The following is a 57,671-nucleotide window of genomic DNA, read 5'->3' as shown; positions in this document are numbered from 1 at the left end:
CTATCAGCTTTCGGTCGGTCACCACGTTCCGGAGAAACCGCCGGTCTTCTCCAGCCAGACCGATAAAAAAATTGTAAAGGGCGTACTGGTCATCGCGGGTCATGGGTCTTAAGGTCAGGCTGAGACCCTCGGGAAGGGTGATCTTCTTGGGATATTCTTCAAGCATTGCTTTCTCCTTTTACATTATGCTTCTTTAATGAAGAGGATTTGTAGCATTCTTACCATCTTAGCCCCAAGGTCAGATTTAGATCCTTTCCAGCCGATAAGGGTCTTGAAGCTATCTAGTTCTTTGATGCAAAATTGATCTTTCGACTTTTAATCCAATAACATTTGGTTTTCGCTAAAGTAAGGCTAAATTTCAGTATGTTTATTTCATAATTTACTGGAAGATATCAGATCGATATCTTTCATTGGGTCCAAACTACTCGGTATAATTTGAATATCAGAATGAGGTTAACCGAGGGGCGCTCTTGCGAGCCCTGACAGACATGATCTTTGGTGAGGCTCAAACATAAATTGCATCATCTTATAATGAAAAACTTCTTGTGGCCATTGAGTAAATCATCCAATTCGCCAAGGTTAAGCTCATCAATGTGTTTCATAAGCAACGAAGGAAGAATATAATCCAGGTTTTCTCCCGGTAAATCAATGAGAGGAATTGCAACACGATGAAATAGTTTTCCGAAAATTTCTTGTAATTTTGCCAATTTTATCTGCCTTGCTCTGATCTCACTTATCTCATAGATCTTTGCCACTGTTATCCCCTCATTGCCAATAAACCCATTCTCATGGCTGTTTTCATGGACTCTGATGGGCAAACCTTCCCCCGCCCGCTATTAAGAGCAGGCCGGGCATGTCTTCTGAATCGAGGTTTTACACTTAGGAGGCGGCCAAGACCCATGCTGATTTGAACAATAGGTACTACGTCACTATAGAAAAATGCAGGAGGAATGTCTCTAAGGCCGTATGACTAATTTCATCTAATCAAAATGACTAGATTATGAAACTAATCAGTATAAAATGAATTACTCAGGGGTGAATTCATGAGAGATGGCATATCTGACCAGATCGGCAAGACTTTTGAACTTCAGCTTTTTCATGAGATTGTACCGGTGAGCGCGCACGGTGTGAATGCTGACGAACAGGATATTGGCGATCTCCTGGGATTTCTTGCCCTCGGCCAAGAGTTTCAAGATTTCTCTTTCACGTCTGGTAAGGGCTTCAGTTTCTGGCCGCGTAAGAGAAAGGTCAAACATGATAGTGGAAAGGAGGGGGGACAAGTACTTATCCCCCTGTTTAAGACTTTCTATGGCGCGGTAAAGCTCAGAATCCGCATCTTCCTTGAGCAGAAAACCATCAGCCCCGGCTTTTAGGCCCAGCTGCACGAAGCTTTTTTTCTTGTGCATGGTCAAAAGCAATATTTTGATCTCAGGATACAGCCTCTTAATTTCCTCGGTAGCCTCCAGTCCTCGGAGATTGGGCATGGAAATATCCAGGATGATCAGATCAGGGCGTGCCGTTTTTAAAAGCTCCAAGAGTTCCAGGCCATCATTGGCTTCGCCGCATACAGCCACGCCGTCTATTCCTTCGATGATTTTCCGTATGCCCTTGCGGAATATGGCGTGGTCGTCAGCCAGCACGATCTCGAAATTTCTCACCCTAATCCTCCCTCAGGCAACGGCACAGTAAATGATATTCTGGTACCCCGTTTCTTTTGACTCCAGAGGCTGAAGGTTCCGCCCAGGATCTTGAGTCGCTCTTCCATAGTCAGCAATCCCAAGCTCTTTTTAGCGTCCAAAACTTTGGCCGCTTCAAAACCTTGGCCGTCATCCTCGATGGTTATAACAATCCTTTGGCTCTCCCTTTGGGCTACGATGGATACGTTCTTTGGCCTGGCATGTTTGCCGATATTCGTCATGGCTTCCTGTACTACCCGGTAGATGGCCGTCTGGACCGGCAATGGGAATAAGCCGTCGAGGTTGTCCAGCCTGACTGACCACTTTACCTCTTCTTGCAGCGCCGCCACATCTTCGATCATGTCCCGCAAAGCGGCAGTCAGACCCAGGTCTTCAAGGTCGCCTGGGCTTAAATCATGATAAAGCCGTCGCACTTCTTTAATGGTCTCGACGATAAAATGGTCAATCTTCCTAAAATCCTGGGAGAAGGAAGTGTGCTCCGGCGATAACTGTTTCTCCAGTGATCTTATCGAGAGCTTTAAAGTCAGCAGGGCATGTCCCAGCTCATCGTGCAGCTCAGCCGCAAGACGCTTCCGTTCGTTTTCCTGGGCGGTGAGAAGCTGCGCGGCAAGGGAGCGAAGTTTTTGCTCCGATTTTCTTAAGGATTGCTCCGCCCGCTCGCGGAGGATGGCGGCCCCCAGAGTGCTGGCTGCGGTTTTGAGGGCTTCCAGCTCCGCAGGTGACCATTCCCGCTCGTTGAGACACTCGTTGAAGCCAATCATACCCCACCATTGTTGACCCACAAAAATTGGCACCGCTACGATAGATTTGATTTTTTGAGACCCCAACAATTCCTGCTCCGAGGGCGGAAATTCCCGGATGCGGCCCACGATCATCTGGCCCTTAGAGAGCTGCTCCTCCCAGCGGCTAAAGCCCGCATGCCGCCAGGAAATATTTTGTAATCCGGGGTTGTTTATCTGGGGATTGATTTCCGGCGCGGCCCATTCATATCGTTGGCTGGTTAATATATCTCCTGTGCCATTGAGATGATTTTCAAAGATATAGACCCGGCTTGCGTCTGCCGATTGGCCCAGGCGCCCCAAAATATTCTGGATGTCTTTCTCCCAGGATTCGGTTTGCAAGAATTTCTCCGCAGCGATGCTCACTGCTTCCAGAATGGCCTCCCGCCGCCTGAGTGCCAGCTCCACCTTCTTGCGTTTGCTGATGTCCCGGGCAACTCCCAGGACGCCCACCGGCCGTCCTTGCTCGTCCCGCAAAAAGGAGGTTTTCACCTCGATCCAGACGATGGAGCCGTCCTTTTGGATCAGTTCCAGTTCAAGTATCCTGGACCGGCTAAGATCTTTTGGTTCTTGGAGTTCAGACAGCATCTCTTCGGCAAAGACGCGTCGGGCCTGTTCCAGGGAGACTGGTGTCAAAATCGCCTCCAGCCCCCTCAATATGACTTCTTTCGGAGAAAACCCTGTTAAAAGCTTGGTAGAAGGGCTGACATAGGTGAGGTTCAGGTTCATGTCGGTGGTCCAGAGGACATCGGAAATGTTCTCAGCCAGCAAGCGATAAAGGGCCTCGCTTTCTTTTAAAGCCTTCTCGACCCGCTTCCGTTCAGAAATGTCAAAGAGGACCCCGCTGATATAGTCAATCTGGCCGGCGGCGTTGCAGAATATCTGTCCTCGCCCTTGAATCCACAGATTCCTGCCGTCTTGTTTCCGGATGCGGTACTCCCGAACATACGAGCCATTACCCCTAAGGGCTTTAAGCAGGGTCTCTTTGAACACCGTGAGATCCTCGTGGAGTACCAGGTCTGTCCACAATAGCTGAGCGGTGTCGAAATCCTCTTTTTTATAGCCGCTCAGAGACTCGATTTTACGGTCGAAGAATTCCACCCTGCCATCGACATATCCTTTAAAAACCACGGCCGGAATTTGATTGACCAGCAGCCGGTACTGCTCTTCGCTCTTTATGAGGGCTTCCTCGGCCTGCACCCGTTTAGAGATGTCCTCATAAAACATCAACCAATCACCTGTTACCAGGGCTACCGCCCTGAAATTTATCACCTTAGTGGTGCCATCTTTACATGTGACCCGAAAAGACCTCGGATTGACTTCTCCCAGATGAGGTTTTTTAAGTTCTTCTTTCCAATCGGAAACTACCATTTCCCGGTAGGAGGCGTCCGGAAAAGCTTTGGGGAACCATTCCCGCCCGGTAGGGATATCCTCTAAGGTGTACCCGAACATTTTTTCAAATCTGGGATTGAGATATTTATATCTGCCGTTTCTGCCAATAATAGAAATACCGAAAGGTGCGGCCACCACCAGTCTGCGATATTTTATTTGCGATTGCCTGAGCGCCTCTTCAGCCTGCAGACGTTCGGTGATGTCTCGTGCCAAAGCAAGTAAGAGACGGCGTCCGCCATACATAAATCGAGCAACTCGGACCTCTACCGGAAAAGTGGAGCCGTCTTTCCGTCGATGGACACCTCGGACGGTAAACGGAGATTCGGTCTTTTGCTCCCATATTTTTTGCAAGTCTTGAGGACTTATGCCCACTTCCAAATCAAACACGGTCATTTTCAATAGTTCTTCACGGGAATATCCCAAATCATCACAAGTTTGCTGATTGACCTCGATGATCCTGCCATTGTCATGCAGAACAAGCTCGTCGGCGGCATGCTCCACCAACTGCCCAAACCGCCTTTCGCTTTCGATCAATGCCTCTTGAGTCCGGTGGCACTCGGTGACGTCTTCGCAAAGCACCATCCGGGATCGGTTTTCCAGAGTTACCATCTTGAAGTTTATGACTTTTTCCGTGCCGTCTTTGCAACCCACCGTAAAAGTTCGGGACTTGGCCTCGCCTGGCCTGGATTCCCGCGAGTCCCTGTTCCAGGCGGAGATCACCTCCTGCCGATAGTGCGGATCGGGGTAAGAGCGGGCAATCCAGTCCTGGACGGTAGGATTATCTTCCCGGGTGTAACCGAATATCTCCATGAACCGCGGATTGAGGTACAGCATCTCGCCTTTTGGTCCGACAATTGCGATTCCCAGGGGCGATTTTTCCACCAGAAGGCGGTATTTTTCTTTTTCTTGATAGAGGGCCTTTTCCGCCTTCAGGCGCTCCGTGATGTCGAGGCCTACTTTCAGGACCAGCAAAGAGCCGTCAACATCGGTAAAAGGATAGCTATAGATCTGGTAAATACGGCCGGATTGACTGGTCCATTGGGACTCTTGCGGAGATTGGGCGGTTAAAACCCGCTTTGTCGAACAATTTCCACAGGGCTGAGAACGACCCCGGAGAATTTCGTAACATAGTCTGCCGTTGGGCTCGCCGAAATGTTCCCGAAAAACGCGGTTGGCAAACCGGACGGTATGATCCGGCCCGTGGAGATAGACATAAGCGGGAAGCTCATCGAGAAGGGCAAAGAGGCGTTGACGCTCCGCTTCCAGGGCTGCCTCAGCCTGCCTGAGCCTGGTGACGTCTAGGCCGGCTGATCCTACCAGGACGGGCTGGCCATCCTTAGCCAGGATAGGAAAGTAGTTGATCAGCCAGGCATGGGTCCCATCCTCTTGTTCCAAATTTACCAGGGATTCCACGGGTTGCCCGGTTTCAACGGCCTGCTGGTCCAGTTCCAGTATGTGCCGGGCCGTATCTACCGGCCAGATGTCTTGCAAGGTCTTACCCTGCCAGTCTTCTTTTCCAGCAACGAAGGCATTTTCCCAGGCTTTATTGGCGAACAGATAGCGGCCCTGAAGGTCACGGATTACCGCGCCACCGGGCAGATGCTGCATGAAGGCCAGAAAACGCGCCTCGCTTTCCCTGAGGCGGTCTTCGATCTGCTGGCGCTCTTCAATTTCCCTCAGCAATTGCTCGTTGGCCTGCTTTAAATGAGCAGTCCGCTCATCCACCCGGCGCTCCAGTTCGTTGTGGGCCTGTCTCAAGGCCTCCTCGGTCTGTTTAAACTCGGTAATGTCCTGGATCATGGCCTGCTTGGAGACGCGGCCGTCGCTGTGGTAAATGGGGGTGTTCACCATGTAATACCAGCGGTTGTCTTTGGGGCTTTGCAATTCCCAGCGCACCGTTTCCCCTCGAAATACCCGTTCGTTGACGCACCAAAGACAGATGGAGTCCCGTTCATGCAGAACCTTGTAACAATATTCTCCGGTGCCATCATAACCGGTGCGCTCGATTAAACGCGGGTTCATGAACTCAACCCGGTAATCCGGGGAACAGATGTAGATCAACCCATCAAAGGCCTCTACCATAGCACGGTAGCGAGACTCGCTTTCCCGCTGGGGTCCCCCGACTTGCTGGGACTCCTTGACGTCCCCTGCATCTTCCTTCTGGATAGGGGCTTCGTCAATCTCGGGTCTTTTCTCTTGGTGATCTCCGGGCGCCGAGCCTGCTAATCGGCGAAGTGATTTACTGGGCTTCATTGCTTGGGTTTTCCTTGATGATGATAATGAAAGAAAATCGTGGGCAGAAAGGATTTCCTTTTGGGGGCAAAAATTTCAGGGATCAGGTAAAAGCTGCTCCGTTACTGTTTTTTGCTACGGATTCGACTTTGTCCGGTAATATTGTTCAAGAGAGAGGAGGGTTTCCGAAAACTTCGGTTGTCAATTAGAGTTGCAGCAGACGAAGGTCACCTACAGTTTTCTATAGGAATATTGATACCATAAGATTTTTAAAAAATCAATTTTTCTCTAAAGTTAAGGGATTTCAGGCCATCTATCCAGGGTGCAGCATTAATTACAGCTATTGTGAAACCCAGATAGGCCTTGCGACCAGTGGCCAACTAGAGGAATAGCAGATTGCTTGCCACTATACGCCCTTCTCGTATTTTAAAGGTTTGAAATTCATATCGAAACCTCTTTTCCAGATTATCCAGCCACCGCAGCCCAACCCATAAAGATTTATCCTTCCGCCCTTCCTCACCTTGTAAAACCTCCCGAAAAAGAATCAAACGTGTGGTATCAATAATGCTATGTGCGCATTTCCAATACCAGTAGTGGGTCTTTACTTCATTTAAGCATGCATTAGTCAGCACACCTGAACAATACAGGCTCAACAATAATGCGTTATTGACAATAACACTGGATTGTGCTATAATAATAAACAACAAAGTGTAACAACAAACGCTGTTACTGCTATCACTTCTAAAGCAAAGGGGGGCCAACCGGCCTCCTTCACTGCTTTTAAGGACAGGCCAAATATTAAAGGAGAAAGGAACTGGTCAATGTTATTCGACGAACTCGGGATTTATGGGTGGGACGTTGTTGAGCCGTTAGTGCTCGCGGCCATTGTGGCTGACCTGCCGGTATTGCTGATTGGGGACATTGGCACCAACAAGACCGAGGGGTCGAAAACTATTGCTCAAGCAATTTTGGGCCCGACCAGCCAGTTTCGGCACTATGAAGTCCCGACTCTCAACTTCGACGACCTGGTCGGTTTCCTCAATCCGCAGAATCGTCTTTAACCCCCGGCAGCTGACGATGATGGTGCGGCTGCTGCTGGCGGGATTGGCCCTGAGCACGATCACCAATAACCCCCAGTTTTCCGACCCGGATGCGAACACCGCCTACATCGAAGCCGTCATCCCCGAGATTCAGGGGATCGTCCGGTCGAAAGTCAACAAGGAAATGGTGCACGGGGTCATTCGGACGGTTGTTGGCGGCTATACCCTGGGTGACCCGGTCATGATCGCCCGGGACCTTGAAGAACTCGCGGCAGTCGAAGTTGCCTGGGTGACGGCCATGAGCAAAAGGGTCGGCCAGGAAGAAGACCTCAAGACGTTGACCCGGGTGCTGGCTAAAATCAAAGACTTGACCCGAAAGGAGGTGATTGAGCGGGAACTCGGAGACAAACTAATCCAGCAACTTGCCATGCAACTCACGACCCAAACCCTGTTAACCGAGGATGTTCCGGTGGCCCGGCTACCCGAGCGGGTCGACCAAATCTTGACATCCATCTAAAGAAAGGAGAGCACCATGCCGAATGCAGAGAAAGTCTATCAGAGCCCGGCCTTGACTCAAGGGTGGGAAACCCTCCAGGACGGAGAACTGTACTTGTTCGACACCGTCAACACCTATGCGAAAAAGTACCACATTGACAAGAAAAATACTCCCATCGGGTGGGATGAAGACCCGTACACGGTCGAGGAGGCCAAAGAATGCTTCGGCGATGACGCCTGCACGGTCATTCTCGCCAACAAGAAGGACAAGGTCCTGGTGATTGTCAAAGCCGACCTCCCCTATGTTTTGGCCGAAGGGAAGGGACAGACCCGAATCGGGTGGGAAGCCTATGCGAAAGACGGAGTGATGGCCATCAAGCGGCTGTTCAAAGGCTATGCCCTTGAGGCGGTGGTCATTAATCCAAAAGTCAAAACCCTCGAAGGCTTGGGGGTGCTCAAAGCCATAATCCAGCGGGTCATGGCTGGAAAAGACTTAATGAAAGGAGCCGATAATGCACCTGCTCAAAAGCCGAATCGAAAAGATCAAGTCAGCCCTAAGGGAAAAGCACCTAAACCGGGCAGCAACCCTGCTGATTCACACCCTGGCAAGTGATGAAATTTTCAGCTACTGGTCGGACTGCTGCCAGGGATCGGAGCGGGTCCCGAAAATCCTCAAATACATCCATGAAATCACCTTCGATGAGGCCCTACCGACTGCGCCAGTCGATCTGTACAAGGGAGACCTGACGATTGGGGTCCGGTTCTTCCTGGACCACATCACCGGCCCGGAGGACTTGCTGTTCATTCTGATCCATGAGCGCAATCACTTGATCCTGAGGCGGCTTTACCCCGACGTTCTGCCAGGCGCTGACTACCCTCCGGAGCTCTTCAACTTCGCTGAGGATGCTTACGTCAACGCCATCGGCCGGCGGCGTCGACCTTGCCCGAACGGTTTTACCACCATCCGGGGGAACTCCTCTTAACGGCAAAGCACAGCCACATCGACTGGACCCTCTTTAGCATCGGAGGCAACGGGAGCCGCAACTACCTCAAACAGGCTCACGCCGCCCTCTACCAGTGGAACCCGGTTCTGCTTCAGACCTTGGGCGAAGTTGTGGGGGCGCCGTCTGGCTTTTCCGGCTACCGGCGGTGGATGGTCTTGGTTTGCCAATGGTTCCTGGGGAAGCAGGACGAGGAGGCCTCCAGGGCAGGAATGGCGGCAGCCCGCGCCGCGGGTGGGAGTGCTAACCAAACCGCACCAGAATCTCCACCAGCCACCCGGAAAGAAGCCGCTGACGACGTACCGGAGCGGGTTGCCAAAGACCAAGCTGGCCCGGAGGACGACCCTCAGGGCACTGGTGAAGCGCTGACCAAAGAGGAACGACATGATGACGGCTCAGAGCCTGACAAGGAAGAGCCATCCCCTGTTAGTGCAGCCTTACCTGAGCCGGAAAGCTCGTTAAGCGGCAAGGCTGTGTCTGTTGACGCGGGGGAAGGAGTTGCAGATGATGCGAGTTTCCCCGGGTTGGCCGAGGTAATCAAAACTTATGCCCCGATGGTTCAGGGCAGCTCTACCCTGGAGATAGTTGGGTCGGAGCCTTCGGAAGTCGACTCGGGCACAAGGCGAATTCCCATTCCAGACCTGAAGCCTGGAGATCCAGTCTTTAACTTGATTCTGGAAACCTCGGACCTCAGTGAATTTCGCCACCGGGTCCGGCTCTTTGAACCGGGGGCGCTTGAAGGAATAGAAGGGGTGATTCAAGGAGTACTGGCCGACCGGGCGACTGAAAAGACCCTCGAAGGCTACTCTATCCCGGTACCCCCGGCCATCACCCGGAAGGACCTCTTCAGTCTCGCCGGTGGAGTCATCCCGGCGGTCTGGCAAAGGCGGTGGGGAGTCGAACGCCCCCACATCTACCTCTATATTGACGTCAGCGGGTCGATGGGCCATTACTACGGCTATATTCCGTACATTTATGACGCCCTCCGGGCTGTCAGAGGTAGGGTCTTTCAGTTTTCGACCAGCGTCGTTGAAGCGGACCCAGAAGACCCCTTCCTGCATACCACCGGGGGGACCCGGTTCGACGCCGTCGCGCAGCACCTTCTCAAAGAGGGCACCCGGGCGGCCATCATTCTGAGTGATGGTCATGGCATCTTGGCCAGCCGCTACTTGGAACCGCTCCAGGCTCAGCTCGAAACCTTCGTCTACATCAAAGTCCAACCGAACCGCGAGCAGAACTGGGAGTTGGCCGCGACCGAAGTCGTCGTCCTCACCTGGAGTGATGACCCCGAAGGGTGAGTGCCTCCGAGCCCTTAGTTTCAGGCGCCGTTAATTTCGCATTTAACCCAAACCTGGCCGGGTCCCATGTGGGACTTCTGGGAGACGTTCGCCTACGTGGGGCCTGGCTGGCTTGGAGAGGAGGAATGTAACCATGGTAGTTGGATTCATTTGCGAGAAAACCGGGGAGCGGCTCTCTTTTGAGGCCTGTCTCAAGTGCGCCCGGACGAGGCTCAACCGGAGGCTAGATTGCCCTTTTGATGAAGCGACCATTGCCGGCATGATCCTGAATGAACGGCGAGGAACCGATATATCGGTGACCATGATTACCGGGTGCCACCGGGGGGTCTTCATCAGCCGGTTTTATGAAACATACGTTGCCCCGAGCCAGCTCTACTGGGCCTTTCGGGGGCAAATCGCCCACAAAATTCTCGAGGAGGCCAACCTCCATACGGACGCGGTCAAGGAGAAGCGATTCTCCAAGGCCTGGGACGGGATTGACATCATTGGCCATCCCGATCTGATTATCCCGAGCCAGAAAGTCCTCAAAGACTACAAAACCACCAAGACGGTCCCGTCTTACCTCAACAAAGATGGGGTCATCGCGGCTTATGAAAACCACCGGACTCAGCTCAACCTTTATCGGTGGCTGATCCCCCATGATATTGCCGAAATGGAGGTGGTGTACTTTTCAATGGAGGAAACCCTGATTTGTCCGGTCGACATTTGGCCGGAGGAATCAACCAGAAAATCAGAAATGACCGTTCGGAGAGTGCTGGAAGAGAACCTGGTACCCCTCAAAATGGCCCTGGACTCGGAAACCATGCCACCGTACCAGCGGAACTGGTCGTGTGATGGCTACTGCAGCGTTTCCGATATTTGCTTCATGGAACTCAAGAAAGAACTTCTCGCGGCCCGATGGGCTCAGCGAATCAAGGAAGGAGGGAAGAAAAATGGCCAACCCCGTTCCCCTAAAAAAGGTACCCGAGCCGTCCGTTCGACTTGAACTCGCGGCTGAAGACCTCGTCGCCCGGACCAAAAAGATCCTCGAAATCAAAGAGAAAGTCATGCGGGAAAACGTCCACTATGGGACCATTCCCGGCTGCCGGAAGCCGTCTCTTTGGAAGCCCGGTGCCGAAATCCTCTGCCAGGGGTTCCGGCTGGCGCCGGAGTTTGTCACCACCTCCAGCCAGGACTATAACCATACCATCAAGTGGGAGAAGTGGGACTACGATAAGCGAGAGAAGGTTGAAGGGCTGACCAAGGGGTACTTCGAATACGACACCCAGTGCACCCTCGTCCATATTCCGACCGGAGAAGTCTGGGCTAAGGCGGTCAACGGGTCGTGCAACAATTTTGAAGCCAAGTACCGGAGCCTCAACCCCTACGACATCAAAAATACCCTCGAGAAAATGTCGGAAAAGCGAGCCCTGGTCGCGGCCGTCCTGATCGGGGTGGGGGCCTCGGATATATTTACCCAAGACCTGGAAGATTTGCCTGAACTGGGAAGTGATGTTTCACCGGAAGAGCCTGTAGGGCAGAAGCAGCCGCCAAAACCCAAAAATAACAACCAGGCCAACCGGTTTGCCACCTCAAAGCAAGTGGGCTTCATCAAGGCCCAAATCAAGAAGAAAGGGATCCAGGAAAAGGCCTTCTTCCGGGAGTGGGAAGGTGAGTTCGACTCGTGGGACGACATTCCGTTTGGGCTGGTCAATGACATCCTGGATTGGATCAGGGAGCAATGATTAAAGATACACATTTAGGTATATGAGGGGACTAAAACGAATGGCTGGGCTACCTTACCTACCTTTAAATGGCCCCCTTTTATTTGACCAAACCCGATGACCCCAATGCCCCACACCAGGCCTTGGCGTTGGGGCGATCCTTCAAGTTTGAGCATCAGGACTTGCCGTGGACTCGCTGGGCAGGGTTTCTTGCTTAAATTCTGATGAAATGTGGTAATAATGTCTCAGTATTTCGCTTTCCAAGGGATCACACCACGAACACCCCCGGTCGGATCTTCGACGTCGCCAAGATAACGCGGGATTAGGTGAATGTGGACGTGGGGAATCGTCTGCCCGGCTGCAGTGTCTACGTTGACTCCGACGTTAAAGCCATCTGGGCGATAATCCTTTGCAAGTCTTTCTTTTGCCTCCCACAAAAGACTCATGAGATCCTCTATCTCATTTGGCTGTAAGTCAAAGAAATCAGTGACATGGCGTCTTGGAATGATGAGAAGGTGGCCGACATTGACAGGGTACGCATCACGGATGGCGTAAGATAGGTTGGACTCGAGCACGCATTCACGGTCCTCGTGGTTACAAAAAAAAAGGGCATTCTTCAGGGGTTAAGGCGCGCATAGTACGTCTCGATTCCTCTTTCACATGAATGGCGAAGTTCCTCACGATCCGAGGCAGTAAGTTGCTTCCAGAGTGCAGGTTTCATTTCGATAAATGCCAAATCCCGCGCATAACGTAAATAGTGGCGTCGCTCGAATTTCTCGAAAGGCATAGGAAGCAAGACTTGCTTTATTCAACAGTCGATTTATCCAGCGATGATTTGCCAGACCCGCTATGCATTCCAGGTGGATATAAAGTGAGTTTCTCACCCTCTTTCCCGCTGGGAAACTCTTGATCCTGCGCGCCAGATCGTCCTGTGCCATGCTCGCGATCACCCAATTGAAACGGCTTTTCTCCGGATTCGAAAACCTGCCCTATAATACCTTTTCGACATTTTGGCCAGAGTTCCGTGGGAAAGAGACCTGGTCGCCGGCGCCTTCACCCGGTTTAAATCATTCCGCGAACGTCGATCCTTCCTTCGTTAAGAGCCCCAAACAATGGGCACAATACGGCATTTTCGGGGTGAACAATGCTCACATTTCTTATTGTGTGGATTGTTTTTGGCCGGAACAGGGGCCGATTACGGTTGGAATCCAAGGGAACAGGCAAAAGGCCGGTCACGTATTTTAGCTACTTACAAAGATAAACATTGCGCACAATACTTAGCTTAGCGTAAAATTTCGCACGGCTGCGGCGCTACCCCGTTTTCCACCCCTGCCTCACAAGAATAACCCACAGCCTTGCCGCTTAAATCTTTCGATCATCTCTTTCATTTCCTCTTCCGTAGTCTCGAAATATTCAGCCATGCACGTCAGACACCTCATCCGTTCAATCTGCGGATGGATGAGTTTCTTATTAAGTCCAATGTCATTCTTGGAAAGCTTCTCTTTGCCGCAATAGGCACAATTGATTAGTTTTACTCCGCTCATTATTCTATCTCGCGTAACGTGTATGCGGCTACGTTCTTCCCTCCGTATTCAAGTGGGTCTATCTTCTGCAACTGCTGCCGGATCACGGTGCGCATCTGCACGGCGGGACGCAGACTGTATCGTTTGAACTCCCACTTGTCGATGCTGTCCGGCTTTGTGACATGCGGAAACAGCAATTTAAGGTAGGCCGTGCACAACCGTAAAACCGCTTCCGTGTCGCGGGTGTCCGCCTCGGGAGGATAGTCCACCAGCCTTTCAACGACATGCCGGTAAATCAGTGTTTCTGCCGGCTGGCGCAGCAGATGCATGATTTCTGAAAAATACTCTGTGTTCAGCGCCCAACCGTTGATTTTCAGGTTTTCATTCATGCGCGGGATGTCGCGCCCTCGGATAAAACCGTGAAACCGATCCAGTAATGCCGACTCATGAAACACTTTCGGCAGCTTCTGAAACATGTCTTTGGTTTCGTCCATCTCTGTTTGCGGGATGTTCCCCAGCAGGATCACACCAGCCCCGCCAATGATACGATTCTTGCCGACCGTTATCTCCCCGCTTTCCATGTAGGCTTTAAGCCCGCCCTGCATCTCGCTCGGGTCGTGGAAGTTGATCGACTGAATTTCGTCCAGCGCTACAAAGTCGTTCGACGCGATCAGACCGGGGCTCTTTCCATTAATGTCGCCGAACATTTTCGCCCGCGTCAGCGTCCCCCCGCTGACCAGCCACCCGTATTTCCCTACCCGCCCGAACAGATACGACTTGCCCGTGCCCTTGGGGGCCAGTTCCACCAGATTCAGTCGCGGTTCGATGAACGGCAGTAGGCGCGTCAGCACCATGTGTTTCTGTACCCAATCTTCGTATCCTGCCGGGTTGTAATCAATCGCTCCCAGCAAAACGTCGATCCACTCCTCAATATTAAACTGACTGCGAGCCTCTCTATAGGCGTCCAGATCAATCGTGTACGGACAGAAATTCTTGTACTCCAAGAGCGTGAAACATCCTCGCGGATTCTCGCCGTCCGGGCTGCGAAACCCCAGTTGTACCAGTCCCCAGCCCCCAGCCGTTTTTACAACTTCTTCTTTGATCCGCTCCCAGACATAATCCTCGATCAGCGTTTCAGTATGCCCCATCCCCAATTCCGGAATCGCAAACGTGTACTCGTCGGACCGCACGTTAAATTGGATTTCAATTTTGGCCAGAAACTTCTTCGTGTGCCCCTCACTTCGCGCCGCGTCCTTCAATTCCAGCAAATTTTCCCGGCGCGGGATGATTTCGTAAATGTATTTTCGTAAAGCCTCAGCATCGTGGATTCTACCGTCAGACTCCGCTTTGCGCTTCAGAATCCAATCCCGCAAAAACGACGGTATCGACGCCGCCTTGAAGATCGCCACGATGTTCGGATCCTTGAAGACCGTCGTGTCCGGGAATGCCGCCCGCAATTTTTTAGTATCGACCATGGTTGATTGCCCTGTTTTAAACTACAGATCAAAGTCGTCTTTCTCAACAATCTGCGCACGTTTACCAACGGTCTTGGCCTTAGGCACAAACTGTCCTGTCCTCGAAAAAATCACAACTGGAACCAGTCGCTCCTCCAGCGTCGCCCCGCCGTGAAGCTCAAAGCCCTGTCCGCCGCCCTTCTTGGGCAGCCGGTTATACCCGCGTACCACCCAATGCCTGCCGTCCAAGGTTTCCTCCAGTTCCGGCGGACATCCGCCTTGCGCCGCCCGTTCACGGTAGCGCCAATCGGAGACTTCCGCGCCAGCCTCACAGACAAGGGTCTGCGCCAGCCTCGGTTCGGATTGCCACGCCAACACCGCTAGCCGCGAACTCCCGTGGTCGGCTGTGACAAGTACTCTTTCAAACCATACCAGCCCCTCCGCTACACGCTGCAACACCTCGCCGCCGATCACATCCAGCGCCGCAGCCAGATTTTCCTCCGCGCTCCGAGCCTCATGCGCCTCCACGCCATTGTGCGCGATATTGTCAAAGCGCTTGATGTCCGGCAACCGCCGCGCGACGTCTGGCCAATGGATGTTGTTGAAGCGCGTTGTTGTTGGCAAATGTACCTCACCGACCTCAATCGAATCCACGCCTATATTCCGTTCCCGCGCCAGCGCCACCAACATCGGCAGCCACTCCGCGCCCATCGCGTCCACCACTAGCAAGGCGCACCCGTTGTCCGAAGCATACCGTTGCACCATCACGTCCCGCGATTGCACCGAACTCGGAGCAACCACCACCTGCGCCCTCTCGTAGAACTCTGGCGTCACGCGGCCAACCATTTTCAATTCTCGGTATTCTCTGAAGTACTCCTCCAGTGCCTCGTCTCCGAAAAACAAATCTGCGTTCAAATACGTTGCCGCTTCTGGATACACAACTTTTACGGCGTTTGACACAATGCCGTCCACAACGCAGCGCCGCAGTAATTCCGCCCGCTCCGCGTCCGTCCCACAATTCAACCATGGCGCAACTCGCGACGTCGATTCGTCTGCGCATCGCGCGATGAACTGCCGGATGTCCGCGTCGGACATTCTAACGTCCGCTTCCCGTATAGCATCCCTGCGTTCGCCAGCATACACCCCTGCTTCATCCAGAAAATCCGCCGCTCCCGTGACGTATGCGGAGCGGAAGTTGCCGACAAGAACTCCCTCTTGCCTTGCAACACACTCAAGGTAACTTCCCTTGGATGCGACATTTTTAAACAGCCACAGTACCGCCTCGCGTTCCTTATCCTTGCGCCGGTCAAACACACACAAGACGCGCTTTGCGACTCCACCTTCTGGGAAAAATAGCGTCTTGAGAGTTACCGTCAGTGTTTTTCCTGCACCTTCTTTACCCCGCTCACACATCCACCGCAAAGCATCTTCGGACAATCCCGCATCTACTACGTCGTAAAACACGCGAGCGAAATCCCTCAGACACACCACCTGCCGCACCTCGGCTCTGAGCCCCGCCAATTTCCGTCCTTCCGAGGCAACAACAATCCGCCGGACAGAGCTGTCGTTCGGATGCTCCTCGGTATATCTCAAATACTTCTGAAATGTGTCACACGCTTCCGGAATGAAGGATGCCAAATCGTCCCCGACCAGCATCACCTCCGTATACCCCGCCTCGAACTGAGGAACGACCTGTTCGGCATCAATTTCAATCAGTTGCTTTCCCTGGCGGTAGCGAGGATTTGCGAAAACATCCTTTAATAGCAAGTCCGTGCTGTCATCGCTCCGCAAAAAGCAGACCGCTTCCCGCCCAGACGTATTGTCCGCCCATTGGCGTAAAGCGGAAATCGCAGCCTGTTGGTTCTCGTCCTTCAACAACGCAAGATAGCCGGGCATTCCCAGCAATACCACAGCCTTACCGCTTGTCTTCTGTGCTGTCATCGCATCGCGTACCCGCCCGAAGAGTTCGTCAGGCATTGGGAGCCACGCGCTTTCCCTCACAAGATCGCTCAAACGCACCTCAAAGTCGCCGCGTTCTTGGCAGAACCGGCGTAACGCCGTCCAGCTTTCTCCTGGAGGCACGATCACCACCCGCGCCTTCGCCTCCGCGAGTGGATTCCTGATGTATTCGCAATACTCGTTCAGTGTCATGGTATTACTCCAGCACCCAAAGCCCTGCATCGGGGATTTGATCAATCAGCTTCAGTAGCAGTATCTTCGCCTCGGTATCGGAAAGAATATTCACCTTTTCCGCAGCCTGCTTCCGCGCATGAGTGTCATATCCCTGCTTGACGAACGCCTCGACCGCTTCACGAAGCCCTCCGTCCGTCAGCCATTGGCCCGGTCCATCACCCAATTTTCTGTACAACCAATCGCTCAGTTCACCGACACTGAACCCGATTTTCTGGTAACGCGCTGGCAGCACCCGTTTGAGGAATTTTTCACCCGCTGTGGCCACATCCACAAATGCACCCTTTTTTTCAAGTTCGTCATGCACAAACTGTAATCGTTCCGCCGACACCCCTCCCGGATTCACGACCGCATCGACTATGCTCTTGGCATCGTCCACGGCCAAAACGCATTCGGCGGGCAGCGCGTGTTTGCGGCTCCATTCGTCAGGCGACTCCGTCCCTGTGCGTTCGCTCCACAGCGTCGCCACCTGCTTGGAAACCAGCGTCCGGCTGTATTCTTCGATCTTACCGCGCCCTTGCGCCTTAAAACTCTGCTCATCGGCTCTCGCCGAATCCGGCGGGAAGGCGTTGTAAAGCTCGCGGGCTTCCTCGACCGCCATCGGCCAGATCTCTCCGAAAATTTCCCGCATCGCATTCAGTTGCCGCGCTTGCGTCACGTCGAAGAACACCCCGCGGATAACCCCGTCTTGCTGCTTTAGAATCTCTTCAAAGGCTTTCACGTCATCACCGGACAACGGCAGCCTGCTGAGTAATTCAAAGAACCGCTGCAACGCCGGATGTTTCTTCGCCCAGAACTCTGTCGGCACCTTATTCTCGCCCAGCACCGCATTGCTCAAGCGGTTCATGGCATCCTCGAAGCTCATGTAGCCCGATGAGCCAGCCAGCCTGCGGATATGCTCAGCGCACAGCCTCTGCCGGTAAACCTCTTCCAGTACGGACTCGGTGTCGCCACGTTTCCACAGCCAGCCGCTCGTCGCCGCAAAACGGTTTTTGACCGCTTTGCAATAGATGTGCGACGGATCACCCAATCGTTGCGCCGCCGCTTTCAACTCCGGTTTGGCGCTATCGACATACCGCTGGAATGCCTCTTCAAACACCACCGACGTCATATACTTGGCCATCGCCTCTGCCAGCCCCGGCATCGCCAGCAGCATCTCGCCAATCTCCTTCACCTTATTCCCGCGAGTCTCGGTGTTGCCTTTGGAACTGATGCTGTTCGCCGCGCACAGCGCATCGATAACTTTGCCCATCGCCTCCGCGCTCGGCTCGGCTTGCGCGCGGATATGCTCCGGCAGCACCCACAGCGGAACGCGTTGTGAAATCTGTTCCAGCCGTGTCCCGACCGCGTTCAACGCCGCCTCTACCGTTCCGTCCTCAAGGGGACTACTTTCAAAAATTATGCTACTTTGTTCGATGAACGCCTTTTCCTCTTTCGATAGGCGGCAGATCAGTTTCTCGTTCCTGATGGCATTGGCGCCGTCGTCTTTCACCACCGCCTCGATGATTTCCGCCAGCGCCGCTGCGTCCAGCGCCTTGCTTGTCACGCCATCCGTCCATTGCAGTTTGCGCTGTCCGGTCAACCATGTTTTCAGCACAAAGCCCAGCACGAAGGCCGAATGCGGCACACACAGCAGTCCGAACGGCGGACGCTGCAAGTCGATGTAGAGTTTGCGTATGGAGCAGGTATTGCCCGCACCCACCGTATTATCCTGGCGCTTCTTGCAGAAATCCCGTAATTGCGTCAATGGATGGTTCGGATTTGAATCGAACCATGTTTCCTCGCCAGTAACGCCGTTCTTCTGCCACGTCGCCACCACGGTCTTCCACGCGCCTGGCTTCGCAAACCTGTCGAACTCCATGCCCGCCAGCGCCCAACTCTGCAAGGCGGTCGGCGCGGCGAACGCGCTGATGTTGAAGCCGCAAAGATCATCCGTATATGCCCCGAACGTCTGTTTTGCATAGCCGGTGAGCCAGTCCTTTTTCAACTGTCCCCACGTCACTTCCTCAGCGAACGGCTCCCCGTTTGGATTAGGTTTGTACACGATGAGTTTGGCAGCGGTCGTTACTTTGGAATGCCACGCCGCCTTGGCACTGTTAACCTGCGTCTCGAACACCTTCTTGCTCGCGCTGTCGCTTGCCAATGCGAGGCGGGCGCGGTTCTCGACGAATTCATTCCATGCCTTAGCGTTGTCGCGGCAGAAGTTGACTTCCGGCAGCGTCACGAACAGCATCCGGTGGTCTTTGAACTGTTTCGCCAATTCCCTTGCCTTGTCGGGAATGCGCAATTGTTCCTGCTGGTCCCGCGCCAGAATGAACTGCACAAGCACTCGGTTCCCTATCGCACTAAAAGACTCGCGTCTCGCAATGCTTGATGCCGAAAGACCGCCGACACCCGCCGCGCGCACATCAAAACGACTGCCGTAGTTGACACCCTTCAGTTGTTTAACCAGCTCCGTCTCAGTGTCTTTCAGTACGAGATCGCCAAACTTGCCATCCAACGCCGCTTTCTTCTCCTCGATCTCTTTCGTGTCCGAGCGGTCACGGAACCGTTCGCAACGCCCGTTAACAATCGCGAAACAATGCTTCTGCTCCAGATTGCGTAGAATCGCATCCACGCCCTGCAAAGCGCCGTCCCCCTCGAAACTGCGTAGGATATTTTCCACCGTCGCGCTCAACAGCGGATGCCCCGTTCCCTGCATCTGTTCGATCAAGCCAAACAGCAACACCGCCTTGAACACGCGCCGTTCATCCGGCTGCAAATCCTTTTCGCGTCTAGAGTACTCCGCCCGCGCTTCCTGCACGGCTTGCCCCGTCCCCAGATCATCCCGTTCCACGAAATACCGCCACAGATGATCCACCGTCAGGAGTTGATAATCGGGAATGTCCAGCCCGCCCTTATCAATGAACGCCCTGAACTCCTCGCCATTCAGGAACTCGAACATACTTCGCTGGTTTGATCCGATTGCCACCGATAGATGCTTCAGCAGGAACGCCGCCATCGGGTGCATTGGCAGGATACCCTTGAAATCCGCCGCATCGATGCCCGTCTTGTGGTTAGCCATATAGTTTTCAGCCACGCCGTTCACGCTGTGCCAAAGTACGTCGCGCTCTTGCCTCCACTCCGCTGCCTTCTCCGGTTTAACAACGAAGGCGTCTGCCGCCAGTTTCAGCGCGGTCTCGTTCGGTAGGTCAAGCCGCTTGAACGTGAAACGGTCGTTCGCTTTCTTCGCGCTTTCAGAGCCTGCCGCCACATACGACGAAATATCCGTGTGCGTCACCGGCACAAAATAAAACCGCCCCTGCTGTGCAGCCTCCGCCAACTGTTCCAACGTCTTTAATTCCGCGCGGTTGCGTTCCATGAACGCCGAGAACTCGTCCCATATATAGACCAGCTTGGAAAATCCGTTCGCGTTCAGTGATGCGTCCACCCACGCCAGAAATTCTTCCGCGCTCGAACCCAGATAGATGTGTCGCGCCTCCAGCACCAGCATCGCATCGCTGACCAGACCCGCCTCCTGATTCGCATCCCGCAGTCTTTTCTCCAACTCATCTGCCTTTTTGATGCCCGCGTTCAGGTGCGAGAGCCGAGCCTGCATCTCGTCTCGCTTTGCGAAGAAGTGCGGCTCATCCTGCCGGATGCGCTCAATGACCTCATCCAGCTTGCCTTTCAGCGGAATTGTGTAGCCTCCCGCTTTCAGAGCCTTCGTAATACCACGCTGCAAGCGCATTAAAAATTGATTCTTCGCGTCCACGCCATCCGAGTTCACGTCATAAACGACGAGCGTCTTTTCGCCGCGCCGTTCCAGTACCCCTTTCCGCACGGGGTCCGGTATCTGCGCCTTGCGCAAATCGAGCCATTTCTGGACGCGCGCTTCGTCGTCGGTGAACAGTTTTTGCAACACTAAGGACGCATGGCTCTTGCCGGTGCCGTAGGCACCGGTGATCCAGGGCGTCTTTTTTCCGCCGTTTAGGCTCTTAAGCAACTCCCGCAAAATCTCCAAAAACGAGTCGTGGGGGTAAAACGCCAGCCAGGTTTCGGGACTTTTATCAATGTTCGCACGCGTCATGATTGGAGCGTAATCCGGTCTGATCCCGAAATAGTCTTTGTAAAAAGTCATTTTCCCGCACCTCCAAAATCTGGTTCAATGCTTTTCGAAAATCAGAGCCACTACATCGTCCCGGCACTTCGTTTCAGGGAATACCCGCACCTCGTCAAGCCCCAGCGTGAAGCTGCACGCGACATAGTCTGGATATAACGCCGCCAATCCCATGCACTGTTTCGTGAACTCTTCTGGTGCGATGCCGAACACCACCAAGGGCGACACAACCTCCCCGTCAAACTCCGCCGCCATCATCTGCCGTACCGTGAATACACCACGACCAGACTTCTCCGCCATCACATAAAGCCCATAAAGAACTACCAGCGGGTCCACCGAATGTGAACGTCGGGTAAGCTTTTCAACGGCTCTCCCTTTCATTTCTGTTTCAACCAACGCCCTATCACCTTCGCTAAGCGGAGAAGCCTTAACCAGTTGGCAAAGCGACTGCAACGCGCCCTTCCTCACCGATGCCGAACCAACAGATTGCGCTAGCATTTCATCAATCCGCTTCATCGGGTATCCCGTGTCAATATCTGTATTGCAGACATACCATTTCACCAAAGGAGAAGTGTTTGCCAGACGAAACCACAGTAACTGCCAAAGCAGAAAATCGCTGAAACCGCGTTTCTTCCCAACTTCTAAAAGCAATGTTGCGGTTATAGCCGTTGAATCTCCAATCAACCCCGCCTCTCGGAACCACGTCACGGCTGCTGGAACCATCCGATTACCCAGCGCAGTTGTCTGACGGAAATTCGCACCTTCGTTTGCCAAAACTTCAATCCATTCCGGTTTCAGTCCAAAAGTCATGTATTTGTTAATACCGCTGATGTTCATCGTCTTTGCTCCTGCATATCGTTTTGAGTAATACCGCCAGCAGCCCTCGTCAGGCGCATAACACCTCATGCAATGAACGCAGGTTCCTTCATCAATAATGACCTTCACGTTGCCGCTGTAAGTATCTTTTTCCAAACGCAACGCGCCTGTCGGACATTCCGCCTCACAAGCGTTGCATCCTATGCAGGCAATAGCCTTGTGAATGGTGTATGTCAGCCACTTGGAAACGGACTTATCGGCTTTTCCGTTTTTCCAGACACATTGAAGCAAACCTCTCTGACCGTCCTCACAAAGAGACAAGTCCGTGCCTTTAATCTCACCAATCGTTTTGAGCCATTCCTTCAAGGCAGGCTCTGCTTCAATCGGAAATTCACAAATCACTCGGTCGCTTTTGCGTTCAACTCCTGGTTCCGCAATGAGTTGTTTCAAGGATACGCCGCTTTTCCGCGCATACCAGCCGCCTTCGTAAATGAACGCATCCGCATCTTCTTCAGAAGAAAACTCGCGATCAATCGTATCGCGCACCGCCTCAGCAAACGGCGCGACTGCCTCATGATAATTCATCCGTATCAAATCATTCTGACGGTCGGTTGACATCGGACACATCAGACATCCCACACGGGGTAACCCTTTTCGGTACGCCTCGTTCAGAACCAGATAATGCTCAAAAATGTAAGGCCACAGTTCATGCGCGGACCACGCCAAAATTGGCATGGCATTCACCTGCGATTGGCTTTTCAAACCATCTCCAATATCGTCGTATCCAGAACGCCGTAGACTCTCCTCACCACGTACACCGATGAATGCCAGTGTCCTGATTGACCTTTTTCCGAGCCTTTCCTTGAACGCTAATATTGCGGGAGTAGTTTTGTGGACGGAACAGCACCAACGCAGTACTTGCGACGGCGGCCCGAAGAGTCGCCAATTTTCCAATGCCGGGGTCTTGGCAGAGACCTTCAAAAACGTGCGGCCTTCGTAGCGGCTTTGGATTTCTTCCCAAACGTAGTAGGTATCCGGCAGTTCCATATCCGTATCACTGAAAACAACCGGTACGTCCAGCGGCAGGACCTTATGGCAAAGGTCGAGCAGAACCACCGAGTCCTTGCCGCCGCTGAAGCCGATATAGATCGCGTCGCATTTTCCCGCGTAAGCGTCGTACATCTCCTTGATGCGCTTGAGCGTATCCGCCACCAGCGCGGCTATGATGTCATGGTTTTTGGCCACCAGCGCCCCGACATCAACTGGAACCAGCTTCAGTTTTCTTCGTGACTTTGCACCTTCGGGCGAACCTTGGTTCTCCCACAATACACCCTTCCATTCGATGTCCAGCGGCTTGCCGTAACGTGTCTTATGAAGCCTCGCGATTTCTTCGCCTCGATATAGATAAACGTTCTGCTTCGCCCAGAGCAGCGGACGCCGCTCTGCCGGATCAAACGCCAACCGCACCGCTAACCCCGTGAGCGATAGTTCCTCCGCGAAGACCGGGCGGATTTCGCAGGCTACAAACTTCCCGGTCTGTGTTGTCAACCGATAGCCACCCGTCTGTTTGTCCCATTCGAAGTTATACATTCGCGCCACCCTCCGGCGCGATACCGTTCAGTTGGCAGACCTTAAAATACAAGTGGTAATTTGAAATCATGCCTTTCATTGTGGAAACAGCATACCCCGACTCCCACGCAATTTGTTTCACCCTTTCTCCGTTTTCGACGCGTCTCGCCCACTCCGCTACTCGCGGATTGGTGCCGGCACTTCTAAACAACCGCCAAGTCGATGGCGATAACGGCTGTCCCTCGATGCCGATGATTCCGTTTTCCACTTCCTGTACTCTATCGGGCGGCGACATCTCCGCTGCCTGATATTCGTCCTGGTTGTCCGCCCGCTCCAACCGCAATCGTCGATCCCACAATATTTCGCCCTCGTAGCTAAAATGACAAAAACCATTTGCAGAAGACACCCCCAACAAGTGAATCGCTAAAGCCGAAATGGCCCATGCCTTTCCAGCATATTCCACTTGATTTAAGTCATCCAGCACAACACAAGAGATATGGGGGGCTTTTGTGAAAACGAGTTCCGCGCCAATCGGTACACCAAGGTTACGGAAGCGTGTATTCGGACTACGCACACGCCTGCCCATCACGGACAAGTGATTTGCTCTTCCGGAGGGTTTCTTCGTATTTGGAAAGACGTCGTGCCCGCCTTGATAGTGTTTCGCGCAGACGCGCATGAAGATGTCGTTATCCAAAAGGCCATATTCCTCGCGTAAACGGATGCGGTAGAACAAATTCAAGGCGAACTCAATTTTTGCAGCGGACACTTTCTCATCCAGCGCAACCAGCGTATCGACGACGGTTGTCACTTTCTCCGAGAAATCCTCCGGCAGGGAAACCGCGTTTGCGCTGCGCCAGCAGGATACCCCCCCGATTTCCGCCTCATGGACTCCCGGCAGGAAGTGCACGCGAATGTTCTCTAATGCCTCGACGGTTAGCTGCGGCATCGCCTGTTCGATCTCATGAAAGGCCAACGTGCCGTCTGTTGCTTCAAGCCATCCAACAATCGTTTCTGAGATTGCCGCCAGACTATCATCCAGATCAGGCGAGGGCAGGGAACAGAAATGACCCACCTTTCCCCACGCTGCCACTGGGAACCCTAAATGCCGCAGAAAGGCAGCGCAAACTTCCGGCGTGTCAATATAGCGGAGAACACCGCAAAAGTCTTCAAACAACCGTTCGACCGAAAAGCAACCATATTCATTTAGCCATTCCATCGCCTGCCCTTCGAGCGCCAACTGGGACTCATCGTCTGAAATCATCTCGCGGGAAAACCATAGCCCGCTCCCCAATTGGAACATCGTGCCTTTCAGGTCTTCGATCTGCCAATCCTCAAGCGGGACTTTCTGCCGTAACAGCCGCACCGCCATCGGATTGAACGACACGCCATTGGGGCATTCCCGCGCCAATGCCACCAAAAGCTCAGCAGTCGTCATACCGCCCTCCATTCATGGGTCAGCCAACATGGCTCCAGACCATGCAAATCAACAAGGCTATCTTTTCGACTCCGTGACACTGGAAACCACTCTAAGGCCCTGACCCTTATCCCTTTCTTGGTTTTTGTATCAATTTCAGCAAGAGGCTTTTTAATTTGAACTACGGACCCGGGCGCAGCGGCCTGACGGCAGAGCGGATGCCCGCCGGCGAGAAGGTGGCTCCTTCTTTAAGTGCCACACCGATGTAATTGTCAAAGGCCAGCGGGACACCCAGTATGGCCATAAGATCTTTCTGAGTGGTAGCCACTCCGGCCTGATATTGGACTGTATGGTCACAATGGGCAATCCCGCTGATTGTTGAACAAATTCGATGAGGGAAAGAGGCCGCACCCATGATTGATTACGAAAATCTATAGCTGGTATTGTGGTCGCTTCCAGAGGACCTCCGTAGCGGCGGGTCTTTTGTGGTTATCGGATCAAAATCAATGCGAGCTGAGATTCCAAATCGCAATGAGCCTTGTTGGGTTATTTTCATCATAGTGCCGTTTGTAGTGACCGGTCAAATGATTTTGTGAAAGGATCAGTGGTATGCTAAAGGCGAGCGAATCAATGGTCAAAAAAAGAATTAAGGGGCTGGGGAATTTCCTGTGTGAGACTTTGTGTGAGAAAATGGCTCCAAAATCAGCCAATGGGTGGAAAATCGACCAAAATGTAGAATTGATAAGCCTTGCACAATCAATAAGTTGCCAAAAAATGAGGAGGTTGTGAAGCTCAAAGGGTTTGATTCGTAATCAGCAGGCCGGGGGTTCGACCCCCCTGCCGGCTCCAGTGAAATCAAGCCCTCCTAACTCTGTCGTTTTGCCCTTCGTAGGTGGAATGGCACTTTCCGATTCCTATATCCCATGCCCTCAGTCTCTGGTCCCAGGAACCGGAGACGACTGTATGGCCATCAGACGTAATGGCTACGCCCTTGACTTCAGCGACGTGGCCCTCGAAGGGAGCGCGGCATTGTCCGTCACTAAATCCCACACCTTTTGGAAACCGTGGATACTATCAAGGGTGCCATCGAAAAAAGTGTTCTGGTAACCCTCATTATCAATAATCGGGCAGGTGGGGATGCTCCGATGATCGCCCAAATCATTGGTGGAAAACTCATCCCTAAATCTCCACCAAAAACTAAGGCCAAATTGGCCTTTGCACTATCGACATTTATCCCCTTTCAAACCTTGACAAGCAGACCATTCATGAACACAATTTTAACCATAGAATGTGAACCCGTGAAAACCTTAGAAGGAGAGTCTCGTGAAAGTCTTCAAAGCCTTGACCCTGGCCCTGACCCTGGCGGCCTTTGCCGCTGGAAGCGTCTGGGCCGCCGAAGCCAAGCCCCAAACGGTCTGTCCGGTGCTGGCTGGAAACATCGACAAAGAGGTCTATGCCGACTATAAGGGCAAACGCATCTACTTCTGTTGCAAGGGCTGCGATAAGGAGTTCATGAAAGACCCGGAAAAGTACATGAAAAAGCTGGAGGAACAAGGGGTCTCTCTCGAACCCAGCCCCGGTGGCGCCGAGAAAAAGTGACCTTTCCTTAGACATTACCTGACCAAGCCAGGGGCCGGTCCATGAACTGCGCCCCCAAAAACTTGATTGCCCTCCCACCTCTCGTTCAGCCCCGCCAGTTTCATCTCCCAAAAAAAGAGGGATAGGCCCTTGATCTATCCCGACGTGTTTTGACCGGGAGGCGTTTCGCAGCTTTGTCCTTGCAGTCGGTCCCTTCCAGAGGAACACTGCAAAGACCCTGGCGGGCTCGCCATCAGAAGCTTGGAGGCTTGGGCTGGGGCGGTTTCGGGCCGAACGCCCTGGCGGCGTCACGCTGTGGCCGAACGGTCCGGGACAGGGCGCGCGGCGTCCAGGCTGGGCTGGCCCATTTCACTGGGATTGACGATGGGGAGGGCTGCCTGATCCTCCAGCGTCTTTGCCCGGCCGTCCCAGAACTGGGCCTTATTGTAAAAGGCGTTCATCACGGTGGGGGCATTGCGTTGACCCACTCGACCCTTGAAACCCATTGATGTTGGCCTGCCGTCGGTGAAGGCGAGAGCCGGATTATGGCAGGTGGCGCAGGCCACGGTAGCGTCTGCCGATAGTCGGCCATCGAAGAAAAGCTTCTCTCCGAGGGCGATTTTCTCAGGGGTTTGGGGATTGTCCGGGGGGATCTCCGCAAGGGTTTGCTGGACCGGGGTGCCAACCTGCTTGAAGGATCGGGGCTGGGCCAACGGACCCGAGGCGGGGATCGGCGGCGGTTTTGAGGGGACTGGCTGCGGCGTCCCGGGAAACGCAGTTTCCGATCCCTGACTCGCGCCTAGACACACCCCTAAAGCGGTGCAGATCAGCGCGGCATCCGCCAGCGCCACCCAAAGTCTCCTACGCCATCGGCACTTTTGAGGGAAAAACCTTGCCATGAGTTCCAAGTAGCTCGAAAGAATATTTTGATCTTGGGGAAAAGTTTATTAGTCAATGGCATTTCGCAAGAAGCACCAGGAAAGATGTCAGGCTTGATAGGAGAGCCAGCATAAAAAGTATGCCAAATATTTTAAAAGTTATTCACCTTTCCTTAGTTGTCAAGGCAAGTCGAGCTATCCGGATTTTTTCGTTTTCGTCCATTCCTTTATAGCTCTAGCGCCGGCAGCATTCGGGTGTCATCTGTCAAAGCAGGTAATTAAATGAGAAACTTTATTTCAAAATTAAATAAATTGCGTTGAAACCCCTACCCCAATGATTATATTTTTTGCCATAGCTCACTCCTTTAATAAGTCGCCATTTCTCGGCCACTTATGAAAACCTGAGAGTCACTTCACGGGAAGCGACGCGTATTGGAAGCGATCTTGATTCTCAAGGAGCGTACGATGGCAACCATGCAGGCCGTGCGGTTCCACTCCTACGGTGGTCCTGAAGTCCTGGTCTTGGAGGAGGTGCCTCGCCCGCAGGCAGGTGCGGGGGAATTGTTGATTCGAGTCCACGCCGCAGGCGTCAACCCCATTGATTGGAAAGTGCGGGCCGGACATCTCAAAGACTGGCTCCCGCACCGGCTCCCTTTGATCCCGGGTTGGGATGTCTCCGGGGTTGTCGAGGCGGTGGGTCCTGACGTTACCGCCTTCAAGATCGGGGATGCAGTTTACGGCATGTTAGATTTTATGCGCAACGGCGCTTATGCCGAGTATGTGGCGGTACGGACCGGGGACCTGGTGCGTAAGCCCAGGTCAATTGACCATGTGCAGGCCGCCGCGGTGCCTCTGGCGGCGCTGACCGCCTGGCAAGCGTTGTTTGAAGTGGCGGACCTGGCCCCCTGGCACACTGTGCTCATCCATGCCGCGGCCGGCGGGGTGGGGCACTTTGCAGTCCAGTTCGCCAAATGGAAGGGGGCCAAGGTGATCGGTACGGCCTCCGCCGGTAACGCCAGCTTCTTACGGGAGTTGGAGGCCAATAGGGTGATCGACTACCGCACCACGCAGTTTGAAGAGGTGGTGCGCGAGGTGGACGTGGTGCTTGATCCGATTGGCGGCGATACCCAGGACCGTTCCTGGCGGGTTCTGAAGAAGGGGGGAATTCTCGTCGCCACCCTGGGCATTTCTTCCCCGGAAGCTGCTCGCCAACCTGGCGTACGCGGCGAGGGAGTCAGCGTTCACACCGACACCGCCCAGCTTACCCAAATCGCCGCCTTGATCGATGCCGGAGATCTCAAGCCCGCGGTCACCGCCGTGCTGCCGCTGGCGGAAGCGGCCCGGGCCCACGAATTGAGCCAGACCGGGCATGTGCGGGGCAAGATCGTGCTTAAGGTGGGCGATTGATTGGCCGCAATCGCACGAAAACTCAAGGGGATAACGCCGGCCCAGTTCGCCTTCCGGAGAGTGGGGCAGGCTTTCATCGCAAGTTTTTTTTTGGCCGGGCTGTTGAGTGGCTGCACCATGGTGGGCCCGGATTATAAGCGGCCGTCGGTTGAGGTGAATCAGAATTGGCTGGACACCAAAGATTCCCGAGTGCAAAGCCAATACCAGGACTACCGGACCTGGTGGAAGGCCTTCAACGACTCTACCCTGGACCGGCTCATTGAAACCGCCTACCGGGAAAACCTGAACCTGCGGGTGGCCGGTGTGCGTGTACTGGCGGCCCGAGCCCAATTAGGCATCGTCACCGGCCAGCTTTATCCCCAAACCCAGCAAGCCACCGGCTCGTACACCAAAGAGCGGATAAGTGCCGGGACCCCATTCGTCGGTTCAGCCAATGCTCCTGGGTCTTTCGGCGGACTCAGTCTGGCTCAATCACAAATCGGCTTGACGGCCAGTTGGGAAATCGACTTCTGGGGCAAATTCCGCCGCGCCATCGAGTCCGCCGACGCGGGTTTAATGGCCAGCATAGCCAATTATGACAGCACCTTGGTGAGTCTCACTGCCAATGTGGCCAATTTTTACATCACCATCAGAACCGTGGAAAGGCGGTTAAATATTGCCCGCCGCAATGTCGAGACCCAGCGGGAAAGTCTGGAGATCGCCAAGGCGCGCTTTGAGGGTGGAACCACTTCCCAACGAGATGTAGACCAGGCCAAGACTATCCTGACCGGTACTGAGGCCACAATCCCGCCGCTCAAAATCCAACTGCGCCAGGCCACGGATGCGCTGTGTGTGCTCTTAGGGATGCCGCCAAATCTTTTGACCAACCAGTTGCAGGGTAAGCCCGCTGAGATCCCGGCGCCTCCGGCGCGGGTAGTGGTGGGCATCCCGGTGGATTTGATGCGCCGGCGGCCGGATATTCGCGCCGCGGAATATAATGCCATGGCCCAATGCGCCCAAATCGGCGTGGCCAAGGCCGAACTCTACCCGGCCCTGTCTTTATTAGGGACTTTTGGGTTCCTGGCCAGCGATGTGGGGAAATCTCACCTGGCTGGCATGTTCAACTGGCGAGACCGCAGCGGCTCCATGGGTCCATCTTTAACGTGGAATATCTTTAACTATGGGCAAATTACCAACAATGTCCGGTTCCAGGACGCCCAGTTCCAGGAGTTGCTCGTCACTTACCAGAATACCGTCCTCAGCGCCCAACAGGATGTGGAGGATAATCTGGCGGGTTTCCTGCGCACCCAGGAACAGCTCGTGGCTCTGAAAGAAAGCGTCGCGGCCGCCCAGAGTTCCCTTGATCTGGCAGTAATCCAATATCGGGAAGGCATCACTGATTTCACCACTGTCCTGACCGCGGAGCAGGCGCTCTTGAGTGCGGAGGATAGTCTGGCCAGCGCCATGGGCAACATCTCCAGGTATCTGGTGGGAGTTTATCGGTCCCTGGGCGGGGGTTGGCAAATCCGGGAGGGCCAGGATTTTGTCCCGGTTGAGACCCGGAAGGACATGGAGCAGCGGACCAACTGGGGCAAGTTGCTCACGCCGGCAAGTCAGTCACCACCCACCCCGGAAGAGGAGCGTCAAAAGAGCCTCATCCGGACGCCCGATTGGTAGAGATATAGGGCGTGCCGTGCACGCCGGATGATGGCGGCCACGGGCCGCCCTATAACTGCTGGGCATCGTAATGGAGAATCGTCCCATGGCAGGTAATCGACCAAGGTCATTCATAACGGGGAAACCGGTGGGTTGGGCCATGCTCGGCGTTATGCTGGCCATGGCCATCTGCGCCTGCGGCGAAAGCAACGTCTATGCCCCGCCGCCGCCACCCCGAGTCACGGTAGCTCTACCCGTGCGCCAGCCGGTAACGGACTACCTGGAGTTCACCGGCAATACGCAGGCGATTAATACGGTGCAACTTCGGGCCCGGGTGCAAGGCTTTCTGGAAAAAGTCTTTTTTAAAGATGGCGATATGGTCAAAAAAGGCCAATTGCTCTTCCTTATTCAGCAAAATACCTATCAGGATCAGCTTGAGCAGGCTAAGGCGCAGGTTCTGCAGCAAAAAGCCAATTACGATCATGCGGTTATCGAAACCGATCGTTATACCAAGTTAGTGAAACAAAAAGCCGCGGCCCAAACCGACCTGGACAACTGGAGGTATCAACGGGATGCGTACCGGGCCGGAATGCTGAACGCCCAGGCGGCCGAGAAACTGGCCCAGCTCAATCTGGAATATACCAGGGTAGTGGCCCCCTTCGATGGCCGCATCGACAGGCGGTTGGTGGACCCCGGCAATCTCGTGGGCGCCGGCGAATTTACTCCTCTGGCTTCAGTTAACCAGATTGATCCCATTTATGTGTACTTCACCATCAATGAGGTTGACTTGCTGAGGGTCATGGGTAAGACGGGGTTATCACCTGAAGAGACTTTGAAGCTTAAGGTCCCCTTGTATCTCGGTCTCGCCAATGAAGAGGGCTATCCGCATCAAGGGATCTTCGATTTTGCCTCAATCATCGTCACCCCCACCACCGGGACCCAACAACTGCGGGGCATCTTTCCGAATCCCGATTTAAAGATCCTGCCGGGCCTGTTCGCCCGGATCAAAAGCCCGATAGTGGGTTCCGAAAAGATGGCCCTGCTGGTGCCGGAAGTGGCCCTGGGCTATGATCAGCAAGGGTCTTACGTCTTGGTGGTGGACGACAAGAACGTGGTCCAGCGCCAGGCGGTCAAATTAGGGGCCAGGGTCGGTGACCTCAGGGTGGTCCAGGAAGGTTTGACCGATAACAACCGGGTTATTACCAACGGGATGATGCGGGCCTTCCCCGGGAGACCGGTGACGCCGGTCAAGGAAACTCAACCGGGATCTCAGGCCGGTAGCGGCCCAGCGCCTCAAACCAAGCCAGAGAAGGGTGCTCCGTGATCTCCCGGTTCTTCATCGAGCGGCCCATCTTCGCCAACGTCATTGCCTTTGTCACCATCATTTTGGGGCTGGTATGCTTTTATTTTTTGCCCGTGTCGCAGTACCCTCCCATCGTGCCGCCCACCATCCAGGTAACCACCCGCTACCCCGGGGCCAGCGCCGAAGTGGTGGCGGCCACCGTGGGGGTTCCCATTGAACAGGCGGTGAACGGAGTCGAAGAGTCCATTTATTTGTCCTCCACCAGCGCCAGCGACGGCAGTTACACCCTAACCGTCACCTTTAACGTAGGGACCGACCTCAATGATTCGGTGGCGCTGGTGCAAAATCTGGTGAACAGCGCCCTGGCGCAATTGCCTGCGGGCGTCCAGAACCAGGGAGTCACCGTGAAGAAGATCTCCACCGATCTCTTGCTGGTGGTTAGCCTTTTTTCGGAAGAAGACAAATTCGACGAAACCTTTCTGGCCAATTACGGGGTCATTAATCTGCAAAACCCTCTGGCCCGGCTTCCCGGCGTCGGCCAGATCTCGATCCGCGGCGCCGGCCCTTACAGCATGCGGGTCTGGTTAGATCCAGACAAACTTTTTAACTACAATTTGACCACCTTGGACGTGGTAAATGCCATCCAGGGCCAGAATGTTCAGGTGGTGGCCGGACAGTTGGGCGGGCCGCCCGTGCCGCCAGCGCAAACCTTTCAATTCACGGTCAACGCCCTGGGCCGGCTTGAGGACGTGGCGCAATTTCAGGACATCATCATCAAGAGCGCCCGCGGTGAAAGCGCCCAAATTGTCCGCATCCGGGATGTGGCCCGGGTAGAACTGAGCCAGCAAAGTTACAGCAATTTCGCCGGGATGAGCGGTCATCCCGCCGCGCAGATGTTGGTCTTCCCCTTGCCGGGGGCCAATGCCTTGGCGGTTGCCGAAGAAGTGCGCCAGGCCGTGGCGGAAATGAGCAAAGACTTCCCGCCGGGCATGACCTACAAGACTCATTATGACACTACGAAATTTGTAGAACAGACCATACACGATGTCTACATGACTTTATTCGAAGCCGGCATCCTGGTGCTCATCGTGATCCTGGTATTTCTGCAAAATTGGCGGGCGACCCTGGTTCCGGCGACCACCGTACCGGTGACCATTATCGGCGCGTTTGCAGCCATGATGATGCTCGGTTTCGGCATTAATTTGATGACCCTGTTCGCCCTGATCCTGGCCATCGGCATTGTGGTGGATGACGCCATCGTTATCGTGGAAAACGCTTCTTATCACATCGAGCAAGGACTCCCGCCCAAAGAGGCGACCATTAAGGCCATGGGGGAGATAACCGGGCCGGTCATGGGCATTACCCTGGTCCTCACCGCGGTATTCCTGCCGGCTGCCTTTCTGCCCGGCATTACCGGCCAGCTCTTCCGGCAATTTGCCCTGGTGATCGCTTCGACCGCGATAATCAGCGCCATCAACGCCCTCACCCTGAAACCGGCCCAGTGCGCCCTCTGGCTCCGCCCCCACGTCAAGAAGAAAAAAAATATATTTTACCGAAGCTTCAATAAGAGTTATGGCGCCACGGAAAAAGCCTATGTGGCCCTGGTCTCCAGAATGGTGCAGCGCCCCTATCTCATGCTCCTGATATTTGCGCTTATCATTGTCATTAGTGGCTGGCGGTTCGCGCGGCATCCCACCGGTTTTTTGCCCACCGAAGACCAGGGCTATGCGATCATCGTCTCCAAGCTCCCCGATGGGGCCTCCCAGCCTCGGGTCCAGGGGGTAGCGAAAAAAGTCAGTGACATCCTTCAGAAGACCAAGGGCCTCAAAGCCTGGGTGACCATCGGCGGGTTTTCCATTCTGGATGCCGCCAACGTGTCCAGCATCGTCACCACCTTCATCGTTTATGATGATTGGGATAAGCGTGGTGCAGAATTGAGCCAGGACAAGATTCTTGCCTCTGTCCGGGGACAGGTGACTGCAATCGAGGAGGCCATGATTTTTGTGCTGGTGCCCCCGCCTATCCGGGGACTGGGCCAGTCGGGCGGCTTCCAGATGATGGTCGAAGACCGCCAGAGCCTTGGCCTGGCCGAACTGCAAAAGGCCACCTTTGAAGTCATTCGGGCGGGCAGCTCCCAGTCGGGTTTGCAAAACTTGATCACCACCTTCAGCGCCCGCAGCCCCCAGCTCTACCTGGAAATTGACCGGACCAAGGCCCAATCGCTGCAAATCCCCATGATCAATGTGTTTGATACGCTGCAGGCTTACCTGGGCTCCACCTTTGTCAATCTCTTTAACAAGTTTAACCAGGTTTTCCAGGTTTACGTCCAAGCCGACGCGCCTTACCGCCTGGAATCGAAGGATATTAAAAATCTATACGTCAGGAACCTCCGGGGGGAAATGGTGCCCTTGGGGACGCTCCTGGAAGTTCATCACATCCTGGGTTCCGAGTTGGTCACTCGCTACAACCTCTATCCTGCCGCCCCGGTTATCGGGCAGGCCGCGCCGGGGTTCAGTACCGGCCAGGCCCTCAGACTGATGGAACAGGCGGCGCAAAACACCCTGCCCCGGGGCATGGCTTATGACTGGACCGCCACCGCCTACCAGGAAAAGCAGGTGGGTCCCCAAGCCTACTTCATTTATGCCCTTTCCATAACCCTGGTGTTTATGGTGCTGGCTGCACTTTATGAAAGCTGGACGAGTCCCATGGCGGTCATCCTGGTGGTGCCCCTGGCTCTGGTGGGAGTGCTGCTGGCTCTCATGATCCGGGGCTTTGAAAACGATCTGTATACCCAGGTGGGGCTGGTGCTGATGATCGCCCTGGCTAGCAAAAACGCCATTCTCATCGTGGAATTCGCCCGGGACCTGCACGCCGAGGGGCTGTCCATCACCGAGGCCGCGGTGGAAGCGACGCGGCGGCGGTTCCGTCCCATCATCATGACCTCGTTTGCCTTTATCCTGGGGGTCACGCCTTTACTGTACGCCGGGGGCGCCGGGGCGGCCAGCCAGCGGGCCATCGGCACCGTGGTCTTCGGCGGCATGCTGTCCTCCACCCTCATTGCCATTCCCTTTGTCCCGGTTTTCTTCGTGATTATGCAGAGCTTAAGCGAGAGACGAGCCCGCCGTAATTCCGGTGGGAAACCCGACAAACCCGCTGCCACCGGCAGAATTTAGTGATGTTTTTTGTCCCTTTTGGCGCGGTTTGGTCAAATAAAAGGAGACCGGTGTGCCGGTGTGCCACTTTTTAGCGAGACTTGTGGCGGCGGGGCGCCGCTTCAAGCCGCTTAACTTCGGGAGCGTGTATGGCACAACTCGCTGTAATTACGCCTAGAATCGCCGAGGGACCAGCCAGGTTGCGAAACAGACCACAAGCTGGATACCCGGCTGCCTGGGTCAGTGCCGCCGAGGGCGGTGGCGCCACATTTCCCCAAAACCCGCACTAAAGCCGTTTCCCCAGGGTGTGGCGGACTTTCTCCTGGAGCGCCAGGACGCGAATGGATTCTTGCAGACATCCCAGGGAGACATTCAGGGAACGGGAATCTTCGGCCTTGCGGAAGAGGCGGTCCAGGCGGACCTCCAGGAGTTCCAATTTTTCCAGGAACTGAGAGATCTGACTCTGCTCGGTGCGGCGTTCCTGGACTACCATTTGATGCTGGAGATGTTTGATATGGCGGCAGAGGGCTGAGGGACTGACGCCATAGGTGGCGGCCAGGGTGCGGTAGGGCACGGCATCGATCAGGGCGCGATCGATCTCCGGGCGGGAGGGATGATGACAGACGGTACAGCGGGCCGATTGATGGGCGGTGCCGTAATGTTTCGCCATTGTTCTACTCCTCTCAGTTGATGGTGTCGCACCGGCGAGACGCCTGTGCCACTACCAGGAGGGTAGCAGGCGGGTGGCCGGGAGGCCAGAAGGGGTGGGAAGGATGGCACGGAAAAAGGGAAAGGGAGGATAATATTGCAATGCCGGGCGGGACTCTATTCGGAAAAGCGATTATTGCATGATGAGTAAAGTGATCCACTGCCGGGCAAACCAGCAGTGGATCTGGCGGCAGGTAGGCAATTTTCTAGAACGAATATTCCAAACCGGCGGTGCCTCCATGCAAAAGCACGCCAGAATCGCAATTGACGCCGCGTGCAGTCACAGAAGCCGGCCCAATTTCATAGGTTTTCTGGATCTGTCCGGGCGCCAGAGCAACGCCGTAGAGCCAGAGCGCCTCGTAACCGAGCTTTAGTGCAAGCCCCCTGGTAAATTGATATTTGCACTGCAAGCCGGCTTCACCGACGAAAGCGGCGTGGTCAGTCTTGGCGCCCGTTGAGTACACGACCTTTCCGAGGCTGACCCCGGTTGACTCTGATGCATGGTTCCAATACCCCCCGACCTTTATCAGTCCGCCAATCGAAAAGCGGCCACGCTCGAATAATTTCCCATCAGCACCGATTTGGAGACCATAAAGATTGTTGGTTGTGCTCGTATTCCAGAAAGGGGGAAATGTTCCCGTGGCTGGTATACCCCGAAGATTTTCAATCCGTGCGACATCAAAAAGATTATTATTCGGATCAAACTTCCATATAGGCAGAATGCGATCCGGGGGTGGTATTGTACCTTGAAGATTTTCATTCAATTGAAGCCAGCGAAATCCGGCAAGCACGGTTATCCGCCTCGAAAGGTTATACCGCACGTTGAGTTCCGCATTATAAAGTTCCGTGGAGTAGTCCCATGTCATTGACTGGTATGAAAAATCCTGAGTTTGAAAAAAGCCGGGGGCCCTCATCACCAGCCAGTTAGGCGGATTATCCGGCCCGATGGATCGGGTGGAGTCCCAGCCGCTGACCCGAAAGAAAGATAATTCTAACCCGTATTTGGAATCGACATGGTAAGTCACGCCCACTCTGAATCCGGGGGAAAAGCCCTGATTCAGATCGTCGCTGCTGAGAGCCGGAGTGCCGGGGGTGGTCGGGATCTTAGCGAAAGACACGGCGCCCGGTACTCGTTCAACGAGTGTCCGATTTGCCGTGCCGACACGGTCAAAGACGATCGTTTCCGCAGAGACGGTCCATCGCGGAGGGCGAGACGATCGGGAGGAATCGGCATCGTTGAGGCCGGCGTCTTTCTTGGCGATGGCTTCCGGGTGACTGAACGCCGTGACCCCCGTCGAGTCATGTCGGAAATTCCCGCTATCCGGGGTGCTATCGACAGGGGCGTTGAACTCTGCCGCCCCGGCTACGTATGGTGTGGACAGGGCGAAGATCGCGAGCAATGTTGCCGCAATAAGTTGTTTCATTTTCCCCGTTGCAAAGATTCTTTCAGAGATGACGGTGAAAGGTTTAAGTTGAGATTGTGCGCAATCTGGGCCACCAAGTCAAAAGGATTTGGGGAGCCTTGGCCCTGAGAAATTCCCCCAGTCTCTGTCCTTAAATCCGAATCCTCTCCTCGACGGCAGGATAGCAAAGATTTCGTTAAAAAGTAATTTTTCCTTGAGTGGTGACATATCAAAATTCCCCCTGGTTGTATTTAAGGGAGAATAGTAAATTATACCATTTCGCAGTCAAATGGTGGCACAGGCGTCTCGCCTGTGCAGGCGCAGGTTAAAGCCTGTGGTCCCCAAAATAGTCATTTGACCGCAACTCGGTATTACTTGCCACAATCCTCAATTATCATCGGAAGAGGAAAAGTTGCTGATATGATCTGATTAACAAAATCAGCTTTTGGTGGGGGGATGCCAAACCGGGCTGGCTATTTTTTGGGGCGAGCGCCATCTGGCCGGTACGAAGGGTCAGGAATTACTTGCGCTGGGGCTCAAAATAGGATGAAATATAAAGCCAATATTGGGGAAGAGGATAGCGATGACACAGCATGAGCATGGCCAGGGTGAGAAGGTTACCGGAACCCCCGCAAGCGGACTTGTGGTTCCCAATCAACCGATTATTCTTTATATAGAGGGGGACGGCACCGGACCGGATATCTGGCACGCCACCCGGCCGGTGCTGGATGCCGCGGTGGCCAAGGCTTACGGCGACGGCAAGCGCATTCATTGGCAGGAAGTTCTGGCCGGGGAAAAGGCTTTTAAAGCGAACCGCAGTTATCTGCCGGTGGAAACCCTGACGGCCCTGCGGGAATATCGGGTGGCCCTGAAAGGCCCCCTGACGACCCCCATCGGCGGGGGCTTTAGGTCGCTGAACGTAACCCTGCGCCAGGTGCTGGATCTGTATGCCTGCATCCGCCCGGTGCGTTACTATGAGGGCGTGCCCAGCCCTATGAAGGCGCCGGAAAAGATCGACATGGTGATCTTTAGGGAAAACACCGAGGACGTCTATGCCGGGGTGGAGTGGCCCGCCAACAGCCCCGAGTCCCAGCGCCTGATTCATTTCCTCAATCACGAGCTTGGCTGCACCCTGGACTTATCCGCGGCGATAGGCATCAAGCCCATGACCGAACGGTGCAGCAAGCGGTTGATCCGGATGGCTTTAAAGTACGCCGCCAAACACGGCCGGACCGTCGTCACCCTGATGCACAAAGGCAACATCATGAAGTACACCGAAGGGGCCTTCCAGAATTGGGGCTATGAAGTAGCGGCGGAGTTGTCGGACCTGGTGGTCTCGGAGGCGGAACTGTACACGGTGTATCAGGGGAAACTCCCGGCCGGCAAGACCATGCTCAATGACCGCATTGCCGATAATCTCTTTCAACAGGTGCTGCTGCGCCCGGAGGAATACCATATCATCGCCACCCCCAACCTGAACGGCGATTATATCTCGGATGCTTTAGCGGCCCAGGTGGGGGGGCTGGGGATGGCCCCGGGGGCCAACATCGGCGACAACTGCGCCATTTTTGAGGCCACCCACGGCAGCGCCCCCAAGTATGCCGGCTTAGATAAGGTCAACCCCAGCTCGCTGATCCTCTCCGGGGCTATGATGCTGGAATATCTCGGCTGGACTGATGCGGCGCGGTATATCCATGAGAGTCTGCCCCGCACCCTCAAGGACGGCATTGCCACCTACGACCTGGCTCGCCTTTTAGCCGGAGCCCGGGAAGTTTCCTGCTCCGAGTTCGGCCAGGCCCTCATCGACCATATGTAAAAGCCCGTTTTCGGTTTTCAGTTTTCAGTAAAAACAATTTGGGTCAGACCCCTTTTTATCTGCAGTAAAGCGGTCTTTGGGGGGGACGGCAAATTTCTAAATAACGAGCTTGACAGAGAGAAATTCTCTGGTAAACTATATCCAGTTTTAGCATGTCAGACTGAAAGCAGGGCCAAAAGTCCTGGACAGAATCGGACGGGGATGCTAAGTCCTCGCCGATTTTTTTTTGACTGACTGCTTGGCGCCCTGCTTTTTTTAGCGGGAATATTTTATTGCAGTATCTGTTGGAGGTTTTGCATGAAAGAAACAGGCAAGGTAAAGTGGTTTAATGACTCCAAGGGTTTTGGCTTCATCACCCGGGAAAGTGGTCCAGACGTGTTTGTGCATCATAGTGCTATCCAGGGTGACGGCTTCCGCTCCCTGGCGGAAGACCAGGACGTGGAGTTCGAGGTGGTCCAGGGCCCCAAGGGCGCTCAGGCCCAGAACGTGGTAAAACTCTAAGCCATTTAACCTGAGGTTAAAACTCCGGGGGTCTTAGGGACCTCCGGAGTTTTGACATTTTTAAACCGGAGCAAATGACCATTTTTTGGTGGCACCAGCGTCTTGCTTTACCACGCAGGCTAACGCCTGCGGCTACCAAAAACAACTAGCTCCAGGGAGGGGAAAAATGGCTCGCAATAGATATGGCTGGCAAAAACGCGCCAAAGAAATAGCCCGTAAGCAGAAGAACGACGACAAGATGAAACGTCGGCAAGGCAAGGTCATCACGCTGGAAGGGGAAGAGATGCCGGAATCGTCTGAAGAAATTCTTACCGAGCCGGTCGAGGGCGACCTGGTTGAGAGCGGCCTCCAGCTCAGCCCAATCCCGCAAGACTGACCAGGGTCTGCTAAGCATATAAAATTAAGGGGCATACCTGCCTCTCGAAAAAAAGAAGCGGCCTTGCGGCCGCTTTTTTGTTGGTTGATTGGCGCGGCGGGAAGACTCTGGCGGTGTCATAGCAATTTATAGCAGTTGCCAAAAATTCTTTCTGGTTGCTGGATTTCTAAATCCCCCTAAATCCCCCTTTTTCAAAGGGGGACTTTTAAAGCAATTCCGCTAAGTTCCCCCCTTTGGAAAAGGGGGTTATACCGAGTTGCGTTCATACAGGTAATTATAGTTTTTGTAGGGGCGGACCTATGTGTCCGCCCTTGTTACACTCGCACATATAGATACGACCTATAAAACCGGAGCTATTCTTACTTCTATGACAGCAACTTGGTATTAGGGGGGATTTAGCTTCTTGGACAATGTACCTTAAAGGAAAAAACTTTTGGCAAACGCTATAATGTCAAAGATAGAGTTTTAAAAAATGAATAGTCTCCTGGCATAGGCAAGGGAAGCGGGCACAGAGGCCCGCCCCACCAATCCAATAGAGCACAGGCTGGAAAGCCTGTGCCACCTCGAAGTTTTAAATACCCTTGCGGCCCGTCAGGTTAGCAATTTTCCGGTTCGAGGCCGAAAAAATCCAGGTAGAATTGAAAGCGGCGCCTTTCTTCCGCGGGGTTTAACCCGAATTCTTCCAAGGAATAGCGGTGGACCCCGTCTTTATTTTTGGGGTTGGCCCGCAAGAACTGTTCCATGGCGCTTTTTGCTGCAGGGCTTAGCTCCAGGTCGAAATGCTCGTAGAGGCGCTGGACCATGGACATGGGGTCCCGCACCAATTCCGGATAGCGGACATCAAAAAACTGCTTCTGCAACCCCGGCATCTGGCGGTACTTCACCGCCAGCCCGGCCCCTTCTTCCCAGCGTTGTTGCACTTCTTGGGCCAGGGAGACTTTATCGACGTGGTCACTGAAAGCCCGGCGCAACACCTCGGTAAAGCTGGCACAGGACGGCAGGACCTTGAGAGGATCGCGATGGGTCAGGATAATCCCCGCATCTGGATAGACCTGAAGCAAGCCCTCTAAGGCCAGTAAGTGGCTGGGCGCCTTGAGCACCCACCGTTTGCCGGGTGCCCGCCACTGCAAATGTTGCAGAAAGCGCTGATGATACTCATATTCGGGACGCTTGTCCTGACCGTCATGCCAGGCCCGGTAGGAAGGCACATGGTACATGGACTCGAAGGTGTAACTCCGGAAGTCATGGCTGGTAATGGCGATGCACTCTTGCGGCAGTCTGGCGTCAATCAAGTGCACCGTTTTGAAATCCGGCATGAGGATGTCAATCCACTTCAACTCCCGGGCGGTGGCGGTGATGCGGCGATCGCAGGCGTAAGACGCCGCCTCGGGTGGTGGCGAGGGATGCATCACTTCCCACACCTGGGGGGCGCGATGGGCCGGGTCCTGGGCCAGCAGGGCGTGCAAAAAGGTGGTGCCGCTGCGGGGCAGGCCGGTGATGAACAGCGGACGGCGGATGACCTCGGCCGCGATGGCCGGATGCCGCCTCCGGTCCGCCACCAGCCGGAGACGGTTTTCCAGCGTCCGCACCGTGTCGCTGTGGACGCAGACCCGGCCGACGAAATTGAACTCAGCCTCGGTTTTATAGGCCTGGAGCAAAACCCGGAAGGCTTCAAGAAACGAGGTGTCCCCAAAGTCGTCCAGGCCGGTACGTTTACAAGCCTTGTCGAATAGGGTCTTTTCATCCAGGTGCAACCAGGAGAAGCCGTTTTGCAAAAACCGGCGGCCGGCTGCGTTGATGAGACGCAAGAGCATGGAACGGTTGGGGTAAGTTGGTTGGGGCATCATAGTTGGCAATATCATGTTAGTGGCGGAATAGTGGCCGGTTACGAGAGTGTTTTTTCCACGCATTGTAACCACGCCAGGTCCGTTCTACAACCTGAGAAAAGAAATATTCGCTGAAATCTCGGTACTACCCCCGGCTCAGTAATTTCCCTGACCTGGGATTCAGGGCCTTGCCGAGTGAAAAATCAGCCGTCCTCCCGATTGTCAATGCCTTCTCCTGGCCTCATACTTAAGCCAAACCTGGGGGAGGCGGGGAACTTTCTAAAGACCCGGGTGAGAAAGGAGAAGGCCATGCAATTCAGCGTTTACTATCATTCCCAAGCACAGGGCGAATACCTGCGCCAAGTGGTTGTTGCTTCCGGAATCGGCCAGGTGAGGCATTTCCGGGACCTCTCGGGTCTCGGGGGCGAGAACGGGGCCGATGTGGTCCTGGTGGAATACCAGGACAATAATCCGCACCTGGACAATGTGATTGCCCAGATCACCAAGCAACCGAAAAGCCCGGACATTTTCCTTTTTGTGGAAGAGGTCTCCCCTCGCATCATTTGGAAGGCCCTCAAGTTGGGAGCCCGGGAGCTTTTCAGCCGCACCATTCCAGCGGAGGACTTCCAGGCTGCCCTCACGCGGGTGGAGTTGCGCCACGCCAGACTTGGGGCACTGGTCCCAGACACTGCCACCTGGCTTGGGCTTCCCGGCTGGGGTACGGGACGAGAGGTATGTTGCAGTCTTTAATACCGTTCAGGCTCTCGCCAAGACGCAAAGGCGCAAAGATAAGAGTTACAGACTTAAAGCCGGGTATCCAAAGAGCCGGTTGACCTCTTGAGCCAGGTCGGGGGACGGGGTCAGGCCCAGTTCCTTGGGCAGGGCCAGGGTCGTGTCTTTCTTGGGCTGTAGAAAGTGCAGAAACGCGGGAACCGGCCCCGCATGCCGGCTCAGGATCTCTTTTAAGTTCAGGAGTTGTTCCTGGGTCACGGTGACGGCCTGGAGGCGCAGGTCCAGCCTTTCCGGTAGGCGCTCCAGCCTCGACTCCAGAGGAGCGATCTCCTGGGCCACCAGTTTGGGACCCTTTTCTTCCTGCACCACGTGCCCTTTGAACCACAAGGGCAGGCTTGGTTGGGCCAAAAGCTCCGCCACCCGCTCGTAGACTTCCGAAAACACCAGGGCTTCCACGCTCCCCGCCAAATCTTCCACCGTAAGGATGGCCAGGCGCCCGCCGCGCTTACTCACTTTTTCCTTGAGAGACGTCACCACCACCCCCAGGGCCACTTCCTGGGAATCTGGCGCTTCGGCGAGGTCGGCCGTGGTAACCCTGAATTGGGCCTTCAGGAGGGTCCGGTAGGCATCCAGGGGGTGCCCGGTGACATAAACCCCCAAGGCCTCCTTTTCCCGGGCCAGTTTCACGGATTTGTCCCAAGGCTGGGCTTCCGGCAGCCAGTCGTCCTCCTGGGGTTCCATCAGCCCGCCGAACATGGACATCTGTTTGGCGGTCTGGAGGCGTTTCTGGTGATTGACTTTTTCCAGGGCACCTTCCAGGCCCGCCATGAGGCGGGACCGCCGGGGTTGAAGGCTGTCGAAGGCCCCGGCTTGAATCAGGGCCTCTAAGACCTTGCGGTTCGCCTTGCCCAGATTGATCCGTTCCAATACATCCCGAAAATTCTCGAAAGGGCCAGCCTGCCGGGCGTCTATGATATCGTGGATGGCCCCTACCCCGACATTTTTTACCCCGGCCAGGCCGAACCTGACCTTGCCGTCCTCCACGGTGAAGTCCCGGTCGCTGCGGTTGATGTCCGGCGGCAAAAGCACGATGCCCTCTTCCCGGGCCTCCATGATGTGCTTGGCCATGGCCGCGGTATTGTTGATTTCGCTGTTGAGCACCGAGGCCAGAAACTCCAGGGGATAATGGGCCTTGAGATAGGCAGTCTGATAGGCCACCAGGGCGTAAGCGGCGCTGTGGGATTTATTGAAGCCGTAGCCGGCAAACTTTTCTATAAGCGTAAACAATTCGCTGGCTTTGGCTTTAGGTACGGCGTTGGCCACGGCCCCGGAGACGAACCGGTCCCGCTGGGCCGCCATCACCGCGGGGTCTTTTTTGCCCATGGCCCGCCGCAGGAGGTCGGCCTCGGCCAGGGAAAACCCGGACACCGCCGCGGCGATCTGCATCACCTGCTCCTGATAGAGGATGACGCCGTAGGTTTCCTTGAGGATGGGCTCCATTTGGGGCAGAAAGTACTCTACTTTGCTTTCCCCATGTTTGCGGCGCACGAAATCGTCGTGCATGCCGGACTCCATGGGACCCGGGCGATAGAGGGCCACCAGGGCGATGATGTCTTCGAACACGGTGGTCTTGAGGCGCACCATCAGGGCGCGCATGCCCGCGCTCTCCAACTGGAACACCCCGGCGGTGTTGGCCGCCTGCAGGAGGGCAAAAGTGGGCTGGTCCTCCAGTGGGAGAGTATGGATGTCGAAGTCGGGATCGTGAGAGCGGCGGATCAGGCGCACCGCCTGGTCGATCACCGTTAAGGTGCGCAGGCCCAGGAAATCGAACTTCACCAGGCCGACTTTCTCGACCCCTTTCATGTCGAACTGGGTGACCTGCTCACCCTTGCTGCCTTTGTAGAGCGGCAGGTACTCGATCAGGGGCCGGTCGGCGATGACCACCGCCGAGGCGTGGGTGGAGGCGTGGCGCGGCAGGCCTTCCAGGACTTCGGCCACGGTCAGGATGTCGGCTACCACAGGATTAGTGTTTTGCAGCTCCTTGAGACGCGGCTCCATGGCCAGGGACTGTTCCAGGGTGATGTTGAGTTTTTCCGGCACCAACTTGGCGATCTTGTCCACATCGGGGTAGGGCGCTTCCAGGGCCCGGCCCACGTCGCGGATCACCTGGCGGGTCTTCATGCTTCCGAAGGTGGTGATGTGGGCCACGTTGGGCCAGCCATAGGTTTTGGAGACGTATTCGATGATCTCGCCCCGGCGCTCGTAGCAGAAATCCACGTCGATGTCAGGAGGGCTTACACGCTCGGGGTTGAGGAAGCGTTCGAAAAAGAGGCCGTAGGCCAGGGGGTCCAGGTCGGTGATCTTCAGGGCGTAGGCCACCAGGCTGCCGGCCGCGGAGCCCCGGCCGGGTCCCACGGGAATCTGGCGCCGCCGGGCATAATTGATGATGTCGGCCACCACCAGAAAGTAGCCGGCAAAGCCCATCTTTACCAGGATATCGGTCTCGTAGGCCAGGCGCTGCCAGTAGTCGGCCTCAGGCGGGCGGAAATGGGTGGCCGGGGCCGTCAGACGCTGCTTAAGGCCTTCTTTGGCCTGGCGGGTCATGAGGGATTCCATGGTCTCGCCGTCGGGGACAGGATAGACCGGGAAATTATAGGTGCCCAGGTTAAGGGTGACGTCGCAGCGGGCCGCAATCTCGCCTGAGGCCGCGATGACCTCGGGATAGGGGAAGATCCGGGCCATCTCCTCGGGACTTTTAAAATAAAGTTGGTCCGTCTGAAACTTCATGCGGCCCGAGGCGTTGACGGTCTTGCCGGTCTGGATGCACAGCAGGACGTCGTGGGCCCGGGCGTCTTCGGGCTTCAGGTAGTGCACGTCGTTGGTGGCCACCACGGGCAGCCCCCACTTGGGGCCAAGTTCCAGCAGAGCCGCATTGACCTTGAGCTGTTCCGCCAGGTTGTTGGCCTGGACTTCCAGGTAAAACCGGTCCGGGAAGATTTCGGCGTATTCCCGGGCGCTGGCCTCGGCCGCGGCAAGGTCATCGTTCAGGAGGGGCCGGGCCACCACCCCATGGAGGCAGGAGGACAGGGCAATGAGCCCGCCGTTCAACTCCCGCAGTAACTCTTTGTCCACCCGGGGGCGATAGTAAAAACCTTCCTGGTGGCCCCGGGTGACCAGCTTGATAAGATTGTGGTAGCCCTCGTCATTTTGCGCCAGGACCACCAGGTGGTTGTTGTCCCCCTTGCCGCTCTTTTCGTGGCGGGAGCCGGGGGCCACGTAGAGTTCGCAGCCCAGCAGGGGCTTGACCCCCGCCTTCTTGGCCTGCTGATAGAAATCCAGGACGCCGAACATGGAGCCGTGATCGGTGATGGCCACCGCGGGCATCCCAAAAGCCTGGGCCTGGGTTATCAGGTCCTTGACCCGGATGGCGCCGTCCAGCAGACTATAGGCGGTATGGACATGGAGATGAACGAACTCTGAATTAGCCATTAAAACCATCTTAACCGAAAGGCCGGGCGGGGGCAAGAGGAAGAAAAATAATTAAAAGTTAATTAATTACGTATAGTTACACTTAAAGCGTTTGCCAAAAGTTTTTTCCTCTAATTCTCCTCTCCCCTTGTGGGAGAGGGTAGGGTGAGGGGTGAATAAGAAAAAACTTTTGGCAATGAGTATATACTGCTGACATCGTTAAACAACCCTATCTTTTTGAAGACGCTAGCCGGCCTCAGTCCCTCTTATACCAAGTGGCGCTCAAAAAGGTAATTTAAAGGAGCAATCGCAAGCTTAACAATCATGAACCGAAAGTGTCTCACTCTCAGGGATGAAATCCCCCCTGCCCCCCTTTTCCAAAGGCGATTATATACTTGACATAGTAATAATCCTGTGTTATCTTATATGTCAAGGAGTTAGGAACCATGAGCACAGACCTTACCAACCCAATTTTTACCGATGAAGCCGAAGCCAGAAGACACCTTGAAAAACTGCGCTGGTCTCATGGCCCTGTATGCCCTCATTGTGGCGAAACTGAGAAGATCACCAAACTTAAAGGCAAGAGCCATCGCCCCGGCCTTCATCAATGCAATGGTTGCCGCCAACATTTTACGGTGACTGTCGGCACCTTGTTTGAAGATTCTCACATACCTTTGCACAAATGGATGCTGGCCTTTCACCTTATGACCGCCAGCAAGAAAGGCATTAGTTCCTGTCAGCTTTCCAGAATGCTTGATATTACCTATAAGTCGGCTTGGTTTATGTCTCACAGAATCCGTGAAGCCATGAAGCCCACTTCTATTGATATGTTTGGAACAAACGGGCCGGTTGAAGCCGATGAAACTTTTATTGGCAAAAAACCTGGGATGAAGAAACGCCGTGGGTATGCTCACAAAAACGCTGTCTTTGCCCTTGTAGAGCGTAACGGCGGGGTCCGCTCCTTTCATGTTCCCAATGTGACCGCCGATACCTTGAAGCCTATCCTCAAGGAGCACGTTAGCGATAATGCCCACCTTATAACCGATGATGCAGGGCAATACAGACACATGAGTGAAGAGTTTGCTATCCATGAAGTCATAGCTCATAGTAATAGCGAATATGTCAGGGGCAACGTGCATACCAACACCATTGAAGGATTTTTCAGTATCTTCAAACGTGGTATCTATGGCGTTTACCAGCATGTCAGTGTTGCTCATTTGCATCGCTATACCGCTGAGTTTGATTTCCGTTATAACTACCGTGAGAAACTCGGGTTTGATGATTCCATGCGTGCTACCAAAGCCCTCAAGGGCATTGCCGGTAAGCGTTTGACCTATCGGCGGACTCACTAAGAAAGATGATGAATAATTCCATGACTCCTAACTGCTATTTTGTGCTATGGTGATTTTGCGAGAATCCCATATTCAAGGAGTTAGAAGTCATGGAAACCGCTAAAATTTGTCCCTTCAGAACACATGAACTTATCCAAGGTCGTTGTGTAACCGAATGTCAACTTTTTGTATCCGGTAAACAAACGTGTGCACTTGCCGAAGTTAATCAAAACCTAATTCAACTACTCATTCATATGGGTAACATAGGCAATTTAATTAGCGCGACCAACAAATAGGTAGCGCAGCAAGGGCGGAAGACACTTCTGATAGATTGTAATTTCCAAATAGCTTTTCCAAATCAAACTGACTAATTCCGCCCTCAATTTTGATAAACTCTTTTACAAGGTCCACCACCTTGTCCTTGAGAAGTTCGCGCTTGTTCATGCCTTCACTCATGGCTTATCCTTTTCTTTCTTAGTTTTAGGTTTCGGCGGTGTCTCCAAAAACCGCTTAGCGATATCATCGGGAGAAACTTTAGTAAAATCAACTTCTGGTTCTTTTTCTTTTGATTTTTTGTTATCGGAGTTTTTCATGGTTGTTCCTGATCCTCGTACTTCAATGTATGTTTCTATTGGCCTAATTGTTGCTTCATGGTCACATGTCGAACAAACACTTGATTTCTGGGTAACTATAGTTTTCCGTAATTGTGGTGGAAAAAGTATTGCTTATAGAAACCAACTTCCCCGTGCACTGAATAATAAGATAACATTTTTGGAAGACTCATTTAATAAATTAGAAATATTGCATCCATATAAATATGAAGGATTAGCATTTTTAAATCGTATTAAATTGCTTTCCGATATGCGTCATACATTAGTCCATGGTGCTATTGAGGAATTAACACCTGAAACATTGAAAATAGCACAACTAAAATATGGCAAAGAGAAACATGAAGTTCGTCATCATAAATATACAGTTACTGAATTATTCAATTGTGGAAATAAGATTCAGGATTTGGTAATTGAGTTGACTCCTTATATTCATCGTTTGATGGATCAGTTTTTACATTAATTATTGTGTCAACAATTATCTTGGCTGCATCGCCATATAACATTCCTTGACGGTTTGGTTCTGAAATAGCACCTTCCCATTCCCAAAGGAAGTCCCCAACCCATTTAATGAGGACTTCCCTGGAATTAGAATTAACCGGCCTGTCAATATGAAGTTTATCGCACATAGTTTGCTATGTCAAGTATACAATCGCCTTTCCAAAGGGGGGGTTTAAAGTCCCCCTTTGGAAAAGGGGGATTTAGGGGGATTTGGTTTTCACGGTAAAGCCTGCGCCTACAAAATTACCTGTTTGAACGCATTCTCTTATAAGAGCCGCTGAAACCCTGCGGGGGTGCGGACGATGAAGCCCTGCCGCAGCAGGCGGTCCAGGTGCTTGGCCAGCATCTGGCCCTCCATGTGGTCATAGACGAACTGGGGCTCTTTGGCTTTGCCATAGACCAGGCGTCGGGCCACAAGTCGATCCAAGGATTGCGGCGTGCCCAAGGCATCCAGTAGCCTGGCCTCCCGCTGCTCTATCTTGTCGCGAAACGCAGCCAGTCCGGAGGAAAACTCCGCTTCAGTAAACAAGCCCTGTTCATGAGCCGTAATATAGGTTTGGGCCCGGATTTGTTTGAGGGCATCAAGGGTGGATTCAAAGGTTTCCAGGTTGGAGGTGGCGTCGCCGTACCACGGACCGAAGGGCGTCAGGTCTACGTCCGCCAGAAACAACAACTGCTGCCGGGGAAAGTGGAAACAGCTATGCCCCGGCGTATGTCCCGGCGCCGGGATGATTTCCAGGATGACCTCTCCCAGTTGGAACAGTTGGCCGGGCAGATAAGGAGTAAAATTGGTCAGAGGCTGGAAATGAAAATCCTGGGTGAGGGTGCGCCGCCAGTAATCTTGGAATTGCGGGTCGGTTATGCCCATGAACTGGAAGATGGCGGCCATGGAAGTGAAGGCCTCCGCCTCCAGGACCGGACCATAGAAGCGGGCCTCGGGGAAGAGATAGTTGTACTTCTGATGATCTTCGTGAAAGTGGCTGAGAAAGACCCCGGTCACCCGCCGGGTTCGGACCAGTTCCTGGAAAAAGGCCTTATCGGCCGCAGGGTCCACCACCCAGGTGTCCGTCCCCTGCTCTATCACCAGGGAGTGGCAGTAAGGGTAGCGGCCGCCCTTGCGGCCGGGGATAAAGGTAATGGGGCCGAAATTTACCGGCCCGGCCGGCTCGGGCCGCAAAAGGGGTGGAAAACTGCCGGAGGGTTCCATAAGCACCTATACTCAAAGCCAAAAGAGCTTCTTGCAAAATTGCCGGACATTATGGAATCGCAGAATTCAGCCTATTTGAGCACAGGCTGGAAAGCCTGTGCTACCGGGGAATTTTTAAATACCCATATAAAGTCTCTTTGCTTGTCATTCTGAGGGAGCGAAGCGACCGAAGAATCTCAAAAAGGAGAGGAAAATGCGAGATCCTTCGCTCCACTCAGGATGACAAAAGGCTTTTTGCAAGAGGCTCTTTTGGCATTCGCTATATAGAATCTACCCGGAACCGGCGACAGGCAATTAAAAGAGAAAGGAGGGCTCAACCCTCCTTTGCAGCCAGCAGGCCATCGCCTTGCGCCCCGTGCTTTAGGGCATGGATGCTGCGGCGTCCGCCAGCCAGTCGTCTAAGGGCCGGCTGACCCCTCCGGGATGACGTAGAGCAACTCATAGCGGGAGGCCAGTTCCTCTTGGGCCGCCGCCACCGCCTCCGGGGGCAGGTTCTTGACCCGGATGTAGACATCCCGAAAGCCTTCCTTAGACGTGGCATAGGATGACATCAGGCTGACGAACCGGGCTCCCCGGTTCCTCAGGAGGTCCACCACTTCTTTGATCAGGCCGGGGCGGTCTTCCAGCCTCAGGGCGAATTGGACCCCTCCCTGGAGGACGCCGGTAATATGCATAAAGGCCCGGAACACGTCGGATTGCGTGATGATCCCCACCACCTTGCCATGCGCGTCCACCACCGGCAAGCCCGAGATCGTGTGGTCCAGCATGATCTGGGCCGCGTGTTCCAACGTGTCATCCTGGGAAACGCTGAGGGGATTATGGCTCATGATCTCCTTGACCTGGAGTTCGGCCAGGAGGTAGTAAAGTTCATGGACATCCAGGGAGGTTGCCTTGGAGGGTGCGGCCTCCTTTAAGTCCCGGTCGGTAACCATGCCCACCAACCGCCCCAACGTCACTACCGGCAGCCTCCGGAAACGGCGCTCCTTCATGAGATGAATAGCTTTGATCATCGAAGTGTCTTCGGTAATGGTGATAGGGTCTTTGGTCATCCAGTCCTTGATCAGCATGTTCCTTCTCCATCAAGTGGAATGTGGGTCGAGGCCTGGTCTGAGAACCCCTGGCTTTCTGTGGGCCTAAAGGCGCGGTTCTTCACCCTTAAAGAAACGTTCCAGATTATCCCGATGACAGACCAAAATGAGACCCGAAAGCGCCCCGGCCAGCAGCAGATAGGCCTTGGAAGCGGTGAACAGCCCCACCGCCACCGGCAGCAGCCAGGCGCAGATCAGGGCGCTCACCGAAAAGATCCGGGTTTGGGACAGGGCCAGGATGTAAACCAGGACCAGGTTGAGTGCGGCCCAGGGGGCCACTACCGCCACGACGCCGAAGGTGGTGGCCACGGCTTTGCCACCCTTGAAACCCAGATATAAGGGGAAGACGTGGCCCAAGACCGCGGCCGCGGCCACCAGGGCCACGCCCGTATCCTGCCAGGCCGCAAGCGAATAGAGGGTCAGCCGCGCCAAGGCCACCGGCAAGGCCCCCTTGGCCACATCTCCCAGCAGAGTGAGGGCTCCGGCCTTCCGCCCTAAGACGCGGTAGACATTGGCGGTCCCCAAGTTGCCGCTGCCCTGGCTCCTAGGGTCCGGCCCCCCCAAGCATCGTGCGACCAACAGCCCGGAGGGGATGGACCCCAACAGATAGGCCAAGACCACCAAGACTAACACCTGGTACATCAGGTTACCTTTCTCTACCGGTAATTTTCCGCCAGTTCTTCGTAGTAGGACTGGGGGTGCTTGCAGGACGGGCAAAGATCCGGAGCATTTTTCCCCTTGACGAGATAGCCGCAATTCCGGCAGTGCCAGGTAACAGGCTCGTCACGCTTGAACATGGTGCCGTTCTTGACATGCTCGCCTAGGGCCCGGTACCGGGACTCGTGAAAATTCTCCACCTTGGCGATCTCCCTAAAAGAGGCGGCGATCTCCTTGAAGCCTTCTTTTTCCGCGTCGTCCGCAAAATTCTGGTACATGGTGGTCCACTCGTAATTCTCGCCTTCCGCGGCGGCTACCAAATTGCTCAGCGTGTCCCCCAGATGAAAGGGGTAGCCCGCCACGATTTCCGCGGTGCCTTCTCCCAGGTGCTTGAAAAAGACCTTGGCGTGCTCCTTCTCGTTTTCTGCGGTCTCCAGGAAAATGGCCGCGATATATTCGTAGCCCGCCTTCTTGGCTTCGCCAGCATAGAAGGTATAGCGGTTCCGGGCTTGGGACTCCCCGGCAAAGGCGATAAGTAGATTTTTCTCGGTTTGGGAACCCTTCAACTCCATGAATAGTCCTCCTTTAGATACAGTAATATTCTTAGGTTATCTTAAGACCTGCATCACTGCTTGGCCAGTCCACGGTTTGAAATTTTTAGGGCGACCGGCTCAACCAAACATCAACCAGCCGGGTTTAAAGATCAGCAACACGCCGATCAGCAGCATCAAAATCCCGCCGATCAAGTTGGAGAACCGTTTGTACCGGGTGGTTACGCCCATCATTTGCAAGGTGAGCATGGCCACCACAAAGACAATGATATCGTCGAGCATGAAAATCGTGATGTAAAGGAGTAGATAGAGATAATACTGCCAGAACGGTAAAGGCGTCAAACTCAGAATTTGCAAATAGACCACCGGGAATCCGGCGGAGCAGATCAATTCAACCAGGTTCACCATCAAGGCCAGGAGCACGATTCCGCCCAGGGCCAGCCCAAATTTGCGGGTGGCGATGATCTCCTTGAGCCGGTCCATGGTGCGCTGGCGGCGGTTCCCATGGCTCAGTTTGCAAACCCCGGCGGTGTTGGTCAGGTATTCCCTTAAGTTATAGCCCCCGGCGAAGAGGGCGACAAGGCCGATAGCGATTCTGATCCAAAAGATAAACCCCAGAAAAACCAGAATATTAAGCCAGGCGGTCATGAACAGGAAATAAACCGCACTCGACGCCATGATAAAGGCGCCGCCCAAAACCCACATCTTTTTCCGGTCTTCCATGCCCAGCAACAGATTGATAAGGAAGATCAGCACCCACAGGGCGCAAGGGTTAAAACCGTCCAACGCGCCGATGATGACGGTAACCAAGCCCAAAGACAGGTACTTGAGGTTGATCTGGCCCAACAGCGGCACAGTCAGGGTGTCTGGGATCACCTGGTTTTCCAGCCCGGGGTGGAGGGGAGGGGCCATCCCGGCCCGGAGAGTCGCCACAATATCAGGCGCTTCCTGCCGGCGCGCCTCGTTTATCGCCATGGTAATGGCCTGGCCGGTGGTAGACTCATCCTGCCAGCCGAGCACGGATTGCGTGCCGATGACGGTGAAGGGCACGCCGGAGACATCGGCATTGAGAAACTTTCCGACTTTCTGGAATAATTCCCGGTTATCCGGGTTGCCGGATAACTCCAGGGCCACGATCTTGATATCGGGATCGGCGTGGTGCAGGCGGGCTAAAAACTCCTTCTCATGGACACAATGGGGACAACCCTCGGTCCAAAAAAGATAAATGGTGACCGGCTGACTGGGGGCGGCAAGACTCGCAGCCGGCAAGCCCCCGCCCCAGAAGGAACAGAGAGAGACAATAATCCAGGCAAGGAGTTTTCTTGGCATGAGGAGAGTTGTAGGGGCGGGTTTAAACCCCGCCCCTCCTGTTCATTTCCAATGTTTCGTAAAATTTATTAATACCGAAGGCTGCCTTTAAGAGATCACCATCTGGAAATCATTGTTCCCAGAGAATTGTGCCACAATCCTTCAAATCATAACCTCCCAAGGCGGCCGCGGCTGTTTGGAATTCAGGGGAGCGGACCACCTCCAGCAAGACTTGGAAGCGGGGGTCGGCAAAAGTGGTCTCGGGCACCACCAGGTCGTAGCGCTCGGGGAGCAGCGGAATAAAATCCAGCCCCAGGGCCCGCGCCGCGGCCAAAATCCCCAGGCCCACGTCGGCGGTGCCGGAGAAGACATTCACCGCCACAGCCATGTGGGTATACTCTTCCCGTTCATAACCCTGAACCTGATCGGCATTAAGTCCGTTTTCCTTAAGGAGATAATCCAGCAACAGGCGGGTCCCGGCCCCCCGCTGCCGGTTGATGAACCTCACGGTAGGACGCACCAGGTCATTGATGGTCTTGATTTTTTGCGGATTGCCGGGGGCCACCATCAGCCCCTGCTGCCGCCAGGCCAGGTTAATAAGTTTCAAGGGCACGCCCGCCAGATAGCGCTGGATAAAGGGCACGTTATAGGTGTTGGTTTCGGGGTCCAACATGTGGCTGCCCCCCAGGTGAGCCCGGCCCTGGCGCAGGGCCATCAAGCCCCCCAGGCTCCCCACGTGGCCGGAGGACAGGCGCAAGCGGTGGTCCCGGCGGTGTAGCAGGGTCGCCAACAGGTCGATGGTGTTGTCATGGCTGCCCAACACCACCAGGGTGCCTTCGATGTCTTCAGGCTGAACCAGCAGTTCGGCGCTCACCTGCCGGTCCTCCTCCAGACCCTCACTCAAGGCCGGCACAATGAGCAGGCCGTCGGCCCTGACCAAAGAAGTGATGGTTCCAGCGCCCCGGGGCAGCGGGGTGGCGATAACTTTGTCTCCCACCCTCCCTAAGGTCACCCGGATAAATTCCGTCAGGCCCGGCTTGGACGGCAGGTTCTGGGCCGGGTAGACTTCCAGGGTGGGCCGGGGAGTCAGGCGCTGACCCGCCAGCCCGGCAATTAAAGGCGCGGCGAACTGCTCGAAGGACAGCACCGCGGACACGGGATAGCCGGGGTTGCCGATGACCGGCTTGCCCGCCACCACCCCCAGCACCGTGGGCTTGCCCGGCATCATGGAGACGCCGTGGACCAAGACATCGCCTAAGGCATCAATGGCCCGGTAAGTGTAATCCTCGGTGCCCGCGGAAGACCCGGCATTGATGAGCACCATATCGGCATCTTTCAGGGCGTCTTCAAGCGCTGCGGTCAAAGCCCCGGGATCATCTGAGACGATGGGCAAAACCATCGGCACCCCGCCCGCCTCGACCACCAACCCGGACAGAATGACGGAATTGAACTCCGGCAGCTTGCCCCTGGGCAAATCCTGGTCCAGCTCCGTTACGGGAATCAGCTCGGTGCCCGTGGGGATGATTGCGACCCGGGGCCGGCGGCGCACCGCGATCTTTGTCACCCCCGCGGCCAGCAAAGCCCCCTGGGCCCAAGGCACGATTTCCACCCCTTCCGGCAGCACCATCTCGCCCACCACCAGATCTTCCCCTATCCGGCGCACATGCTGCCAGGGAAAGGTGGGCTCCTCCACCGTAATCGGGTCGGCCTCGGGGTCCGGGACCTGCTCCACCATAATCACCGCATCGGTTGAACGCGGCATGAGATGGCCGGTGTTGATGGGAAAGGCCTCCTGGCCCACGGCCAAAAGTTTTGGGCTATCAGGGGTCGCTCCGAACGTGCTGGCTGCGGCCACAGCAAAGCCATCCATGGCCGCCTGATGGGCCGCGGGCGAGGACCGCCTGGCCATCACCGGCCCCGCAGTCACCCGGCCCCGGGCGTCTGCCACGGGAATTTCTTCAGCCTGGGCCATGTCGTCCAGATCAAACCGGGCAAACCAGACCTCCCGGGCCTCCTCCAACGACTTCATGCTGAGATAGATGCGGCGTTTCATGAGCGTTCCTTATTAAAGTTGGTCCTGGGGTCGGTCAATGTTTGGGTCAGCATGAGCTTTCGATTGTTCCTGCAACTTAATGTCTTCCCAACCCGTAATCTATGGGTTTGGCTGTTCTGAGTCCAGTATAGCGCGATTACTGGGAAGGCATTGTATCCCCAAACAGGAGATTAATAAAGGCCAACTTGTACGGGGTGAGGACCTTATCCCGGCGCAGGACCAGGGCCAGGTGATCCGGCTTGAAGTAATGACCCAGGGGAATGAAGGCGAGATGGCGTTGCGACGGCTTAAGGCCCCGGGCCAGGGTAGCGAACGCGAGCCCCAGGCCGGTTTCCACGTAACGGGCGCTCAACTCGACGTTGGATGATTCTAAAATGATGCGAATGGCCAGGCCCAGCTTCTCGAAGTGGGCCTCGATCAGGTGCCGGCCCCCGGCCTCATGGCCTCGAGGGGGCACAATCAAGGGGTAGCGGGCGATCTGCCGCCAGGTGACCCGGCGGGCTCGGGTCAGGGGATGATCCACCGGAGCCAGGAGGACCGTATCCACCGGTTGCCAGCGCCGGGCTGTAAGGTCTTTGGGGACCCGGGACTCTAAAGCCAGGCCGAAATCAATGTCGCCGCTTTTCACCAGGCTGAAAACGGCTGCCTGGGGGCGATCCAGCAGGGTCAATTCCACCTGGGGGAACTTTTGCAGGTAAGACGAGAGGGCTTCGGGCAACAGGTGATAGAGGGTGGTGAACGGCGCGGCCAGGGAGAGCGGCCCCTGAGGCTCACCTTTCATGGCGCGCAACTCATCCAAAAGCCCGTCCCATTGATTCAAAAGCCTTTGGGCAAAGGCAAAGAGCTTGACTCCCGAGGGGGTAAGTTTCAAGCGGCGTTTGGCCAGCCGCTCGATAAGCTGGCTGCCCAACTCTTCTTCCAGGGCCTTGACCTGCTGGCTTAGGGCCGACTGGGTCCGAAAGGTGGCTTCCGCGGCTTTGGTAAAACTTCCCAACTTGGCCACCTGGTAAAAGCCCAGGAGTTGCTGCCATTCCATAATTTTGCCTAATTGTTTATATAATAATTATTAATTTTACTTATTGATTTTTTTAGCAGAAATTCAAAAGTAATCCAAAGAAATTCTGGTGACGGCAGGTTACAAAAATTACCAATGTTTGGTGGCACAGGTTTTCAACCTGTGCAGCGCAGGTTTTCATACAAACCTTGCATCATTTATGGAGCGTCCATCATGAAAGATTCCTTGCAGCCTGGCCTGAAGATCGAATTTCAGTTTGAAATCCCGGACACCAAGACGGTGCCGCACCTCTACCCCGAGTCCCCGGAATTTCAGCAGATGCCCCGGGTGTTGGCCACCGGGTACATGGTGGGGCTCTTTGAATGGGCCTGCATCCAGGCCCTTAATCCACACCTGGATTGGCCCGCCGAGCAGACTGTGGGCATCAGCGTAAACTTAAGCCACGTGGCGGCCACCCCGCCGGGCCTGGTGGTCACGGTCCGGGTCCTTTTAGAGAAGGTGGAAGGGCGCAAGCTCACTTTTTTCATCGAAGCCGACGACGGGGTGGACCTGATTTCCCAGGGTTACCACGAGCGCTTCGTCATCGACGCCGCGAAATTCAACGCCAAAGTGGCGGGCAAGGCGCAAAAAGCCGCGGCGACTTAAGGCCCACCCGGCCTGAATTGTTGCGATACTCCAAAACCGGCAGGGTCAGTTGGCCCTGCCTTTTCTTTTTGGGGAAAATGAGGAAAAAATTGCGTATAATAAAGTATGTCTGAAGACTTCAAATGCGGCTATGTGGCCCTGATCGGCGTGCCCAATGTAGGCAAGTCCACCCTCTTGAATCGGCTGGTGGGGGACAAACTGGCCATCACTTCCCCCAAGCCCCAGACCACCCGGAACCGCCTCCTGGGCATCGTCAACGGGCCTTCGGCCCAGATCCTGTTCCTGGACACTCCCGGGGTGCTGGACCCTAAAGGGGCGCTGAACGCCTCCCTGGTGCAGGCGGCCCTCACGGCGCTCGCCGAAGCCGACGTGGTGGTGTGGCTGGTGGAGCCCCGGCTTCCGGCCCCGGACGACCAGGTTTTGCTGCCCCATTTGAAGCAGGTGCACCGTCCCGTCATCGTGGCCATCAATAAAGTCGACACCGTGTCCAAGCCCAAACTCCTGCCCTTGATCGCCGCTTACCACGAGTTGTTTCCCGCCTCGCCCATTATCCCCCTGAGCGCCCTGCTGGGGGACGGCATCGCGGAGTTTGCCGCCGAGATCCTTAAACTCCTGCCCGTATCGCCGCCGCTGTACCCCCCGGACCAGGAGACCGACTCCAGCGAGCGTTTCCTGGTGGCGGAACTCATCCGGGAACGGGTGCTGCACCATACCAAGGAGGAGATTCCCCACGCGGTGGCAGTGCAGGTGGAGGAATTCGACGAAGGCCGCCGCCCCCATCTGATCACGATCAGGGCGGTGATCTACGTTGAGCGAACTTCCCAGAAAGGCATTCTCATCGGCAAGCAGGGGCGGATGCTCAAAGCCATCGGCGCCGAAGCCCGGGCCGAAATGGAGTCGCTCTTGGGCGCCAAAGTGTTTCTGGATCTCTGGGTCAAGGTGTGGAAAAACTGGCGCAAAGACCCCAAGGCCCTCCGCATGTTGGGGTATCAAGGGTGAGATGGTGCAGGCTTTCAGCCGTCAGCTTTCAGCTTTATCTGCTTTTGCTGATAACTGATAGCTGACAGCGGATAGCTATAGCGTTTGCCAAAAGAGTCTCTTGCAAAAGTTTCTTTGCGGCCGAAACTTTATATGGGTATTTAAAAATTCCCCGGTAGCACAGGCTTTCCAGCCTGTGCTCATATAGGCTGAATTCTGCGATTCCATAATGTCCGGCAATTTT

The 57,671-nt window shown here is 54.7% G+C and carries 45 protein-coding genes and 1 pseudogene (1 of these 46 running past the window's edge); 21 read left to right on the top strand and 25 right to left on the bottom strand.

Translation table 11 applies throughout. The features are described 5' to 3' along the window. The 4 genes from WC600_03820 to WC600_03805 form a co-directional block, all read right to left on the bottom strand. Positions 1–166, bottom strand: partial view of a GNAT family N-acetyltransferase gene (locus tag WC600_03820; GenBank protein ID MFA4901853.1) — the 5' end (the start) only. It extends 389 nt beyond the left edge of the window; only the first 166 of its 555 coding nucleotides appear in the window; the start codon lies at positions 164–166; its stop codon lies beyond the left edge, outside the window. A gap of 355 nt (positions 167–521) precedes the next feature. After that, complete coding sequence (locus tag WC600_03815; GenBank protein MFA4901852.1) at positions 522–818, bottom strand: hypothetical protein; 297 nt, start codon at positions 816–818, stop codon at positions 522–524. Between the two features lie 207 nt (positions 819–1,025). Next, complete coding sequence (locus WC600_03810) at positions 1,026–1,658, bottom strand: response regulator transcription factor (GenBank protein MFA4901851.1); 633 nt, start codon at positions 1,656–1,658, stop codon at positions 1,026–1,028. Then, complete coding sequence (locus WC600_03805; protein ID MFA4901850.1) at positions 1,655–6,121, bottom strand: PAS domain S-box protein; 4,467 nt, start codon at positions 6,119–6,121, stop codon at positions 1,655–1,657. The genes WC600_03810 and WC600_03805 overlap by 4 nt, the downstream gene beginning before the upstream one ends. Positions 6,122–6,921: 800 nt before the next feature. Here WC600_03805 and WC600_03800 point away from each other — a divergent pair. The 7 genes from WC600_03800 to WC600_03770 all read left to right on the top strand — a co-directional run bounded on the left by WC600_03800 (position 6,922) and on the right by WC600_03770 (position 11,658). After that, the gene (locus WC600_03800; protein ID MFA4901849.1) at positions 6,922–7,161 is read left to right on the top strand and encodes a hypothetical protein; all 240 of its coding nucleotides are present in this window, start codon (positions 6,922–6,924) and stop codon (positions 7,159–7,161) included. Between the two features lie 16 nt (positions 7,162–7,177). Further along, positions 7,178–7,657: a hypothetical protein gene (locus WC600_03795; GenBank protein ID MFA4901848.1), complete on the top strand. Its 480-nt coding sequence runs from the start codon at positions 7,178–7,180 to the stop codon at positions 7,655–7,657. 15 nt (positions 7,658–7,672) lie between these two features. Further along, a complete protein-coding gene (locus tag WC600_03790; GenBank protein ID MFA4901847.1) occupies positions 7,673–8,248 on the top strand; it encodes a hypothetical protein in 576 nt (191 codons plus the stop codon). After that, positions 8,148–8,618: a hypothetical protein gene (locus WC600_03785; GenBank protein ID MFA4901846.1), complete on the top strand. Its 471-nt coding sequence runs from the start codon at positions 8,148–8,150 to the stop codon at positions 8,616–8,618. The genes WC600_03790 and WC600_03785 overlap by 101 nt, the downstream gene beginning before the upstream one ends. Further along, on the top strand, positions 8,576–9,934 hold the full coding sequence (locus tag WC600_03780; GenBank protein MFA4901845.1) for a hypothetical protein: 1,359 nt from the start codon (positions 8,576–8,578) through the stop codon (positions 9,932–9,934). Before WC600_03785 ends, WC600_03780 begins: the two co-directional genes overlap by 43 nt. Positions 9,935–10,067: 133 nt before the next feature. Then, positions 10,068–10,919, top strand: a complete 852-nt coding sequence (locus WC600_03775; GenBank protein ID MFA4901844.1) for a hypothetical protein — start codon at positions 10,068–10,070, stop codon at positions 10,917–10,919. Further along, positions 10,867–11,658: a hypothetical protein gene (locus WC600_03770; GenBank protein ID MFA4901843.1), complete on the top strand. Its 792-nt coding sequence runs from the start codon at positions 10,867–10,869 to the stop codon at positions 11,656–11,658. The genes WC600_03775 and WC600_03770 overlap by 53 nt, the downstream gene beginning before the upstream one ends. Before the next feature lie 224 nt (positions 11,659–11,882). On the opposite strand, the gene WC600_03765 is transcribed toward WC600_03770, so the two are convergent. The 6 genes from WC600_03765 to WC600_03740 form a co-directional block, all read right to left on the bottom strand. Beyond that, a complete protein-coding gene (locus tag WC600_03765; protein MFA4901842.1) occupies positions 11,883–12,257 on the bottom strand; it encodes an HIT family protein in 375 nt (124 codons plus the stop codon). Between the two features lie 923 nt (positions 12,258–13,180). Next, positions 13,181–14,635, bottom strand: coding sequence for a BREX system Lon protease-like protein BrxL (gene brxL, locus WC600_03760; GenBank protein MFA4901841.1), 1,455 nt, complete (start codon positions 14,633–14,635; stop codon positions 13,181–13,183). 21 nt (positions 14,636–14,656) lie between these two features. Next, positions 14,657–16,765, bottom strand: a complete 2,109-nt coding sequence (gene pglZ, locus WC600_03755) for a BREX-4 system phosphatase PglZ (GenBank protein ID MFA4901840.1) — start codon at positions 16,763–16,765, stop codon at positions 14,657–14,659. A gap of 4 nt (positions 16,766–16,769) precedes the next feature. Next, the gene (locus tag WC600_03750) at positions 16,770–20,924 is read right to left on the bottom strand and encodes a hypothetical protein (GenBank protein ID MFA4901839.1); all 4,155 of its coding nucleotides are present in this window, start codon (positions 20,922–20,924) and stop codon (positions 16,770–16,772) included. A 24-nt stretch (positions 20,925–20,948) separates the two neighbouring features. Next, positions 20,949–23,309 carry a phosphoadenosine phosphosulfate reductase family protein gene (locus tag WC600_03745; GenBank protein ID MFA4901838.1) on the bottom strand — a complete coding sequence of 787 codons (2,361 nt, stop codon included), beginning with the start codon at positions 23,307–23,309 and terminating at the stop codon, positions 20,949–20,951. Beyond that, positions 23,302–24,723: a hypothetical protein gene (locus WC600_03740; protein ID MFA4901837.1), complete on the bottom strand. Its 1,422-nt coding sequence runs from the start codon at positions 24,721–24,723 to the stop codon at positions 23,302–23,304. Before WC600_03740 ends, WC600_03745 begins: the two co-directional genes overlap by 8 nt. A gap of 191 nt (positions 24,724–24,914) precedes the next feature. Between WC600_03740 and WC600_03735 the strand changes: the two are divergent. Both WC600_03735 and WC600_03730 read left to right on the top strand, forming a co-directional pair. Continuing rightward, positions 24,915–25,078, top strand: a pseudogene (locus WC600_03735) (ISNCY family transposase). A gap of 947 nt (positions 25,079–26,025) precedes the next feature. Continuing rightward, a complete protein-coding gene (locus tag WC600_03730; protein MFA4901836.1) occupies positions 26,026–26,301 on the top strand; it encodes a YHS domain-containing protein in 276 nt (91 codons plus the stop codon). A gap of 287 nt (positions 26,302–26,588) precedes the next feature. Here WC600_03730 and WC600_03725 read toward each other — a convergent pair whose 3' ends face one another. Further along, positions 26,589–27,131 carry a cytochrome-c peroxidase gene (locus WC600_03725; GenBank protein ID MFA4901835.1) on the bottom strand — a complete coding sequence of 181 codons (543 nt, stop codon included), beginning with the start codon at positions 27,129–27,131 and terminating at the stop codon, positions 26,589–26,591. A gap of 492 nt (positions 27,132–27,623) precedes the next feature. Between WC600_03725 and WC600_03720 the strand changes: the two genes are divergently transcribed. From WC600_03720 to WC600_03705, 4 genes are all read left to right on the top strand, one after another. Further along, the gene (locus WC600_03720) at positions 27,624–28,565 is read left to right on the top strand and encodes an NADP-dependent oxidoreductase (GenBank protein MFA4901834.1); all 942 of its coding nucleotides are present in this window, start codon (positions 27,624–27,626) and stop codon (positions 28,563–28,565) included. Then, positions 28,566–30,221 carry an efflux transporter outer membrane subunit gene (locus WC600_03715; GenBank protein MFA4901833.1) on the top strand — a complete coding sequence of 552 codons (1,656 nt, stop codon included), beginning with the start codon at positions 28,566–28,568 and terminating at the stop codon, positions 30,219–30,221. Between the two features lie 85 nt (positions 30,222–30,306). Continuing rightward, the gene (locus WC600_03710) at positions 30,307–31,524 is read left to right on the top strand and encodes an efflux RND transporter periplasmic adaptor subunit (GenBank protein ID MFA4901832.1); all 1,218 of its coding nucleotides are present in this window, start codon (positions 30,307–30,309) and stop codon (positions 31,522–31,524) included. Continuing rightward, entirely contained in the window at positions 31,521–34,676 is a 3,156-nt protein-coding gene (locus WC600_03705) for a multidrug efflux RND transporter permease subunit (GenBank protein ID MFA4901831.1), read from the top strand. Before WC600_03710 ends, WC600_03705 begins: the two co-directional genes overlap by 4 nt. Before the next feature lie 265 nt (positions 34,677–34,941). Here WC600_03705 and WC600_03700 read toward each other — a convergent pair whose 3' ends face one another. Together WC600_03700 and WC600_03695 are read right to left on the bottom strand one after the other, a co-directional pair. Further along, positions 34,942–35,325 carry a hypothetical protein gene (locus tag WC600_03700; protein MFA4901830.1) on the bottom strand — a complete coding sequence of 128 codons (384 nt, stop codon included), beginning with the start codon at positions 35,323–35,325 and terminating at the stop codon, positions 34,942–34,944. A gap of 244 nt (positions 35,326–35,569) precedes the next feature. After that, the gene (locus WC600_03695; protein MFA4901829.1) at positions 35,570–36,787 is read right to left on the bottom strand and encodes a hypothetical protein; all 1,218 of its coding nucleotides are present in this window, start codon (positions 36,785–36,787) and stop codon (positions 35,570–35,572) included. A gap of 562 nt (positions 36,788–37,349) precedes the next feature. Between WC600_03695 and icd the strand changes: the two genes are divergently transcribed. The 3 genes from icd to WC600_03680 all read left to right on the top strand — a co-directional run bounded on the left by icd (position 37,350) and on the right by WC600_03680 (position 39,459). Next, positions 37,350–38,582: an isocitrate dehydrogenase (NADP(+)) gene (gene icd / locus WC600_03690; GenBank protein MFA4901828.1), complete on the top strand. Its 1,233-nt coding sequence runs from the start codon at positions 37,350–37,352 to the stop codon at positions 38,580–38,582. Between the two features lie 297 nt (positions 38,583–38,879). After that, entirely contained in the window at positions 38,880–39,083 is a 204-nt protein-coding gene (locus WC600_03685; protein MFA4901827.1) for a cold-shock protein, read from the top strand. A 166-nt stretch (positions 39,084–39,249) separates the two neighbouring features. Then, positions 39,250–39,459, top strand: coding sequence for a hypothetical protein (locus WC600_03680; protein MFA4901826.1), 210 nt, complete (start codon positions 39,250–39,252; stop codon positions 39,457–39,459). A 596-nt stretch (positions 39,460–40,055) separates the two neighbouring features. Here the strand turns inward: WC600_03680 and WC600_03675 are convergent. Continuing rightward, positions 40,056–41,306 carry a sulfotransferase gene (locus tag WC600_03675; protein ID MFA4901825.1) on the bottom strand — a complete coding sequence of 417 codons (1,251 nt, stop codon included), beginning with the start codon at positions 41,304–41,306 and terminating at the stop codon, positions 40,056–40,058. A 288-nt stretch (positions 41,307–41,594) separates the two neighbouring features. Between WC600_03675 and WC600_03670 the strand changes: the two genes are divergently transcribed. Then, a complete protein-coding gene (locus tag WC600_03670; protein ID MFA4901824.1) occupies positions 41,595–42,035 on the top strand; it encodes a hypothetical protein in 441 nt (146 codons plus the stop codon). A gap of 45 nt (positions 42,036–42,080) precedes the next feature. Here WC600_03670 and dnaE read toward each other — a convergent pair whose 3' ends face one another. After that, positions 42,081–45,506, bottom strand: a complete 3,426-nt coding sequence (dnaE, locus tag WC600_03665; protein MFA4901823.1) for a DNA polymerase III subunit alpha — start codon at positions 45,504–45,506, stop codon at positions 42,081–42,083. Positions 45,507–45,931: 425 nt separating this feature from the next. On the opposite strand from dnaE, the gene WC600_03660 reads away from it, so the two are divergent. Beyond that, positions 45,932–46,837: an IS1595 family transposase gene (locus tag WC600_03660; protein ID MFA4901822.1), complete on the top strand. Its 906-nt coding sequence runs from the start codon at positions 45,932–45,934 to the stop codon at positions 46,835–46,837. Positions 46,838–47,092: 255 nt separating this feature from the next. Here WC600_03660 and WC600_03655 read toward each other — a convergent pair whose 3' ends face one another. Then, positions 47,093–47,272, bottom strand: coding sequence for a hypothetical protein (locus tag WC600_03655; protein MFA4901821.1), 180 nt, complete (start codon positions 47,270–47,272; stop codon positions 47,093–47,095). Next, entirely contained in the window at positions 47,269–47,409 is a 141-nt protein-coding gene (locus tag WC600_03650; GenBank protein MFA4901820.1) for a hypothetical protein, read from the bottom strand. The genes WC600_03655 and WC600_03650 overlap by 4 nt, the downstream gene beginning before the upstream one ends. On the opposite strand from WC600_03650, the gene WC600_03645 reads away from it, so the two are divergent. Continuing rightward, entirely contained in the window at positions 47,408–47,887 is a 480-nt protein-coding gene (locus WC600_03645; protein ID MFA4901819.1) for a hypothetical protein, read from the top strand. The genes WC600_03650 and WC600_03645 overlap by 2 nt on opposite strands. 303 nt (positions 47,888–48,190) lie before the next feature. Here the strand turns inward: WC600_03645 and WC600_03640 are convergent, their stop codons facing one another. The 7 genes from WC600_03640 to WC600_03610 all read right to left on the bottom strand — a co-directional run bounded on the left by WC600_03640 (position 48,191) and on the right by WC600_03610 (position 55,825). Next, complete coding sequence (locus WC600_03640) at positions 48,191–49,132, bottom strand: MBL fold metallo-hydrolase (protein ID MFA4901818.1); 942 nt, start codon at positions 49,130–49,132, stop codon at positions 48,191–48,193. A gap of 398 nt (positions 49,133–49,530) precedes the next feature. Beyond that, positions 49,531–50,199, bottom strand: a complete 669-nt coding sequence (locus tag WC600_03635) for a CBS and ACT domain-containing protein (GenBank protein ID MFA4901817.1) — start codon at positions 50,197–50,199, stop codon at positions 49,531–49,533. 66 nt (positions 50,200–50,265) lie between these two features. Beyond that, positions 50,266–50,862, bottom strand: coding sequence for a glycerol-3-phosphate 1-O-acyltransferase PlsY (gene plsY, locus WC600_03630; GenBank protein ID MFA4901816.1), 597 nt, complete (start codon positions 50,860–50,862; stop codon positions 50,266–50,268). Between the two features lie 14 nt (positions 50,863–50,876). Then, positions 50,877–51,449, bottom strand: a complete 573-nt coding sequence (locus WC600_03625) for a rubrerythrin family protein (GenBank protein MFA4901815.1) — start codon at positions 51,447–51,449, stop codon at positions 50,877–50,879. Positions 51,450–51,548: 99 nt separating this feature from the next. After that, the gene (locus WC600_03620; protein MFA4901814.1) at positions 51,549–52,697 is read right to left on the bottom strand and encodes a hypothetical protein; all 1,149 of its coding nucleotides are present in this window, start codon (positions 52,695–52,697) and stop codon (positions 51,549–51,551) included. 169 nt (positions 52,698–52,866) lie between these two features. After that, on the bottom strand, positions 52,867–54,789 hold the full coding sequence (locus WC600_03615) for a molybdopterin biosynthesis protein (GenBank protein ID MFA4901813.1): 1,923 nt from the start codon (positions 54,787–54,789) through the stop codon (positions 52,867–52,869). Positions 54,790–54,925: 136 nt separating this feature from the next. Then, positions 54,926–55,825 carry a LysR family transcriptional regulator gene (locus WC600_03610; protein ID MFA4901812.1) on the bottom strand — a complete coding sequence of 300 codons (900 nt, stop codon included), beginning with the start codon at positions 55,823–55,825 and terminating at the stop codon, positions 54,926–54,928. 192 nt (positions 55,826–56,017) lie between these two features. Here WC600_03610 and WC600_03605 point away from each other — a divergent pair, with 192 nt between their 5' ends. Both WC600_03605 and era read left to right on the top strand, forming a co-directional pair. Next, complete coding sequence (locus tag WC600_03605) at positions 56,018–56,449, top strand: thioesterase family protein (protein MFA4901811.1); 432 nt, start codon at positions 56,018–56,020, stop codon at positions 56,447–56,449. A gap of 105 nt (positions 56,450–56,554) precedes the next feature. Then, complete coding sequence (gene era, locus WC600_03600) at positions 56,555–57,448, top strand: GTPase Era (protein MFA4901810.1); 894 nt, start codon at positions 56,555–56,557, stop codon at positions 57,446–57,448. 34 nt (positions 57,449–57,482) lie between these two features. Here the strand turns inward: era and WC600_03595 are convergent. After that, on the bottom strand, positions 57,483–57,671 hold a 189-nt coding region (locus tag WC600_03595), incomplete at its 5' end, for a hypothetical protein (GenBank protein ID MFA4901809.1).

It is taken from the genome of Desulfobaccales bacterium (genome assembly GCA_041648175.1).
Taxonomy (GTDB): Bacteria; Desulfobacterota; Desulfobaccia; order Desulfobaccales; family 0-14-0-80-60-11; genus 0-14-0-80-60-11.
The sequence above is the reverse complement of the archived record's forward strand: the minus strand, read 5'-3'. Positions and strand labels throughout refer to the sequence as shown.

Excerpts from the sequence above, each read along its gene's own strand:
- WC600_03805 (MFA4901850.1), bottom strand. The coding sequence starts at position 6,121 with ATGAAGCCCAGTAAATCACTTCGCCGATTAGCAGGCTCGGCGCCCGGA.
- WC600_03800 (MFA4901849.1), top strand. The coding sequence starts at position 6,922 with ATGTTATTCGACGAACTCGGGATTTATGGGTGGGACGTTGTTGAGCCG.
- WC600_03795 (MFA4901848.1), top strand. The coding sequence starts at position 7,178 with ATGATGGTGCGGCTGCTGCTGGCGGGATTGGCCCTGAGCACGATCACC.
- WC600_03790 (MFA4901847.1), top strand. The coding sequence starts at position 7,673 with ATGCCGAATGCAGAGAAAGTCTATCAGAGCCCGGCCTTGACTCAAGGG.
- WC600_03785 (MFA4901846.1), top strand. The coding sequence starts at position 8,148 with ATGCACCTGCTCAAAAGCCGAATCGAAAAGATCAAGTCAGCCCTAAGG.
- WC600_03775 (MFA4901844.1), top strand. The coding sequence starts at position 10,068 with ATGGTAGTTGGATTCATTTGCGAGAAAACCGGGGAGCGGCTCTCTTTT.
- WC600_03770 (MFA4901843.1), top strand. The coding sequence starts at position 10,867 with ATGGCCAACCCCGTTCCCCTAAAAAAGGTACCCGAGCCGTCCGTTCGA.
- brxL (MFA4901841.1), bottom strand. The coding sequence starts at position 14,635 with ATGGTCGATACTAAAAAATTGCGGGCGGCATTCCCGGACACGACGGTC.
- pglZ (MFA4901840.1), bottom strand. The coding sequence starts at position 16,765 with ATGACACTGAACGAGTATTGCGAATACATCAGGAATCCACTCGCGGAG.
- WC600_03750 (MFA4901839.1), bottom strand. The coding sequence starts at position 20,924 with ATGACTTTTTACAAAGACTATTTCGGGATCAGACCGGATTACGCTCCA.
- WC600_03745 (MFA4901838.1), bottom strand. The coding sequence starts at position 23,309 with ATGTATAACTTCGAATGGGACAAACAGACGGGTGGCTATCGGTTGACA.
- WC600_03740 (MFA4901837.1), bottom strand. The coding sequence starts at position 24,723 with ATGACGACTGCTGAGCTTTTGGTGGCATTGGCGCGGGAATGCCCCAAT.
- WC600_03720 (MFA4901834.1), top strand. The coding sequence starts at position 27,624 with ATGGCAACCATGCAGGCCGTGCGGTTCCACTCCTACGGTGGTCCTGAA.
- WC600_03710 (MFA4901832.1), top strand. The coding sequence starts at position 30,307 with ATGGCAGGTAATCGACCAAGGTCATTCATAACGGGGAAACCGGTGGGT.
- WC600_03700 (MFA4901830.1), bottom strand. The coding sequence starts at position 35,325 with ATGGCGAAACATTACGGCACCGCCCATCAATCGGCCCGCTGTACCGTC.
- WC600_03695 (MFA4901829.1), bottom strand. The coding sequence starts at position 36,787 with ATGAAACAACTTATTGCGGCAACATTGCTCGCGATCTTCGCCCTGTCC.
- icd (MFA4901828.1), top strand. The coding sequence starts at position 37,350 with ATGACACAGCATGAGCATGGCCAGGGTGAGAAGGTTACCGGAACCCCC.
- WC600_03685 (MFA4901827.1), top strand. The coding sequence starts at position 38,880 with ATGAAAGAAACAGGCAAGGTAAAGTGGTTTAATGACTCCAAGGGTTTT.
- WC600_03680 (MFA4901826.1), top strand. The coding sequence starts at position 39,250 with ATGGCTCGCAATAGATATGGCTGGCAAAAACGCGCCAAAGAAATAGCC.
- WC600_03675 (MFA4901825.1), bottom strand. The coding sequence starts at position 41,306 with ATGATGCCCCAACCAACTTACCCCAACCGTTCCATGCTCTTGCGTCTC.
- WC600_03670 (MFA4901824.1), top strand. The coding sequence starts at position 41,595 with ATGCAATTCAGCGTTTACTATCATTCCCAAGCACAGGGCGAATACCTG.
- dnaE (MFA4901823.1), bottom strand. The coding sequence starts at position 45,506 with ATGGCTAATTCAGAGTTCGTTCATCTCCATGTCCATACCGCCTATAGT.
- WC600_03660 (MFA4901822.1), top strand. The coding sequence starts at position 45,932 with ATGAGCACAGACCTTACCAACCCAATTTTTACCGATGAAGCCGAAGCC.
- WC600_03655 (MFA4901821.1), bottom strand. The coding sequence starts at position 47,272 with ATGAGTGAAGGCATGAACAAGCGCGAACTTCTCAAGGACAAGGTGGTG.
- WC600_03645 (MFA4901819.1), top strand. The coding sequence starts at position 47,408 with ATGGTTGTTCCTGATCCTCGTACTTCAATGTATGTTTCTATTGGCCTA.
- WC600_03650 (MFA4901820.1), bottom strand. The coding sequence starts at position 47,409 with ATGAAAAACTCCGATAACAAAAAATCAAAAGAAAAAGAACCAGAAGTT.
- WC600_03640 (MFA4901818.1), bottom strand. The coding sequence starts at position 49,132 with ATGGAACCCTCCGGCAGTTTTCCACCCCTTTTGCGGCCCGAGCCGGCC.
- WC600_03635 (MFA4901817.1), bottom strand. The coding sequence starts at position 50,199 with ATGCTGATCAAGGACTGGATGACCAAAGACCCTATCACCATTACCGAA.
- plsY (MFA4901816.1), bottom strand. The coding sequence starts at position 50,862 with ATGTACCAGGTGTTAGTCTTGGTGGTCTTGGCCTATCTGTTGGGGTCC.
- WC600_03625 (MFA4901815.1), bottom strand. The coding sequence starts at position 51,449 with ATGGAGTTGAAGGGTTCCCAAACCGAGAAAAATCTACTTATCGCCTTT.
- WC600_03615 (MFA4901813.1), bottom strand. The coding sequence starts at position 54,789 with ATGAAACGCCGCATCTATCTCAGCATGAAGTCGTTGGAGGAGGCCCGG.
- WC600_03610 (MFA4901812.1), bottom strand. The coding sequence starts at position 55,825 with ATGGAATGGCAGCAACTCCTGGGCTTTTACCAGGTGGCCAAGTTGGGA.
- WC600_03605 (MFA4901811.1), top strand. The coding sequence starts at position 56,018 with ATGAAAGATTCCTTGCAGCCTGGCCTGAAGATCGAATTTCAGTTTGAA.
- era (MFA4901810.1), top strand. The coding sequence starts at position 56,555 with ATGTCTGAAGACTTCAAATGCGGCTATGTGGCCCTGATCGGCGTGCCC.